The organism is Microbacterium sp. UBA7513, from assembly GCF_002478345.1.
Taxonomy (GTDB): domain Bacteria; phylum Actinomycetota; class Actinomycetes; order Actinomycetales; family Microbacteriaceae; genus Microbacterium.
The window spans coordinates 6,014-62,955 of record NZ_DLNJ01000033.1 but is presented as its reverse complement, the minus strand read 5'-3'; the positions used below and the strand labels follow the sequence as shown (position 1 = coordinate 62,955).

Annotated in this window: 52 protein-coding genes and 2 tRNA genes (1 of these 54 cut by a window edge); 37 read left to right on the top strand and 17 right to left on the bottom strand. The window is 70.5% G+C overall.

What is annotated here, in order from left to right; genetic code table 11:
• From B2W79_RS16165 to B2W79_RS16150, 4 genes are all read left to right on the top strand, one after another.
• Nucleotides 1-1,125, top strand: the 3' portion of a protein-coding gene (locus B2W79_RS16165) for a phosphoglycerate kinase (RefSeq protein ID WP_292791290.1). 90 nt of this gene lie to the left of the window's left edge; only the last 1,125 of its 1,215 coding nucleotides appear in the window; the start codon falls outside the window, past its left edge; it ends in the stop codon at nt 1,123-1,125.
• Nucleotides 1,116-1,907: a triose-phosphate isomerase gene (gene tpiA / locus B2W79_RS16160; protein WP_071329583.1), complete on the top strand. Its 792-nt coding sequence runs from the start codon at nt 1,116-1,118 to the stop codon at nt 1,905-1,907. The genes B2W79_RS16165 and tpiA overlap by 10 nt, the downstream gene beginning before the upstream one ends.
• Nucleotides 1,908-1,987: 80 nt before the next feature.
• On the top strand, nt 1,988-2,236 hold the full coding sequence (gene secG / locus B2W79_RS16155; RefSeq protein ID WP_025105023.1) for a preprotein translocase subunit SecG: 249 nt from the start codon (nt 1,988-1,990) through the stop codon (nt 2,234-2,236).
• Nucleotides 2,236-2,589, top strand: a complete 354-nt coding sequence (locus tag B2W79_RS16150) for an RNA polymerase-binding protein RbpA (RefSeq protein ID WP_025105022.1) — start codon at nt 2,236-2,238, stop codon at nt 2,587-2,589. Before secG ends, B2W79_RS16150 begins: the two co-directional genes overlap by 1 nt.
• 56 nt (nt 2,590-2,645) lie before the next feature.
• Here the strand turns inward: B2W79_RS16150 and B2W79_RS16145 are convergent, their stop codons facing one another.
• Nucleotides 2,646-3,875 carry a hypothetical protein gene (locus tag B2W79_RS16145; protein ID WP_292791287.1) on the bottom strand — a complete coding sequence of 410 codons (1,230 nt, stop codon included), beginning with the start codon at nt 3,873-3,875 and terminating at the stop codon, nt 2,646-2,648.
• Between the two features lie 71 nt (nt 3,876-3,946).
• Nucleotides 3,947-4,020: transfer RNA gene (locus B2W79_RS16140), tRNA-Gly, on the bottom strand.
• Between the two features lie 94 nt (nt 4,021-4,114).
• On the opposite strand from B2W79_RS16140, the gene B2W79_RS16135 reads away from it, so the two are divergent.
• From B2W79_RS16135 to B2W79_RS16085, 11 genes are all read left to right on the top strand, one after another.
• Nucleotides 4,115-4,188: transfer RNA gene (locus B2W79_RS16135), tRNA-Pro, on the top strand.
• Between the two features lie 60 nt (nt 4,189-4,248).
• The gene (tig, locus tag B2W79_RS16130; RefSeq protein ID WP_292791284.1) at nt 4,249-5,727 is read left to right on the top strand and encodes a trigger factor; all 1,479 of its coding nucleotides are present in this window, start codon (nt 4,249-4,251) and stop codon (nt 5,725-5,727) included.
• 72 nt (nt 5,728-5,799) lie between these two features.
• A complete protein-coding gene (locus B2W79_RS16125) occupies nt 5,800-6,294 on the top strand; it encodes a tetratricopeptide repeat protein (protein WP_292791281.1) in 495 nt (164 codons plus the stop codon).
• Nucleotides 6,295-6,375: 81 nt separating this feature from the next.
• Entirely contained in the window at nt 6,376-6,963 is a 588-nt protein-coding gene (locus B2W79_RS16120; protein WP_025105018.1) for an ATP-dependent Clp protease proteolytic subunit, read from the top strand.
• A 17-nt stretch (nt 6,964-6,980) separates the two neighbouring features.
• Nucleotides 6,981-7,622, top strand: coding sequence for an ATP-dependent Clp protease proteolytic subunit (locus B2W79_RS16115; RefSeq protein ID WP_025105017.1), 642 nt, complete (start codon nt 6,981-6,983; stop codon nt 7,620-7,622).
• A 153-nt stretch (nt 7,623-7,775) separates the two neighbouring features.
• On the top strand, nt 7,776-8,711 hold the full coding sequence (locus B2W79_RS16110) for a sugar-binding transcriptional regulator (protein WP_060921184.1): 936 nt from the start codon (nt 7,776-7,778) through the stop codon (nt 8,709-8,711).
• Nucleotides 8,708-9,709 (top strand): deoxyribose-phosphate aldolase, encoded by a 1,002-nt coding sequence (gene deoC / locus B2W79_RS16105; protein ID WP_143049305.1) that lies wholly within the window; start codon nt 8,708-8,710, stop codon nt 9,707-9,709. The genes B2W79_RS16110 and deoC overlap by 4 nt, the downstream gene beginning before the upstream one ends.
• Before the next feature lie 10 nt (nt 9,710-9,719).
• The gene (locus B2W79_RS16100) at nt 9,720-11,162 is read left to right on the top strand and encodes an aldehyde dehydrogenase family protein (RefSeq protein WP_071329579.1); all 1,443 of its coding nucleotides are present in this window, start codon (nt 9,720-9,722) and stop codon (nt 11,160-11,162) included.
• Complete coding sequence (locus B2W79_RS16095; protein WP_071329578.1) at nt 11,159-12,010, top strand: aldehyde dehydrogenase family protein; 852 nt, start codon at nt 11,159-11,161, stop codon at nt 12,008-12,010. The genes B2W79_RS16100 and B2W79_RS16095 overlap by 4 nt, the downstream gene beginning before the upstream one ends.
• Before the next feature lie 147 nt (nt 12,011-12,157).
• A complete protein-coding gene (gene clpX, locus B2W79_RS16090) occupies nt 12,158-13,426 on the top strand; it encodes an ATP-dependent Clp protease ATP-binding subunit ClpX (protein ID WP_292791275.1) in 1,269 nt (422 codons plus the stop codon).
• 3 nt (nt 13,427-13,429) lie between these two features.
• A complete protein-coding gene (locus tag B2W79_RS16085) occupies nt 13,430-13,966 on the top strand; it encodes an NUDIX hydrolase (RefSeq protein WP_292791272.1) in 537 nt (178 codons plus the stop codon).
• Between the two features lie 15 nt (nt 13,967-13,981).
• Here the strand turns inward: B2W79_RS16085 and B2W79_RS16080 are convergent, their stop codons facing one another.
• From B2W79_RS16080 to B2W79_RS16070, 3 genes are read right to left on the bottom strand one after another with little or no spacing between them, the layout of a single operon-like run.
• Nucleotides 13,982-14,479, bottom strand: coding sequence for a GyrI-like domain-containing protein (locus B2W79_RS16080; protein WP_292791269.1), 498 nt, complete (start codon nt 14,477-14,479; stop codon nt 13,982-13,984).
• Between the two features lie 19 nt (nt 14,480-14,498).
• Nucleotides 14,499-16,550, bottom strand: coding sequence for a M3 family metallopeptidase (locus B2W79_RS16075; protein ID WP_292791266.1), 2,052 nt, complete (start codon nt 16,548-16,550; stop codon nt 14,499-14,501).
• Nucleotides 16,551-16,559: 9 nt separating this feature from the next.
• Nucleotides 16,560-17,492 (bottom strand): LysR family transcriptional regulator, encoded by a 933-nt coding sequence (locus B2W79_RS16070; protein ID WP_292791264.1) that lies wholly within the window; start codon nt 17,490-17,492, stop codon nt 16,560-16,562.
• An 81-nt stretch (nt 17,493-17,573) separates the two neighbouring features.
• On the opposite strand from B2W79_RS16070, the gene tdh reads away from it, so the two are divergent.
• From tdh to B2W79_RS16050, 4 genes are read left to right on the top strand one after another with little or no spacing between them, the layout of a single operon-like run.
• Nucleotides 17,574-18,617, top strand: coding sequence for an L-threonine 3-dehydrogenase (gene tdh / locus B2W79_RS16065; RefSeq protein WP_071329573.1), 1,044 nt, complete (start codon nt 17,574-17,576; stop codon nt 18,615-18,617).
• Nucleotides 18,617-19,795, top strand: coding sequence for a glycine C-acetyltransferase (locus B2W79_RS16060; protein ID WP_071329572.1), 1,179 nt, complete (start codon nt 18,617-18,619; stop codon nt 19,793-19,795). The genes tdh and B2W79_RS16060 overlap by 1 nt, the downstream gene beginning before the upstream one ends.
• A 54-nt stretch (nt 19,796-19,849) precedes the next feature.
• Nucleotides 19,850-20,473: an ArsR/SmtB family transcription factor gene (locus B2W79_RS16055; RefSeq protein ID WP_292791259.1), complete on the top strand. Its 624-nt coding sequence runs from the start codon at nt 19,850-19,852 to the stop codon at nt 20,471-20,473.
• On the top strand, nt 20,470-20,688 hold the full coding sequence (locus tag B2W79_RS16050; protein ID WP_292791257.1) for a hypothetical protein: 219 nt from the start codon (nt 20,470-20,472) through the stop codon (nt 20,686-20,688). The genes B2W79_RS16055 and B2W79_RS16050 overlap by 4 nt, the downstream gene beginning before the upstream one ends.
• 83 nt (nt 20,689-20,771) lie before the next feature.
• Here the strand turns inward: B2W79_RS16050 and B2W79_RS16045 are convergent, their stop codons facing one another.
• Nucleotides 20,772-20,981 (bottom strand): hypothetical protein, encoded by a 210-nt coding sequence (locus tag B2W79_RS16045; protein WP_071329569.1) that lies wholly within the window; start codon nt 20,979-20,981, stop codon nt 20,772-20,774.
• Nucleotides 20,981-23,575, bottom strand: a complete 2,595-nt coding sequence (gene valS / locus B2W79_RS16040) for a valine--tRNA ligase (protein ID WP_292791252.1) — start codon at nt 23,573-23,575, stop codon at nt 20,981-20,983. The genes B2W79_RS16045 and valS overlap by 1 nt, the downstream gene beginning before the upstream one ends.
• Nucleotides 23,576-23,732: 157 nt before the next feature.
• Here valS and B2W79_RS16035 point away from each other — a divergent pair, with 157 nt between their 5' ends.
• Nucleotides 23,733-24,782, top strand: coding sequence for a P1 family peptidase (locus B2W79_RS16035; RefSeq protein ID WP_292791249.1), 1,050 nt, complete (start codon nt 23,733-23,735; stop codon nt 24,780-24,782).
• A gap of 96 nt (nt 24,783-24,878) precedes the next feature.
• Here B2W79_RS16035 and B2W79_RS16030 read toward each other — a convergent pair whose 3' ends face one another.
• From B2W79_RS16030 to B2W79_RS15995, 8 genes are all read right to left on the bottom strand, one after another.
• Complete coding sequence (locus B2W79_RS16030) at nt 24,879-25,691, bottom strand: serine hydrolase (RefSeq protein WP_292791246.1); 813 nt, start codon at nt 25,689-25,691, stop codon at nt 24,879-24,881.
• Nucleotides 25,688-26,521: a serine hydrolase gene (locus B2W79_RS16025; RefSeq protein ID WP_292791243.1), complete on the bottom strand. Its 834-nt coding sequence runs from the start codon at nt 26,519-26,521 to the stop codon at nt 25,688-25,690. The genes B2W79_RS16030 and B2W79_RS16025 overlap by 4 nt, the downstream gene beginning before the upstream one ends.
• The gene (locus B2W79_RS16020; RefSeq protein WP_292791240.1) at nt 26,518-27,480 is read right to left on the bottom strand and encodes a S66 peptidase family protein; all 963 of its coding nucleotides are present in this window, start codon (nt 27,478-27,480) and stop codon (nt 26,518-26,520) included. Before B2W79_RS16020 ends, B2W79_RS16025 begins: the two co-directional genes overlap by 4 nt.
• Complete coding sequence (locus B2W79_RS16015) at nt 27,477-29,126, bottom strand: ATP-binding cassette domain-containing protein (protein WP_292791237.1); 1,650 nt, start codon at nt 29,124-29,126, stop codon at nt 27,477-27,479. Before B2W79_RS16015 ends, B2W79_RS16020 begins: the two co-directional genes overlap by 4 nt.
• A gap of 1 nt (nt 29,127) precedes the next feature.
• The gene (locus tag B2W79_RS16010) at nt 29,128-30,042 is read right to left on the bottom strand and encodes an ABC transporter permease (RefSeq protein WP_292791235.1); all 915 of its coding nucleotides are present in this window, start codon (nt 30,040-30,042) and stop codon (nt 29,128-29,130) included.
• On the bottom strand, nt 30,039-31,082 hold the full coding sequence (locus B2W79_RS16005) for an ABC transporter permease (protein ID WP_292791232.1): 1,044 nt from the start codon (nt 31,080-31,082) through the stop codon (nt 30,039-30,041). Before B2W79_RS16005 ends, B2W79_RS16010 begins: the two co-directional genes overlap by 4 nt.
• Nucleotides 31,083-31,154: 72 nt before the next feature.
• Nucleotides 31,155-32,960, bottom strand: a complete 1,806-nt coding sequence (locus B2W79_RS16000; RefSeq protein WP_292791229.1) for an ABC transporter substrate-binding protein — start codon at nt 32,958-32,960, stop codon at nt 31,155-31,157.
• 313 nt (nt 32,961-33,273) lie between these two features.
• Nucleotides 33,274-34,422: a M20 family metallopeptidase gene (locus B2W79_RS15995; protein ID WP_292791227.1), complete on the bottom strand. Its 1,149-nt coding sequence runs from the start codon at nt 34,420-34,422 to the stop codon at nt 33,274-33,276.
• 93 nt (nt 34,423-34,515) lie between these two features.
• On the opposite strand from B2W79_RS15995, the gene B2W79_RS15990 reads away from it, so the two are divergent.
• From B2W79_RS15990 to B2W79_RS15940, 11 genes are all read left to right on the top strand, one after another.
• Nucleotides 34,516-35,292: a GNAT family N-acetyltransferase gene (locus B2W79_RS15990; RefSeq protein WP_292791225.1), complete on the top strand. Its 777-nt coding sequence runs from the start codon at nt 34,516-34,518 to the stop codon at nt 35,290-35,292.
• Nucleotides 35,289-35,978 (top strand): MurR/RpiR family transcriptional regulator, encoded by a 690-nt coding sequence (locus B2W79_RS15985; RefSeq protein WP_025104992.1) that lies wholly within the window; start codon nt 35,289-35,291, stop codon nt 35,976-35,978. The genes B2W79_RS15990 and B2W79_RS15985 overlap by 4 nt, the downstream gene beginning before the upstream one ends.
• Complete coding sequence (gene menC, locus B2W79_RS15980; RefSeq protein ID WP_292791223.1) at nt 35,975-37,123, top strand: o-succinylbenzoate synthase; 1,149 nt, start codon at nt 35,975-35,977, stop codon at nt 37,121-37,123. The genes B2W79_RS15985 and menC overlap by 4 nt, the downstream gene beginning before the upstream one ends.
• Before the next feature lie 32 nt (nt 37,124-37,155).
• A complete protein-coding gene (locus tag B2W79_RS15975) occupies nt 37,156-38,043 on the top strand; it encodes an aminotransferase class IV (protein ID WP_292791220.1) in 888 nt (295 codons plus the stop codon).
• A 1-nt stretch (nt 38,044) separates the two neighbouring features.
• A complete protein-coding gene (locus B2W79_RS15970; RefSeq protein WP_292791218.1) occupies nt 38,045-39,157 on the top strand; it encodes a dipeptidase in 1,113 nt (370 codons plus the stop codon).
• Entirely contained in the window at nt 39,154-39,867 is a 714-nt protein-coding gene (locus tag B2W79_RS15965; RefSeq protein WP_292791215.1) for a type 1 glutamine amidotransferase, read from the top strand. Before B2W79_RS15970 ends, B2W79_RS15965 begins: the two co-directional genes overlap by 4 nt.
• A complete protein-coding gene (locus B2W79_RS15960; protein WP_292791212.1) occupies nt 39,864-41,390 on the top strand; it encodes a serine hydrolase domain-containing protein in 1,527 nt (508 codons plus the stop codon). Before B2W79_RS15965 ends, B2W79_RS15960 begins: the two co-directional genes overlap by 4 nt.
• 84 nt (nt 41,391-41,474) lie before the next feature.
• Nucleotides 41,475-43,088 (top strand): ABC transporter substrate-binding protein, encoded by a 1,614-nt coding sequence (locus B2W79_RS15955; RefSeq protein WP_292791210.1) that lies wholly within the window; start codon nt 41,475-41,477, stop codon nt 43,086-43,088.
• Between the two features lie 46 nt (nt 43,089-43,134).
• Nucleotides 43,135-44,082, top strand: coding sequence for an ABC transporter permease (locus tag B2W79_RS15950; RefSeq protein WP_292791207.1), 948 nt, complete (start codon nt 43,135-43,137; stop codon nt 44,080-44,082).
• A 20-nt stretch (nt 44,083-44,102) separates the two neighbouring features.
• Nucleotides 44,103-44,891 (top strand): ABC transporter permease, encoded by a 789-nt coding sequence (locus B2W79_RS15945; RefSeq protein WP_292791204.1) that lies wholly within the window; start codon nt 44,103-44,105, stop codon nt 44,889-44,891.
• Nucleotides 44,888-46,396 carry an ATP-binding cassette domain-containing protein gene (locus tag B2W79_RS15940; protein WP_292791202.1) on the top strand — a complete coding sequence of 503 codons (1,509 nt, stop codon included), beginning with the start codon at nt 44,888-44,890 and terminating at the stop codon, nt 46,394-46,396. Before B2W79_RS15945 ends, B2W79_RS15940 begins: the two co-directional genes overlap by 4 nt.
• Here the strand turns inward: B2W79_RS15940 and B2W79_RS15935 are convergent.
• Entirely contained in the window at nt 46,386-47,027 is a 642-nt protein-coding gene (locus B2W79_RS15935) for a pentapeptide repeat-containing protein (RefSeq protein WP_292791199.1), read from the bottom strand. The two genes, B2W79_RS15940 and B2W79_RS15935, sit on opposite strands and share 11 nt — an antisense overlap.
• Before the next feature lie 367 nt (nt 47,028-47,394).
• Between B2W79_RS15935 and B2W79_RS15930 the strand changes: the two genes are divergently transcribed.
• From B2W79_RS15930 to ndk, 5 genes are all read left to right on the top strand, one after another.
• Nucleotides 47,395-48,246 (top strand): endonuclease domain-containing protein, encoded by an 852-nt coding sequence (locus B2W79_RS15930; protein ID WP_292791196.1) that lies wholly within the window; start codon nt 47,395-47,397, stop codon nt 48,244-48,246.
• 312 nt (nt 48,247-48,558) lie between these two features.
• Entirely contained in the window at nt 48,559-51,963 is a 3,405-nt protein-coding gene (ileS, locus tag B2W79_RS15925) for an isoleucine--tRNA ligase (RefSeq protein ID WP_292791193.1), read from the top strand.
• On the top strand, nt 51,960-53,312 hold the full coding sequence (locus B2W79_RS15920; protein WP_292791190.1) for a bifunctional folylpolyglutamate synthase/dihydrofolate synthase: 1,353 nt from the start codon (nt 51,960-51,962) through the stop codon (nt 53,310-53,312). Before ileS ends, B2W79_RS15920 begins: the two co-directional genes overlap by 4 nt.
• Nucleotides 53,309-53,725 carry a DUF4233 domain-containing protein gene (locus tag B2W79_RS15915; protein WP_256209470.1) on the top strand — a complete coding sequence of 139 codons (417 nt, stop codon included), beginning with the start codon at nt 53,309-53,311 and terminating at the stop codon, nt 53,723-53,725. Before B2W79_RS15920 ends, B2W79_RS15915 begins: the two co-directional genes overlap by 4 nt.
• 1 nt (nt 53,726) lies before the next feature.
• Nucleotides 53,727-54,143 carry a nucleoside-diphosphate kinase gene (gene ndk, locus B2W79_RS15910; protein ID WP_071329548.1) on the top strand — a complete coding sequence of 139 codons (417 nt, stop codon included), beginning with the start codon at nt 53,727-53,729 and terminating at the stop codon, nt 54,141-54,143.
• A 67-nt stretch (nt 54,144-54,210) separates the two neighbouring features.
• Here the strand turns inward: ndk and B2W79_RS15905 are convergent, their stop codons facing one another.
• Complete coding sequence (locus B2W79_RS15905) at nt 54,211-54,822, bottom strand: vitamin K epoxide reductase family protein (protein WP_292791185.1); 612 nt, start codon at nt 54,820-54,822, stop codon at nt 54,211-54,213.
• Nucleotides 54,823-55,104: 282 nt separating this feature from the next.
• Between B2W79_RS15905 and B2W79_RS15900 the strand changes: the two genes are divergently transcribed.
• On the top strand, nt 55,105-56,942 hold a 1,838-nt coding region (locus B2W79_RS15900), incomplete at its 3' end, for an Rne/Rng family ribonuclease (protein WP_292791182.1).

Genomic DNA, 56,942 nt, shown 5'->3' with positions numbered 1-56,942 from the left:
GTCATCACGGACGATGGCCGTGTCCGCGCCTCGCTGCCGACCCTGAAGACCCTCATCGACGCGGGCGCCCGCGTCGTCGTCTGCTCGCACCTCGGCCGTCCCGACGGCGACCCCGACCCGCAGTACAGCCTCGAGCCGGTCGCCCAGCGGCTGTCCGAGCTGCTCGGCGCGCCGGTCGCCTTCGCCGGCGACACGGTCGGTGAGGCCGCGAGGGATGCCGTGGCGTCCCTCGAGAACGGTCGGGTCGTCGTGATCGAGAACCTCCGATTCAACCCGGGGGAGACCTCGAAGGACGACGCCGAGCGCGGTGCCTTCGCGGCACAGCTCGCGGAGCTGGGCGACGTGCTCGTCTCCGACGGCTTCGGCGTCGTGCACCGCAAGCAGGCGAGCGTCTACGACCTCGCGAAGCTGCTGCCCTCGGCGGCCGGCCTCCTGATCGCGACCGAGCTCGACGTGCTCGACCGCTTGACGGAGAACCCGGAGCGGCCGTACGCGGTCGTGCTCGGCGGGTCCAAGGTGAGCGACAAGCTCGGAGTCATTTCCCACCTGCTGCCGCGGGTGGACCGCATCCTCGTCGGCGGCGGCATGCTCTTCACCTTCCTGAAGGCGCAGGGCCATGCCGTCGCGTCGAGCCTCCTTGAGGAGGACCAGCTCGACACCGTCCGCGGGTACATCGCCGAAGCGGCGGAGCGCGGCGTGGAGCTCGTGCTCCCCACCGATGTGGTGGTCGCCGCATCCTTCGGCGCCGACGCGGACCACGAGGTGGCTGCCGCGGACGCGATCGAGGAGACGGCGTTCGGCTCGTCGGGCATCGGCCTCGACATCGGACCGGAGACCGCGGCGCGCTTCGCCGAGGTCATCCGCGGATCGAAGACGGTGTTCTGGAACGGCCCGATGGGCGTGTTCGAGTTCCCGGCCTTCGCCGCGGGCACCAAGGCGGTCGCGCAGGCGCTGACCGAGGTCGACGGCCTCAGTGTGGTCGGTGGCGGCGACTCCGCCGCAGCCGTCCGCCAGCTCGGATTCACCGACGACCAGTTCGGGCACATCTCGACCGGCGGCGGTGCGAGCCTCGAATTCCTCGAGGGCAAGAAACTACCTGGGCTGGAGGTCCTCGGATGGGCGTGAGCTCCCGTACCCCGCTGATCGCGGGCAACTGGAAGATGAACCTGGATCACCTGCAGGCGGTGGCGTTCGTGCAGAAGCTGCACTGGACGCTGAAGGACGCCAAGCACGAGGACGGCTCCGTGGAGGTGGCGGTCTTCCCGCCCTTCACCGATATCCGCAGCGTGCAGACGCTGATCGACGCGGACAAGATCCCGTTCGCGTTCGGTGCGCAGGACGTCTCGGCGCACGACTCCGGTGCGTACACCGGCGAGATCTCCGGGGCGTTCCTGGCGAAGCTCGACGCGAAGTACGTCATCATCGGACACTCCGAGCGTCGCGAGTATCACGCCGAGTCCGACGAGATCGTGGCCGGCAAGGTGAAGGCTGCGCTCAAGCACGGCCTCTCCCCGGTGATCTGCGTCGGCGAGACGGCGGAGGACCTGGAGAAGTTCGGCGCCAGCGCGGTTCCGGCCGGACAGCTCGAGGTCGCCCTTCAGGGCGTCTCCCCGTCCGCTGACATCGTCGTGGCGTATGAGCCCGTCTGGGCCATCGGATCGGGCCAGGCGGCCACCCCGCAGCAGGCGCAGGACGTCTGCGCGGCGCTCCGCGGTGTGATCGCGAAGGTCCTCGGCGACGAGGCGGCGGCCCGCACCCGCATCCTCTACGGCGGATCGGTCAAGGCGGCGAACATCGCCAGCTTCATGCGCGAGCCCGACGTGGACGGCGCTCTGGTCGGCGGCGCGAGCCTCGTCGTCGACGAGTTCGCGGCGATCATCCGCTTCGAGAAGCACGTCGGCGTGTGAGTGCGGCGGGGCTTCGGCCCCGCTGCACCGTATACTTGACCGTTACGGGGGCGCTCCGGCCCCAGCGAAAGGCTCTTTCCGTGGCAATTCTCGAGTTCGTCCTGCAGGTCGTGCTGGGCATCACCAGCGTCCTGCTGACTCTCCTCATCCTCTTGCACAAGGGTCGCGGCGGCGGCCTGTCCGACATGTTCGGTGGCGGCATGACCACTGCGGTCGGCTCCTCCGGTCTCGCGGAGCGGAACCTGAACCGCTTCACCGTCGTCCTGGCGCTCACGTGGTTCATCGCCATCGTGGCGCTCGGCCTCATCACGAAGTTCGAGGTGATCTGATGGCTACCGGTGGAAACGCGATCCGCGGTACCCGTGTCGGTTCCGGTCCCATGGGGGAGCAGGACCACGGCTACCACGCCGACCGCATCGCGGTGTCGTACTGGGACGGTCTCGGCAACGAGACGGTCCGCTACTTCGCCGCCGGTCTCCCCGAGGAGGAGATCCCGGAGATCATCGATCACCCGCAGTCGGGTCTTCCGGCCGGGCGGGATAAGGAGAACCCTCCCGCGGTCGCCAAGGCCGAGCCGTACAAGACGCACCTGGCCTACGTGAAGGAGCGTCGCACGGACGAGGAGGCCGTCCAGCTCCTGGAGGACGCCCTCACCCAGCTCCGCGAGCGTCGGGGTCAGTGACCGCCGACTGAGCGAGAGGAGAAGCCGCCGTGGCGACCACGGCGGCTTCTTCCGTCTCAGCGGCAGCCGGCCGCCGCGTCGATGTAGTTCTGCGGGGGATACCCGTAGGCCCAGACTCCGTTCGCATCGTCCGTGAAGCCCATGCTGATCGCCCAGGCCGTCGCCCACTTCTCGATGCTGTCCTGGGTGGATGAGTCGTACAGGTCCTGACATTTGACGCTGATGGCGTGGCCCACCTCGTGGGCGACGAGCGCCTTGCTGCGTTCCGCTGGCCACTGCTCCGCGACCGAGTCCGACAGCTCGATGACTGCGCGTCCCGGCGTGTCCCACCACCAGGTCGTGTATCCGCCCATGCTGCCGTTGTACCCGGCGCCGTTGACGACGGGGGCCCAGTCGAACTCCAGCAGGACCCCGGGGGCGAGGGACCGGGCGAAGGCCTCGATCGCCAGTCGGGCGGCGCGGAGCGGTCCCGCCTTCTCCGCCAGTTCCGCATTCTCCGCCGAGACGACCTCGGTCGCCGCCTTCTGCAGGGCGACGTAGGCCGCCGCGGCCGCGTCGTCGACCTCGGTGACGGCGAGAGCATCCGCGGCGGCTCCGCGCAGAGCGATCACGGCGGCGTTGCGGGTCGACGGATGCGCGCTCTCGAAGGCACCGGCGGCCTCGGCTGCGGCGGTGAGCAAGGCCACGCCGTTCGTCCGGACCGCGTCCACGCTCGCGGCGGCGGACGTGGAGGCACTGTCCATCGACTCGGCGACGTCGCGCAGGATGCTCTGGTCCTCGGCGAGACGGCTCGTCGCGGCGAAGAGGTCCCAGAACCAGCCGGGTTTCGTCTCGTCCGCCGGGAGCCGCGTCGCGAGGACGTCCTCGGCCTCGGCGCCGGTGGCCTCGCCCTCCGCCACGGCGGAGTCCAGGGCCGCCCAGAGGTCCTCGGGAACGGCGAGGGCGGGCGCGCCGGTGTCGATGATGACGTGGCCGGCATCCGTCGCCGCGATCAGATCGGCGGTCCGCTGCCGGAGTTCCGTCTGCTGGGCGGTCACCGATCGAGTGGCGTCCTCGACCCCGCTGGCGGCCTCGTCGTATCCCTGGTTCGCGACGAGCTGCGTGATGCCGAGACCCGTCAACACCGCGACCGTGCCGACGGTGCCGGCGAGGACGCCCCTGAGCCGTCGCCGGTCACGCGGCGATCGTGGCGGGACGGGAGCGGAGGAGACGACGGGAGGGAGACGGTGCCCGCCCGGAGCCGGCCCCGAGGCGGTCGCGGCCACCGACGGGGGAGGGACGGTCACGAGGCGCTCATCTCGGCAGGCCTTCCGGTCGGGAGCTGATCCTGTCAGCGTATTCGACCGAGGTGACGACGTGGAGGGGGTGACGGGAATCGAACCCGCGCAATCAGTTTGGAAGACTGAGACTCTACCATTGAGCTACACCCCCGGAACCGGAGTCCGGACTCCATCGATCATAGCGGACGGTCGGGCGTGCTCCTGTCCGTTAGACTCGATGGGGCTGAATCTGCGTGCGGATTCCCCGGGGCGTAGCTCAGCTTGGTAGAGCGCCCGCTTTGGGAGCGGGAGGTCGCAGGTTCAACTCCTGTCGCCCCGACTCGACCCCACGACCTTCCAGCCGCGTTCCGCGCGGAAACCACAAGGAGAACACACCAGCATGGCGAACAGCACCGTCGAGAAGCTGACCCCGACCCGGGTCAAGCTCACCATCACGGTCACCCCGGACGACCTCAAGCCCAGCATCGCGCACGCCTACGAGCACATCGCGCAGGACGTCCAGATCCCCGGCTTCCGCAAGGGCAAGGTGCCCGCTCCGATCATCGACCAGCGCATCGGCCGCGGCGCCGTCATCGAACACGCCGTGAACGAGGGCCTGGACAAGTTCTTCCGTGAGGCGACCGCCGAGCACAAGCTCCGCATCGTCGGCCGCCCGTCGGCCGAGATCACGCAGTGGCCGAACGAGAAGGACTTCTCGGGCGACCTCCTCGTCGACGTCGAGGTCGACGTCCGCCCGGAGATCGAACTGCCCGACTACGCGGGCATCACCCTCGAGGTCGACGCCGTGGAGGCCGACGAGGCCGCCCTCGACGCGGAGCTGGAGAACATGCGCGCCCGCTTCGGCACGCTCATCCCCGTCGACCGCCCCGCGGCCACGGGCGACTTCGTCGAGCTGGACCTCGTCGCCACCATCGACGGCGCCGAGATCGACCGCGCTGAGGGCGTCTCGTACGAGATCGGCTCCGGCGAGCTCCTCGAGGGCATCGACGACGCGATCGAGTCGCTCACCGCCGGTGAGGACACCACCTTCCGCTCCGCCCTCGTCGGCGGCGACCACGCCGGCAAGGAGGCGGAGGTCTCCGTCACCGTCAAGGCGGTCAAGGAGCGCGAGCTCCCCGAGGCCGACGACGAGTTCGCGCAGATCGCGAGCGAGTTCGACACGATCGCCGAGCTGCGCGACAGCCTGCGCGAGCGCGTGGAGCAGCAGGGCGTCTTCACGCAGGGCTCCGCCGCCCGCGACAAGCTCGTCGAGACGCTGCTTGCGCAGATCGAGATCCCCGTCCCGCCGCAGCTCATCGAGGACGAGGTGCACAACCACCTCGAGGGCGAGGGTCGTCTCGAGGACGACGTGCACCGCGCCGAGGTGACCGAGGCCAGCGAGAAGCAGTTCCGCACGCAGGTGCTGCTCGACACGATCGCCGAGCAGGCCGACGTGCAGGTCTCGCAGGAGGAGCTCTCGCAGTACCTCATCCAGTCCGCCGCGCAGTACGGCATGGCGCCGCAGGAGTTCGTCGAGGCGCTGCAGTCCTCGAACCAGCTCCCCGCGCTGGTCGGCGAGGTCGCCCGGAACAAGGCGCTCGCGATCGCCCTGGGCAAGGTCAAGGTCGTGGACACCAACGGCAAGGCCGTCGACCTCTCCGACTTCGTCGTGACCGACGACGAGGCCGAGGCCGAGGGCGAGAAGGCCTCCGAGGCCGAGGAGAAGCCGGCCGCGAAGAAGAAGGCCCCCGCCAAGAAGCCGGCCGCCAAGAAGGACGCCGACGCGGACGAGAAGCCCGCCGCGGAGAAGAAGCCCGCCGCCAAGAAGCCGGCGGCGAAGAAGGCTCCGGCCAAGAAGGACGCCGACGGCGCCGAGTGATCGGCATAGTCGAGTGAAGAGGGCGGGTGCTGCGGCATCCGCCCTCTTTCTCATCGAGGGAAGGATCACGGGATGACGAGCTGGGACGATCGCATCGAGCAGGTGTGGGCGGAGGTCTCCGGAGAGGAGGTCGGCGACGAGACGATCGCCCGCATCGACGCTCTCGCCGCCGAACGGGGTGCAGACGACGCCCGGGCCGAGTTCGAGCGCGCCGGTGCTCGCGATTCCGCGGGACGCCCGGCGGAGGCCGTAGAGCTGTACCGCCGCGCTCTGGCCCTTGGCCTCGACGAGGAGCATCGCCCCCAGTGTGTGATCCAGCTCGCGAGCTCGCTGCGCAACCTCGGAGACTACGACGAGGCGCTACGGGTGATCCGCGCCGAGGAGGAACTGGCGGCGGACGGGCCGTATCGCGACGCGGTCGCGGTGGTGCACGCCCTCATCCTCGCGAGCGCCGGCCGGCCCGCTCAGGGCCTGTCGGTGGCCATCCTCGCGCTCGTCCCGCACCTGCCGCGCTATCACCGGTCGATGACGGCGTACGCGCACGAGATCGCCGCCAGCGACACCTGATATGCCGACGGCGAACACGACCTAGGGGCTGTGCGCGCGCCGGTAGATTCGAATCACTGAAACACGGAAGCAGGAGCTGACATGGCTGAACCCCTCGTCGCGACAAGCGTCTTCGACAGGTTGCTGAAGGACCGCATCATCTGGCTCGGCTCGGAGGTGCGAGACGACAACGCCAACGAGATCTGCGCGAAGATCCTCCTTCTCGCCGCCGAAGACTCCGAGAAGGACATCTACCTCTACATCAACTCGCCCGGCGGGTCGATCACCGCGGGCATGGCGATCTACGACACGATGCAGTTCGTGCCGAACGACATCGTCACCGTCGGCATCGGCATGGCCGCGTCCATGGGACAGCTGCTGCTGACCAGCGGCACCAAGGGCAAGCGCTACATCACGCCGAACGCCCGCGTGCTGCTGCACCAGCCGCACGGCGGCTTCGGCGGCACCGCGAGCGACATCCAGACCCAGGCGCAGCTCATCCTGTCGATGAAGAAGCGCCTCGCCGAGATCACCGCCTCGCAGACCGGCAAGCCCGTCGAGCAGATCAACGCCGACGGCGACCGCGACCGCTGGTTCACGGCGGAGGAGGCCCTCGAGTACGGCTTCGTCGACCACATCCGCGAGCACGCCAGCGACGTCACCGGCGGCGGCGGCACGGGCGTCGAGTAAGGATTCGAGAGGACACCATGTACACACCCACGTTCCAGTCCGCCGGAAACCTGCCTTCCAGCCGTTATGTGCTGCCGCAGTTCGAGGAGCGAACCGCCTACGGCTTCAAGCGCCAGGACCCGTACAACAAGTTGTTCGAAGACCGCGTGATCTTCCTCGGCGTGCAGGTCGACGACGCGTCGGCGGACGACGTCATGGCGCAGCTCCTCGTCCTGGAGAGCCAGGACTCCGAGCGCGACATCACCATGTACATCAACTCGCCCGGTGGCTCCTTCACCGCGATGACGGCGATCTACGACACGATGCAGTACGTCGCGCCGCAGATCCAGACCGTCGTGCTCGGCCAGGCGGCCTCGGCCGCCTCCGTGCTGCTCGCGGCGGGTGCCCCCGGCAAGCGTCTCGCGCTGCCGAACGCCCGCGTGCTGATGCACCAGCCGGCGATGGGGGAGGCCGGACACGGTCAGGCCTCCGACATCGAGATCCAGGCGGCGGAGATCCTCCGCATGCGCACCTGGCTGGAGGAGACCATGGCCCGTCACACCGGCAAGCCGGTCGAGCAGGTCAATCGCGACATCGATCGCGACAAGATCCTCTCGGCCAACGAGGCGCTGGAGTACGGCATCGTCGACCAGGTGCTCACCTCGCGCAAGCGCGCGTAGTCCGCATCCGCAGAAGAGGACGCCCGTCGGTCGACGGGCGTCCTCTTCGCGTCTCCGGCGGATGCGCGCGGGAGGATAGCGCGAGTGCGCATATGAGCAGGTGGGTGCGCGAACGCTGAATCCGGCTTACCCTGGAGGAGGAAGGAGGGCATCGTGGAAGAAGATCTGCTCATGGTCCGGGTCGCCGAGCTGTACTACGACGAGGACAAGACGCAGGACGAGATCGGTGGTCTCCTGAAGATCTCCCGCTGGAAGGTCGGGCGCCTCCTCACGCAGGCGCGGCAGCGCGGCATCGTCCGCATCGAGATCGTCCACCCGCGCGCCCGTCGGCTCGGCCTCGAGCGCGAACTCGTGGAGCGCTTCGGGCTCACCGACGCCGTGGTCGTCCCCTCGCCGGAGGGCGACGAGGGCACCCTGGAGCGCGTCGCTCAGGCGGCGGCCGACTTCCTGACCGCCCTCCGCCCTGTTCCGCGCACGCTCGGCGTGAGCTGGGGCAAGACGCTCCGCGCCGTGGCCGAGGCCCTGCCCGACGGCTGGGCGAACGGCGTCACCGTCGTGCAGCTCAACGGCGGCGTCAGCCTCAACCGGCGCTCGGGCGGGGCGGCGGGACTCGCGGTGACCATCGCCCAGCGCGCCTCCGGCCAGGTCTCGCTGCTGCCGAGCCCCGCGATCCTGGAGCACGTCGAGACGAAGCAGGCCATCGAAGGCGACCGCACCGTCGCGGCGGTGCTGGAGGAGGCCGCGGACGCCCAGGCGTTCCTGTTCACCGCCGGACCGTGCGATGCGACCTCCGCCCACGTCGAGAACGGCTATCTCACCGCCGCCGATGTGGAGGAGCTGGCGCGCCGCGGTGCCGTCGGTGACGTCCTCGGGCGCTACGTCGACGCCGAGGGCAACATCGTCGACCCGCAGCTGGATGCCCGCACGGTCGGCGTCTCGCTCGACCGCCTGCGCGGCGCCGCGCGGGCCATCTTCGTGACGGCGGGCCCCGCCAAGCACGACATCGCGCGCACGGTCGTGACCAGCGGCCTGTGCGGGGTCCTGGTGACCGATGAGACCACAGCACGAGCATTGTTGGAGGAACAGTGACGACGACAGAACTCAGCCGCAGGACGGCGGTGGACGTCCTCGGCGGTGAGCCGGACGACGCGACCCTCCGTCGCTTCCTGCACGGCCTCCCCGGCGTGGACGCCGTCGGGCTGGAGCAGCGCGCTGCCGGCCTCGGCACCCGCTCCATCAAGACGACGTCGAAGGCGTGGGCGCTCGACACGATCATCACGCTGATCGACCTGACCACCCTGGAGGGCGCGGACACCCCCGGCAAGGTGCGCTCCCTCGTCGCCAAGGCGAAGAACCCCGACGCCGCCGACCCCTCGACGCCCCGCGTCGCTGCGGTTTGCGTCTACGGCGACATGGTCGCCGGCGCGGTCGAGGCCCTCGGCAGCCTGCACGGCGACCCCGATGACGGCCTCATCTCGGTCGCCGCGGTGGCGACCGCCTTCCCGAGCGGCCGGTCCTCCCTCGCGATCAAGCTCGCCGACACCGCGGAGGCGGTCGCGGCCGGTGCGGACGAGATCGACATGGTCATCGACCGCGGCGCGTTCCTGTCCGGGCGCTACGGACTGGTGTTCGACCAGATCGCCCAGGTCAAGGAAGCCTGCCGTCGTGAGGACGGCTCGTACGCCTCGCTCAAGGTGATCCTCGAGACCGGCGAGCTGAACACGTACGACAACATCAAGCGCGCCTCCTGGCTCGGCATCCTCGCTGGCGGCGACTTCATCAAGACCTCGACGGGCAAGGTGCAGCCGGCGGCGACGCTGCCGACCACGCTGCTCATGCTGGAGACGGTGCGCGACTGGTATCGCGGGACGGGCGAGCGCATCGGCGTGAAGCCCGCCGGCGGCATCCGCTCGTCCAAGGACGCGGTCAAGTACCTGGTGACCGTCGCCGAGACCGTGGGGGAGGAGTGGCTCCAACCGCACCTGTTCCGCTTCGGCGCCTCAAGCCTGCTCAACGACGTGCTCCTGCAGCGCCAGAAGCTCACCACCGGCCACTACTCCGGCCCCGACTACGTCACGATCGACTAGGAAACCCGACATGTCATTCCTGGAATACGCTCCGGCTCCGGAGTCCACGGCGGTGCTGAACCTCAAGGACAGCTACGGGCTGTTCATCGACGGCGAGTTCGTCGACGGCTCCGGCGCCCCCTTCCGCACCATCTCCCCGGCGACGGAGAAGGACATCGCCGAGATCGCCTCCGCCGACGACGCGGACATCGACCGCGCCGTCGCCGCGGCCCGTCGCGCCTACGACAAGGTCTGGTCGCGGATGAGCGGCCGCGATCGGGGCAAGTACCTGTTCCGCATCGCCCGGCTCGTGCAGGAGCGCGCCCGCGAGCTGGCCGTCGCGGAGAGCCTCGACAACGGCAAGCCGATCAAGGAGAGCCGTGATGTGGACGTGCCGCTCGTCGCGTCCTGGTTCTTCTACTACGCGGGCTGGGCCGACAAGCTCGACTACGCCGGTCTGGGCGCGAACCCTCGCGCCCTGGGCGTTGCCGGGCAGGTCATCCCGTGGAACTTCCCGCTGCTGATGCTCGCGTGGAAGCTGGCGCCCGCGCTGGCGGCCGGGAACACGGTCGTGCTCAAGCCGGCCGAGACCACGCCGCTGACGGCGCTGATCTTCGCCGAGATCCTGCAGCAGGCCGATCTTCCCGCCGGTGTGGTGAACATCGTCACCGGAGCCGGGGCGACCGGTGCCGCCCTGGTGCGTCACCCGGACGTCGACAAGGTCGCCTTCACCGGCTCGACGGGTGTCGGTCGCGACATCGCCCGTGCCGTGGCGGGGACGAACAAGAAGCTGACGCTGGAGCTGGGCGGCAAGGCTGCGAACATCGTGTTCGACGACGCGCCGATCGATCAGGCGGTCGAGGGCATCGTCAACGGCATCTTCTTCAACCAGGGTCACGTGTGCTGCGCCGGGAGTCGTCTGCTCGTGCAGGAGTCGATCCACGACGAGGTCGTCGACCGACTGAAGAACCGGCTGTCGACGCTGCGTCTCGGTGACCCGCTCGACAAGAACACGGACATCGGCGCGATCAACTCTGCGGCGCAACTCGCCCGCATCCGCGAGCTGAGCGACATCGGTGAGGCCGAGGGCGCGGAGCGCTGGACCGCCGACTGCGCGATCCCGGAGCAGGGCTTCTGGTTCGCCCCGACGATCTTCACCGGCGTCGAGGCTTCGCACCGCATCGCCCGTGACGAGGTCTTCGGCCCGGTGCTGTCGGTCCTCACCTTCCGGACGCCCGCCGAGGCGATCGCGAAGGCCAACAACACTCCGTACGGTCTCTCCGCCGGCATCTGGTCCGACAAGGGCTCGCGCATCCTCGCGGTCGCTGATCGGCTGCGTGCGGGCGTCGTATGGGCGAACACGTTCAACCGTTTCGACCCGTCGAGCCCGTTCGGCGGCTACAAGGAGTCCGGGTTCGGCCGCGAGGGCGGTCGCCAGGGACTCACCGCCTACCTCAAGGGAGCCGCAGCATGAGCAAGCGACTGACCGTTCCGAAGACCTACAAGCTCGCCATCGGCGGGGCCTTCCCGCGCAGCGAGTCCGGACGCACCTACGAGGTCGTCTCCCGCAAGGGTGCCTTCCTCGCCAACGCCGCCCAGGCTTCTCGCAAGGATGCCCGCGACGCCGTCGTCGCCGCGCGCGCCGCCGTCAAGGGCTGGTCGGGGGCGACGGCCTACAACCGCGGCCAGGTGCTCTACCGGGTCGCCGAGGTGCTCGAAGGGCGTCGCGCGCAGTTCATCGACGAGATCGTGGCGCAGGAGGGCATCTCGACCTCGGCGGCCACGACGCAGGTCGACGAGGCGATCGACCTCTGGGTCTGGTACGCCGGCTGGTGCGACAAGTACGCCCAGGTGGCGGGCAACGCCAACCCCGTCTCCGGTCCGTACTTCAACATCTCGGTGCCAGAGCCCACCGGTGTGGTCGCCATCGTGGCCCCGCAAGACTCGGCGCTGCTCGGCTTGGTCTCGGTGGTCGCCCCCGCCCTCGTCGCCGGGAACACCGTCGTCGTGGTCGCGAGCGAGCAGTACCCGCTGTCCGCGATCAGTCTCGCGGAGGTGCTCGCGACCAGCGACGTGCCAGGGGGCGTGGTGAACGTGCTCACCGGCTCGCCGGCGGAGATCGCGCCGTGGCTCGCCTCGCACCAGGACGTGAACGCCCTCGACCTCGCCGGCGCGGGCGCACTGGAGTGGGTCGACATGCAGATCGCCGCCGCGGAGACGCTGAAGCGCGTGCTCGCCCCCGGCGACGTGGTCGCCTCGCCGGAGCGGATCGCCGCCTTCACCGAGGTCAAGACGGTCTGGCACACGAAGAGCATGGTCTGACGACCGCCACCGGGGAGCCCCGTCGCGATGCCCGCGTCGGGGCTCTTCGCGCAGGAACCGCCGAGCGACCCGTCGCCAATGCGGCCCGGTGTCGTATGCAGCGGTTAGGCTCGAAGAACGATCCTGATCCCCCCGAGGAGGACGCGCATGGCCCGCATCGGTGAAAGCGCTGACCTGTTCAAGTGCTCTTTCTGCGGAAAGAGCCAGAAGCAGGTGCAGCAGCTCATCGCCGGACCCGGCGTGTACATCTGCGACGAGTGCGTCGAGCTCTGCAATGAGATCATCGAAGAGCGCATGGCGGAGTCGTCCGCCGAGGGTGTCGCCGAGTTCGAGCTGCCGAAGCCCCGCGAGATCTTCACGTTCCTCGAGGAGTACGTCGTCGGACAGGAACCCGCGAAGCGCGCGCTGTCCGTCGCCGTCTACAACCACTACAAGCGCGTGCGCGCGCACGGCACCCTGCAGCCGGCCGAGCAGAAGGCCGAAGAGGTCGAGATCGCCAAGAGCAACATCCTGCTCATCGGCCCGACAGGCTGCGGCAAGACCTACCTGGCGCAGACGCTCGCCAAGCGCCTCAACGTGCCGTTCGCCGTCGCCGACGCGACGGCACTGACCGAGGCGGGCTACGTCGGCGAAGACGTCGAGAACATCCTGCTCAAGCTCATCCAGGCCGCCGACTACGACGTGAAGCGCGCCGAGCAGGGCATCATCTACATCGACGAGGTCGACAAGATCGCCCGCAAGGCCGAGAACCCGTCGATCACCCGCGATGTGTCGGGTGAGGGCGTGCAGCAGGCGCTGCTGAAGATCATCGAGGGCACGGTCGCCTCGGTGCCGCCGCAGGGGGGCCGCAAGCACCCGCACCAGGAGTTCCTGCAGATCGACACCTCGAACGTGCTCTTCATCGTGGCCGGGGCCTTCGCCGGGCTGGAGGACATCGTCTCGGCGCGCGTCGGCAAGCACGGTGTCGGCTTCGGCGCTCCGCTGCACGACAAGGGCAAAGACCTCGACCTGTTCAGCGAGGTGCTCCCGGAAGACCTCCACAAGTTCGGTCTCATCCCGGAGTTCATCGGTCGTCTGCCCGTCGTGACGAACGTGTCACCGCTCGACCAGGCCGCCCTCATCGACATCCTCACCGGTCCGCGCAACGCCCTCGTGAAGCAGTACCAGCGCATGTTCGAGCTCGACGGCGTCCAGCTGGAGTTCGAGGAGGACGCGCTGCGGTCGATCGCCGACCTCGCCGTCGAGCGCAAGACCGGGGCCCGCGGACTCCGCGCCATCCTGGAGGACGTGCTCGGTCCGGTGATGTTCGAGATCCCCTCTGCCGAAGACGTCGCGAAGGTGATCATCACCCGCGCGGCCGTCAACGAGGGCGCCCCGCCCACCATCGTGATGGAGCGCAAGCGCAAGAGCGCCTGATCCATGGGTGCCGACCCCGTTCCATGGACGACCGTCGCGCGGACGACGCTCGTCGCCGATCGGTGGATCACGGTGCATGCGGATGAGTGCCTGGACGAGAAGGCCCGGCGGATCGCGCCGTACTACGTCCTCGAGTACGGCGAGTGGGTCTCCGTCCTCGCCGTCGATCGCGACGGCGACGCGATCGTGGTCGAAGAGTACCGCCACGGAGCGGGAGTCCTCGCGTTGGGCACCGTCGGAGGGGGAGCGGAGCCGGAGGAGAGTCCGGAAGACGCGGCGACGCGCGAACTCCGGGAGGAGACCGGATGCGTCGCGGATGAGCTGGTGGCTCTCGGCGCGACGTGGGCGAACTTCGGAACGCACACGAACAAAGTGCATCACTTCCTCGCTCTCGGCTGCACGCGCGTCACTGAGCAGGCCCTGGACGAGCACGAGGCGATCGTCGTGCGGTCCCTGCCTCTCGACCGGGTGGGGGAGCACCTCACCCAGAGCTACCACCAGCTCACCTGGTACAAGGCGATGGACCGACTCCGGCGATAGGAGCTGAACGCCTGCTCAGGCCACGGGCATGAGCAGGTCGGTGCGGAGTTCGTCGGGAGCGACACCCGGGTCCGAGACGTAGACCTCGATCCAGACGCCGCGCGGGTGCAGCCCCGCCTCTGCGGCGCGCGCGACCAGCCCAGCCCAGCCGGCGCCGAGGCCGTCGTAGGAACCGAAGACGGTGGTCGCGACGGCCTGCCCGGTCGGCAGGGCCGACGCCACGATGGCAGTTCCGTCGCCCGTGGCGATCGGGTCGGAGGGTGGAGCCTGCACGGGGAAGCCGAGCTCCAGATCGAACACGCCCATCGGATCGCCGTGGTAGATCGCGACTGCCGGGCCGGCGGGAATCAGGGTGCCCGCAGCGAAGGCAGCACCGATCGCCGCGTATCCGGAGTCGAAGGCATCGCGGAGGTCGGAGATCCGGATGCCCCCATGACGGATGACGGCCAGCGGAACGGGCTCCAGCTCCAGACTGTCCGTCGGGCCGAAGGGAGCGTCAGGGAATGCGTCCATGCGCTCAGGGTCTCACGACTCAGGAATCCAGTCCACGGCGTTTCAGGAGCGGCTCGATCTCGGCGTCCCGCCCGCGGAAGTCGCGGTACGCGGCCAGCGGGTCCTTCGAGCCTCCGACCCCGAGCAGCCGGTCGCGGAAGCGGTCCCCAGTGGCGCGGGTGAGGCCGCCGTTCTCCCGGAACCACTCCACGGCGTCGGCGTCGAGCACCTCGCTCCAGATGTACGAGTAGTACCCGGCGCTGTACCCCCCGGAGAAGACGTGGGCGAAGTAGGTGGAGGAGTACCGGGTCGGAACGGCGGGGTCGTCGAGCCCGATGTCCGCCAGCGCGGCCGCCTCGAAGCCTGCGACATCGTCCACCGTGTCCTCGGCGGAGAGCCGGTGCCACGCCTGATCCAGCCACGCCGCGGCGAGGTACTCGCTGGTCGCATGACCCTGGTCGAAGGTCGCGGTCTCCCGCAGCCGCTCCACGATGGCGGGATCCAGCGGTTCCCCGGTCTCGTGGTGCCGGGCGTAGTGGTCGAGGACCTCGGGCCAGAGGATCCACATCTCGTTCACCTGGCTGGGGAACTCGACGAAGTCGCGGAACACGTTGGTCCCGGCGAAGTGCGGGTAGGTCACCGTGGCGAACAGGCCGTGCAGCGCGTGCCCGAACTCATGGAAGAGCGTCGTCACCTCGTCGAGCGTCAGCAGCGTGGGCTCGCCGTCCCCGGGCTGCGGGACGTTGAGGTTGTTGACCACGACCGGGGCGCTGCCGCGCAGGCGGGACTGGCTGACGATCGCGTTCATCCAGGCGCCGCCGCGCTTGGAGTCGCGGGTGTAGAGGTCGAGCACGTAGAGTCCGAGCGGCGAATCGTCGGCGTTGCGCACCTCGAAGACGCGGGCCTGCGGGTGGTAGGCCGCGAGGTCGTGCCGTTCGTGGAAGGTCACCCCGTACAGGCGGGTCGCCGCGAAGAACACGCCGTCCTGCAGCACGCGCTCCGCCTCGAACCAGGGGCGCAGGGCGGCGGTGTCGATGTCGTAGCGCGCAGTGCGCACGCGCTCCGTGTAGAACGCCCAGTCGTGGGCCGCCACGGGGAAGGGCTCCGGTTCGGTCTCGTCGACGATCGCCTGGAGGGCGGCACGTTCGGCGCGGGCGTTCCGCGCGGACGGCGTGGCCAGCCGGCGCAGCATCTGCTCCACGGCCTCCGGGGAACCCGCCGTCTCGTCGGCGGTGATGTACGCGGCATGCGACGGGTACCCGAGGAGGCGCGCGCGCTCGGCGCGGAGGCGCACGATCTCGCGCAGCACCGGGCGGTTGTCGTTGCCGTTGTCCCGCGATCCGCGCGCGCGGGACGCCGCCATGATCCGGTGGCGGGATTCCCGCACCGCGAGCCGGGCGAGCGCCGGATGGCCGGTGAACAGCGGCAGGGTGAGGAGGTAACGGCCGTCGAGCCCGCGGTCGGCCGCGGCGCGCGCGGCGGCGGACAGCTCACCCGGGCTCAGGCCCTCCAGCTCGGCGGCGGAGTCGAAGACCACGGCGAGGTCGTTCGTATCGCTCAGCAGGTTCCGCTCGAACGTATTCGTGAGCACCGACAGCTTCTGGTTCAGAACCGTGAGCTGCGCCTTCGCCTCGTCGCCGAGCGCGGCGCCGGCATGCGTCATCTCGCGGTGGTAGCGCTCCACGAGATAGCGCTGCTCAGGATCGAGGTCGAGGGTGTCGCGTTGCTCGTACACAGAGGCCACGCGCGCGTAGAGCGCCGCATCGAGTGTGATCGCATCCTGATGGGCAGCCATGAGCGGCGCGAGCTCCTCGTCGATCGCCTGGATCTCCGGTGTGGCATCGGCGGAGCTCACCGTGTAGAACGTGTGCGCCACCCGGTCGAGGAGCTCGCCGGACCTCTCCAGTGCCTCGAGGGTGTTCTCGAACGTCGGCATCGACCGTACGCGGGTGATGTTCGCGACCTCGGCGAGCTGCTCCGCGAACCCGGCGCGGAAGGCGGGGAGGTAGTGCTCCGGGCGGATGGCCCGATAGTCCGGGAGCCCGAAGGGGAGGGTCGACGGCTGCAGCAGCGGGTTCGTGGCGTCGCTCATCCTCCGAGCCTAGCCATCGCCGTCCCCGGAACGCTCCGCGCTCAGACGGGTCATCACCTCTCGCAGGGCGTCCACGACGACCCGAACGGAGCGGCGGCGCAGGTTCTCCGGGCGCGCGAGGACGTCGATCATGCGGTGCGTGCTCACGCCTCGGAGCGGGATGCGTACGATGTCGCGATCGTCGACGCTGCGCGAGGTGAACCGGGGGAGCATCCCCACGACGCCCCCGGCGGCGACCACCGCCGACACCGCACCGTAGTCGTTGATGCGGTGCCGGACCTCCACCGGGCGGCGGGCGACGGCGGCGACCGCGCGGAGCACGTCGTCCGGGGAGTAGCCGACGCGGCTCGTCACCCACTGCTCGTCGGCGATATCGTCCGGTGAGAGAGTGCGGCGATCGGCGAGAGGGTGGTCGGTGGCGACGGCGACGTCCAGGGGTTCCCGGATGAGACCGACGGTGCGGATGCCGTCTTTCGGCCACGGGGCGGAGTGCTCCATCCGGTGAGCGAGGACGAGGTCGTACCGCGCGGTGAGGCCGGGGAACTCGCTCTGCGCGACGTCCTCGTCCGTGAGGCGGACGGTCGGCGCGTGCTCCTTCCCGGACAGCTCGCGGACGAGCGGGCCGAAGAGCGCTTGACCGACGCTGTGGAAGCCGCTGACGCTGACCTCTCCCGTCGCCGCGCCCTCGAAGTCGTCCAGGGCGTGGCGCGCCGCCGCCATCGCATCGATGGCCTCGGCTCCGGCTGCTGCCAGTACCTCGCCGGCGGCGGTCAGCACGAGGGTGCACCCCTGGCGACGGGTGAGCGGGGCCGGGAAGGAGCGCTGCAGCGCGGCGAGCTGCTGCGAGACCGCGGAGGGGGTGACCCGGAGCGCTTCGGCGACGGCGGTCGCGCTGCCCAAGGCTCCAAGCTCGCGGAGGATCTGGAGCTGATGGAGTTCCACTCCTATAGTTTAGACGGCGCTATAGAGACAATGCAGAAGATGACGATTGTTCTACAGCAACGGATGCGATGAGATCAGAGTATGAGAGCTCTGTTCAAGGAGGAACCCGGCGCGGGCCTCGCGCTCGTGGAGCGTCCCGACCCCGTCGCGGGTCCCGGAGAGGTCGTCATCCGTGTCCTCCGCACCGGCATCTGCGGTACCGATCTGCACATCCGTCGCTGGGACGACTGGGCGGCCTCCGCGATCGCCGCGCCCCTCATCCCGGGACACGAGTTCTACGGGGAAGTCGTCGAGGTCGGGCCGCTCGTCCACGACATCGCCGTCGGCGACCGGGTGTCCGGCGAGGGGCACATCGTCTGCGGCACATGCCGGAACTGCCGTGCCGGACGCCGGCAGATGTGCATCCGCACGATCGGACTCGGGCTGCAGCGCGACGGCGCCTTCGCCGAGTACCTCTCGCTTCCGGCGACGAACGTGTGGGTCCACCATTCCGAGGTCGCCCCGGAGCTCGGCGCGATCTTCGACCCGCTCGGCAACGCCGTGCACACCGCCCTCCGCTTCCCCCTCGTCGGCGAGGACGTGCTCGTCACCGGGTGCGGGCCGATCGGCCTGATGGCGATCGCCGTCGCCCGGCATGCGGGCGCCCGCTTCATCGTCGGGACCGACGTGAGCGCGCCGCGCCTGGAGATGGCGCGCGGGATGGGAGCCGACGAGGTCGTCGACGTCTCCCGCCAGGAGATCCGCGACGCGCAGCGGGCGCTCGGCATGCGTGAAGGGTTCGACATCGGCTTCGAGATGAGCGGCGCGGCGTCGGCGCTCCCGGCGATGATCGACAACATGAACCACGGCGGACGCATCGCCATGCTCGGGCTGCCGTCGACCGGGTTCGACATCGACTGGGGCAAGCTCGTCACGCACATGCTCACGATCACCGGGATCTACGGCCGGGAGATGTTCGAGACCTGGAACGCCATGGGGGCGATGCTGCAGACGAGTGCGACGTTGCGCGAAGCGATCGCCCGGGTGATCGCCGAGGTCGTACCGGCGCGCGACTGGGAGCGCGGATTCGCGGCGGCGGAGTCCGCCGGCACGGGCAAGATCATCCTCGACTGGACGGAGCTGTGATGTACGCGACCTTCAAAGACCATGTGGCGCAGGAGCTGGCGGGGATCGAGGAGGCGGGGCTCACCAAGCACGAGCGCGGCATCCGCGGCCCGCAGCGGGCGGAGATCACGGCCGATGGCGTCGAGGTGCTCAACTTCTGCGCCAACAACTACCTGGGGCTGGCCGACGACCCCCGGATCCTCGCTGCGGCGCGCACGGCGCTCGACGAGTGGGGGTACGGGCTCGCGAGCGTCCGCTTCATCTGCGGTACGCAGGAGCAGCACCTCGAACTCGAGCGTCGGCTCGCGGACTTCCTCGGCACCGATGACGCGATCCTCTACTCCTCCTGCTTCGACGCGAACGGCGGTGTCTTCGAGACGCTGTTCTCCGCCGAGGACGCGATCATCTCGGACGAGTTGAACCACGCGTCCATCATCGACGGGATCCGGCTGTCGAAGGCGCGCCGGCTCCGGTACCGCAATCGCGACATGGCGGATCTGGAGGAGCAGCTGCGGGCGGCTGCCGATGCCCGGTTCCGCGTGATCGTGACAGACGGCGTCTTCTCGATGGACGGCTACATCGCCCCGTTGGCCGAGATCTGCGACCTCGCGGAGCGCTACGACGCGCTCGTCTTCGTGGACGACTCACACGCGGTCGGCTTCGTCGGCGACAACGGACGCGGAACGCCGGAGCTGTGCGGCGTCGCGGATCGCGTGGACATCTACACCGGCACGTTCGGCAAGGCGCTGGGCGGCGCCTCCGGCGGGTACGTCGCCTCGCACGCCGAGATCGTCGCGCTGCTGCGTCAGCGCTCCCGTCCGTACCTGTTCTCGAACACCCTCGCTCCGGCCATCGTGGCCGGAACGCTGACCGCGCTCGACCTGGTCGAGGGATCGGCCGACCTCCGGGCGCGGCTGCGGGACAACGCGGCCCTGTTCCGTGCCCGGATGGCGGAGGAAGGGTTCGACCTGCTTCCGGGCGAGCACCCGATCGTGCCGGTCATGTTCGGCGATGCCGCCCTCACCGCCCGGATCGCCGCGGCGATGCAGGATCAGGGTGTCTACGTGACGGCGTTCAGCTTCCCGGTCGTGCCGCGGGGCAAGGCGCGTATCCGGGTGCAGCTCTCCGCCGCGCACACCCCCGACCAGGTGGAGCGCTGTGTGGCGGCCTTTGTCGCGGCGCGGGATACGGTGAGCTGACCAGATGCAAAGAAATGCTTGCAAAGAGTTGTTTGCAAGTGTATCTTTGCATTCATGACGAACGAGACGCAGGTACGGACGCTGGATGCGAGGGCGCTCAAAGCGCTCGCGCATCCGCTGCGGGTCAAGATCTTCGATCTGCTCGCCTCTCGTGGTCCTCAGACGGCCAGCTCTCTCGCGGCCCTCGTGGGGGAGACCTCGGGATCCACCAGCTATCACCTCCGCGCTCTCGCGGCCCACGACCTCATCCGCGAGGTGGAAGGCCGGGGCACGGCACGGGAGCGATGGTGGGAGCGTCCGAAGGGACGCATCGACCTGCCGGGCCCGGACGAGCAGATGTCGCCGGCCAACCGTGCCGCGGCGCAGATCGTGACGTCGGAGTTCTTCCGGCTCCGGCACGAGACGCTGATGCAGTACCTCAACCGCCCGGAGTCCGAGGTCCCCGAGGGGTGGCGGGACGTGGGCATCACCGTCACGACACACCTCGACGTCACGCCGGCGCAGGCCATGGCGCTGCGGCAGGAGATGGAGGACCTCATCGAACAGGCCATCGAACGCTATCGAGGTCAGACCGGGCCGGATGTCCGGCGGGTCTCCGTGCGGGCCGAGCTGTTCGATCTGCCGACATCGCCGCGGGCGAGCACCGCCGATGCGGGCGAGACGACGGAGGCATCATGACCGCCGCGACCCTGCACCTTGTCAGTCCCACACGGACGGAGCGTGGACTGCTGCGCCTCGCAGACCGGGTCACCGCCGCGGTCGAACACCGGATCGAGCGTCGCGCACAGCGGCGGACCCTCGCCCTCGATCTCCTCCGCGAACAGCAGGCCCGCCGTCACGACCCGCACGCCGTAGATCATCTCCTCGCGCAGCTCGGTGCCCCGCGTCGCTGACCCGAGACCCCGGGTACGCATCGAGACCCCCTCTTTTCTTCGCGGGAAGGAGGGGGTCTCGACGATGAAGCGGGGTCTCGCGATCAGAAGGGGCGGGCGATGACCTCGCCGGAGGGGGTCTGGAGGACCTCCCAGCCGGCATCGAGCTCGGCGATCGCGCGGCCCTCCAGCCAGGTGAGGGTCCAGTGGCCGGTAAGGCCCCGGGACTCGACCTCGGCGATCGCGGGACGCAGCGCCTCGGGGACCGACGCGGGCGGCTGAGCACCCGTCGCCCAGCGCGTGCCGAGCTGCATCAGGAGGCCTCGACCGGGGCGAGCTCGATCGCGGTGACCGCGAACTCCTCCGCCTCGGTGATCTCGAGCTCGGCGATGCGGCCGACCGCGCGGAGGTCGTCCGCGGCGGCGCGCAGGGCCTCGACCTTCGCTGCGGGAGCGGCGATGGCGGCACGGGAGACCGGGGTCTTCTGCGATGCCTTCGCCTCGGTCTTCGCGCGCCGGATGCCGATGAGCGCCTCGCTCGCGGCGGCCAGCACGGCCGGGTCGCCCTCGATGCCGAGCTTCTCGGGCCAGGCAGCGGTGTGCACGGAGCCCTCCTCGAACCACGACCAGGCCTCCTCCGTGGCGAAGGAGAGCACCGGTGCGAGCAGGCGGAGCAGCGTGGACAGGGCCAGACGCAGCGCGAGGGCGGCCGAAGCCTGACCCACGTCGTTCTGGTTGTAGGCGCGCTCCTTCACGAGCTCCAGGTAGTCATCGCAGAACGTCCAGAAGAACGCCTCGGTCAGCTCCAGCGCCCGGGCCGCGTCATACCGGTCGAAGGCCGCGGTGGCCTCGGCCACCACGCCGTCGAGCGCCGTGAGCATCGACGCGTCGAGCGCGTGCGTCACCTGAGCGCCCGCGGGCACCGGGAACGACAGCACGAACTTGGCGGCGTTGAGCACCTTGATCGCCAGACGCCGGCCGATCTTCACCTGCGTCGGATTCTGCGGGTCGAAGGCCGCGTCCATGCCGAGGCGGCTCGACGCCGCCCAGTACCGCACCGCGTCCGAGCCGTGGGCGTCGAGCACGTCGGCCGGGGTGACCACGTTGCCCTTCGACTTCGACATCTTCTTGCGGTCGGGGTCGACGATGAAGCCGGAGATGGCGGCGTTCTTCCACGGGGCGCGGCCGTCTTCGAGCGTGGAACGCAGCATGGTCGAGAAGAGCCAGGTGCGGATGATGTCCTGTCCCTGCGGGCGCAGGTCGAACGGAGCGGTGAGCTGCCACAGCTCCTCGTCGCGCTGCCAGCCGCCCGCGAGCTGCGGGGTCAGCGACGACGTCGCCCATGTGTCGAGGATGTCGGCCTCGGCGTCGAACCCGCCCGGCACCCCGCGCTGGTCCTCGGTGTAGCCGGCCGGGACATCCGTGGTCGGGTCGATGGGCAGCGCGGCCGCATCCGGGGTGAGCACCCGGTCGTAGTCGCGCTCCCCGTTCTCGTCCAGCGCGTACCAGAGCGGGATAGGCACGCCGAAGAATCGCTGCCGGGACACGAGCCAGTCGCCGGTGAGGCCGCCGACCCAGTTCTCATAGCGGACCCGCATGAAGTCGGGGTGCCACGCCAGCTCGGTACCGTGCGCGAGGAGCTGATCGCGCAGCTCGCCGTCGCGGGCGCCGTTGCGGATGTACCACTGCCGGGTCGAGACGATCTCGAGCGGGCGGTCGCCCTTCTCGAAGAACTTCACGGCGTGCTGGAAGGGCTTGCCGACGGCGGTCATGTCGCCGGTCTCCTGCAGCTTCTCCACGATCGCCTTGCGGGCGCTGAAGACGGTCTTGCCTGCCACGTTCTCCGCGTACCAGGCGCGCGCGTCGGCGTCGGCCACGATCGACGGGGCCTCGGCGAGGAAGCGGCCGTCGAGACCGATCGTCGTCATGTTCGGCAGGGACTCGCCGGCGCTGGTGCGCAGCTCGCGCCACCAGATGATGTCGGTCACGTCGCCGAAGGTGCAGACCATCGCGGCGCCGGTGCCCTTGTCGGGCTGGGCGAGGTGGTGGCCGTGGATCTCGATCTCCGCACCGAAGTAGGGCGTGCGCACCGTGGTGCCGATGAGGTGCTTGTGCGGCCCCTCGGGGTGGGTCACGATCGCGATGCACGCGGGGAGGAGCTCCGGGCGCGTGGTGTCGATCGCGATGGAGCCGGAGCCGTCCGCGAAGGGGAACTCGATCGTGTGGTACGCGGCCTGCTGGTCGCGGTCCTCGAGCTCGGCCTGTGCGATCGCGGAGCGGAAGTCGATGTCCCACAGCGTCGGCGCGAGGGCCTGGTACGCCTCGCCGCGCTCGATGTTGCGGAGGAAGGCGAGCTGGCTCTGCCGGATCGTGTCGTCGGAGATGGTGCGGTAGGTCTGCGTCCAATCCACGCTCAGCCCGAGCTGACGGAACAGCGCCTCGAACTGCTTCTCGTCCTCGATCGTGAGGCGCTCGCACAGCTCGATGAAGTTGCGGCGGCTGATCGGCTGCTGGTCGGCAGCCCGGCTCGACTTGTTGTCGCCGCCCTCGAACGGCGGGGTGAAGTCGGCGTCGTAGGGGAGCGACGGGTCGCAGCGGACGCCGTAGTAGTTCTGCACGCGGCGCTCGGTGGGCAGGCCGTTGTCGTCCCAGCCCATCGGGTAGAACACGGTCTTGCCGCGCATGCGCTCGTATCGGGCCTTGACGTCGGTGTGCGTGTAGGAGAACACGTGGCCGATGTGGAGGCTGCCCGAGGCGGTGGGCGGCGGGGTGTCGATCGAGTAGACGCCCTCACGACCGAGCTCGGCGGCGCGCAGACGGTCGAACAGGTACGTGCCCTGCTCCGCCCAGGCGGCGTCCCACTTCGCTTCGAGACCTTCGAGGGCGGGCTTGTCGGGAATGGCGGACATGGAGGTCTCCTCGAGCGATGTATGCGGCACTGTGTGAGCGTGCCTGAGTGTGGGTGGTGCCGCCCAGTCTACCGAGCGCACGGGCGGGGCGCTCGACCCGGGGGAGCGCCCGGCGCGGCGCTGCGGCCGGCCCCTCCGACGCTGGAAGGATCGGAGCATGAGACCGCCGTCGTCCTCGTCCTCCCGTGCCCGTCTCGCCGACCTCGGCGTGCCGCCCGGAGCCTTCCCGCGCGGCGCGGAGAACGCGATCACCGACGTCCCCGGTGTGCGGGTGGGGCACGCCACGCTGCACGGCGACGGTCTGCACACGGGCGTGACGGCGATCGTCCCCGACGCCCTCACCGCCGAGCGCCGCAGCCTTCCCGCGAACCTCTCCGTGGGCAACGGCTACGGCAAGCTCGTCGGCGCCACGCAGCTCCGCGAGCTCGGGGCGCTTGAGACGCCGATCCTGCTGACCTCGACGCTGTCCGTGTTCCGCGTCGCCGACGCGCTCCTCGGGCATCTGTTGGCGACGCCGATGCACGCGCGGACGACGACGCTGAATCCGGTGGTGGGAGAGACGAACGACGGCTTCCTCTCCGACATCCGTCGACGCGCCGTGGGGGAGGAGCAGGTGACGGCGGCCCTGGCTGCGGCGGCTCAGGGAGCGGTCGCGGAGGGAGGCGTGGGCGCCGGTGCCGGGACCGTCGCCCTCGGGTACAAGGGCGGCATCGGAACGGCCTCGCGCCTGGTCGAGGTCGCGGGGCAGCCGGCCACGGTCGGCGTCCTCGTGCAGACGAACTTCAGCGGCACGCTGCGGATCGCCGGCGTCCCGCTGCCCGCGGAGGAGCTGCTCGCCGAGGCTCCGGCACAGCCCGTGGGCAATTCCTGCATGATCGTCGTCGCGACGGACGCCCCCGTCGACGGACGGCAGCTCGGCCGTGTGGCCAACCGCGCCGTGTTCGCGATGCGCGGTGTCGGCGCCGACTATGCGCAGGGCAGCGGCGACTACGCCATCGCGTTCTCGGTGCACGACCAGGCGGACGGCGGTCCGGCGGCGGACGAAGAGCTCTCGCCGCTCTTCGCCGCGACGATGGACGCTGTCGAGGAGGCGCTGATCAACTCCGTACTCGCGGCGGAGACGACCGTGGGCCCCGACGGGCGGTCCGCGCATGCGGTGCCGATCGACCAGGTGCGGGAGCGCCTGACGCGAGCCGGGGTCGTCTGACTCGCGTTCACAACTCAGGAGAAGGTGGGCGGTGGGCGCCGCAGGCGCGGCGCGCCGCGCCGCCATCGGCCGGAACTCCTGAGTTGTGAACGGTGGTCAGTCGGCGAGTGCGGCGTGAATGCCCTCGCCGATGCGGCGCATGGCGGCCAGCACCGGGCCGCGCCCGTCGGCGCCCCAGTCCCAGTTCGCCAGCACCGCGTAGGCGATCCGGCGGGTGGAGGACATGACGATCCCGGTGTCGGCGCGGACGCGGGAGATCGTGCCGGTCTTGTTCAGCAGCCAGACGCCGCGATCGAAGCCCCAGTGCGCGAGCGGGTCGAGGTCGAACGCCGACGCGACCATCGACAGGTCCATGCCCGCGCCCAGCCAGCGGCGCAGCGTGTCGGCCGAGGCGGGGGAGAGATCGGTGCCGTCGGCCAGCCGCGACATGAAGAGCACGAGCTCCGCGGCGTTCGCGTGCGACAGCGTCTTCGGGGCCCCGGGCGGGATCGGCCACCGCACGATGTCGTCGAGGGCCGAGGCAGTGTAGCCGAGCGCGCGGGTGTGCTCCTGCACGGTCGGGATGCCGATGACGCGGCCCAGCGTGTTGGTCGCGGCGTTGTCGCTCACCGCACCGATGAGCGCGGCCACGTCGTACAGCGACAGTTCGGACGCCTGCAGCAGGTACCAGAGCCCGGAGTCCTCGATGGCCTCGACCGGCCGTCGGGTCACGCGCTCTTCGAGAGTACGTGTGCCGGCGTCCACCTCGGCGAGGAGGCGGTGCAGGAGGAAGATCTTGCCGACGCTCGCCGTGTCCTGCACCGTCTCCGGGTCATGGCGCAGCAGCACCTCGCCGGAGTCGATGTCCTGGACGAGGACCGACCACACCGTGCCGTTCTCGTCGGGGAGCTCCACGTCGATCGCGCTCATGCGTCCTCCTCGTCGCGTGCGCGTCCGGTGACGTGCGCGCGGATGAGCTCACCGACCGCGCGCATGCCGTCGAGCACGGGCGCGCGGAGGTCGGCCGCGGAGTCCTTCCAGTTCGCCGCCACCGCATACGCGACGGCGGCCTTCGGGCCCCGCAGCAGTCCGACGTCGACGCGGGCGAAGCTGACGCTGCCGGTCTTGTGGCGCAGCACCATGCCCTGATACTCGGCCTCGACGTGGGCGAGGGGGTCGAGGAGGAAGGCGTCGGCGGTCATCGACGTGTCGGTGTCGGCGGCCAGCCAGTCCAGCACCCGGGCGCTCACCGCAGGGGAGAACGCCTCGCCGGCACCGAGCCGGCGCATCACGTCGGACAGCTCGGCCGCCGTGCCGAACGACGGGGTCCAGGGCAGGTTGGGGGTGCGCTCGTTGCGGATGTAATCGTGCAGCGCGGTGTCGCGGTATCCGAGTGCCGGGGCGACAGCCCGCACCTCCTCCAGACCGCAGAGGTGGATCAGGGCGTTCGTGGCGAGGTTGTCGCTCACCGCCCCGACGAGCAGCGCCGCATCGTGGACCGTGATGCGCTGATCGTGCATGCGGTACAGGAGCCCGGAGTCCTCGACGCGGTGCTCATCCGGGATCTCGATCCGGTCGTCCTCGGCGAGCGTGCCGTCCTCCAGCCGGCGCGCGACCTCGAGGAGCAGGAAGATCTTGCCGATGCTCGCGGTCTCGCACTGCGTGTGCGGTTCGTGCTCCGCCAGGGTCTCGCCGCTGTCGGCATCGACGAGCCGGATCGACCAGGTGACACGGGGATCGAGGGGCGGAAGGGCGATCATGGCCGTCCCACCGTGAGGCGGGGCTCGTCGCCGGTCGCGTCCAGCACTCCGTCGACACCGAGCGGGATGGTCAGGGCGTGCGGGTCGTGGCCGAAGCCCTGCTCCCACAGCACGGGGACCCCGGCGTCCTGGAACTCGTCCCGCATGAGCGCGTGGACGAGGTCGAGGTCGCCGCACTCGTGCCAGGAGCCGAGCACGATGCCCGTCGCCTGGGCGAGTCGGCCCGCGCGCCGGAGCTGCGTGACGAAGCTGTCGAGGCGGTAGGGCTCCTCGGTGATGTCCTCCAGGAACAGGATGCCGGGGGAGGGGACGTGCGCCTCCGGGGCGCCGAGTCCGGCCGCCAGCAGGCTGAGGTTTCCGCCCGTGAAGCGCCCCTCGGCGCGGCCCGGCGTCATGATCTCGGTCTTGGGGCCGATGAGTTCCCGCCCGCGCCAGGGTTCGAAGAGCCAGCGCTGCACGTCGTCGCGCACCTGCTCGGAATCGCGGAAGACGTTGTTCCCCGCCATCGGGCAGAAGAGCGTCGCGACGTCGAGGTGCGCGCGCCACGTCTCGTGCAGGGCGGTCACGTCGGACGAGCCCGTGAGGAGCTTCGGCCGCCCGTCCCGGCGCAGCGCCCCGCGGCGCATGTCGGCCCAGTCGATGCCGTCGAGGAGGCGCAGCGCGCCGTAGCCGCCGCGTGCCGTGACGACGGCGTCCACCTCCGGATCGAGCCAGGCGTCGACGAGGTCGGCGCGGCGGAGGTCGTCCGGCCCCGCGAGGTACGACGCGCGGGGGTGCGGCGTGAGGACGTGCGCGCCCACGCGGACCTTCAGACCCCAGGACTCGTAGTAGCCGACGGCGCGCTGGGTGTTCTCCTCGTTGCCGGGACCGGACGGCGAGACGATCGCCACCGTGTCACCGGGTTGCAGGGGAGCCGTGTCGAGATACGGCGACACCGCCGCCTCCGTCAGGGTGCTCATGCCGTCTTCTCCTCGATGCGCGGCGCCGCGGACAGCAGGTGCCGGGTGTACTCGTGCTGCGGGTTCAGCAGCACCTCTTCGGTGGGTCCGTGCTCGACGATCTGTCCGTGGTACATCACCGCGACCGTGTGGGCGATGTTCCAGGCGAGACCGAGGTCGTGCGTGATGACGAGGGCGGAGAGCCCGAGGCGGCGGCGCAGCTCCAGCAGGAGTCCGAGGATCTCTCCGCGCACGGACGCGTCGAGCGAGGCGACGGGTTCGTCCGCGATGAGCAGCTGCGGCTGCACGGCGAGCGCACCTGCGATGACGACGCGCTGCCGCTGCCCGCCGCTGAGCTCCTGCGGGATGGCGCCGAAGTAGCGCTCCGGCGGGGTGAGCTCCGCGTCGGCGAGGCTCTGCGCCACGCGTTCGCGTTCATCACCGGCGAAGCGCTGCACACGCAGCCCCTCGGCGACGGACTCGTACACGCTGTGCTTCGGGTTCAAAGCGGCCCACGGGTCCTGGAGCACGAGCTGCACCTGCGAGCGGAACCGCGCGAGGTCGCGACCTTTCGACGGGATCGGTGCGCCGTCGAAGAGGATCTGCGACCCGGGGTCGGCGGGCTGGAGTCCCATGAGTGCGCGGGCGAGGGTCGACTTGCCGGAGCCGGACTGGCCGACGAGCGCGACGATTTCGCCCTTGCGCACCGAGAGGTCGACGTCGCGGACCGCATGCACGGGGCGCCCGCCGGAGCGGTAGGTGACGTTGACTCCGCGCGCCTCCAGCAGCACCTCGTCGCTGTGCGTGATCTCCGGCACGTCGTCCGCATCGCGGCCATGTCGCGTCACCGGGGCCATCCGCGAGGCGGGGTCGCCGATCGTGGGGAAGGCGTCGGCGAGCTGTCGCGTGTACGCCTCCTGCGGGGTCGTGCAGACCGCGTAGCTCTCGCCGACCTCGACGAGCTCGCCGTCGCGCATGATGGCGATCCGGTCGCACGCCGTGGCGAGCACCGAGAGGTCGTGGCTGATCATGAGCATCGAGATGCCGCGCTCCGCCACGAGACGGGAGATCATGTCGAGGATCTGCTTCTGCACGATCACGTCGAGCGCGGTGGTCGGCTCGTCCGCGATGATGACCTCGGGATCGCACGCGAGGGCCATCGCGATCATGACGCGCTGCTTCTGGCCGCCGGAGAGCTCGTGGGGATACGACTCGCTCTTCTGCTGCGGCAGGTCGACGATGTCGAGCAGCTCCCGCACCCGTTCCTTGCGCGCCTTCTCGCCCTTCCACCGGTCGGAGGCGTGCAGCTCCAGCGCCTCCAGGAGCTGCCAGCCCACCGTGCGGACCGGGTTGAGCGAGTGCATCGCGCCCTGGAACACGATGGACGTCTGCGCCCAGCGCACGGCGCGGAGCTGCCCGAAGGACAACGTGGCGACGTCCTGGTCGCCCAGCAGCACGCGGCCGCTGAGCCGGGCGTTGCGCGGCAGGAGCCGGAGCACGCTCATGGCGAGGGTGGACTTGCCGGAGCCGGACTCGCCGGCGATGCCGAGGGTCTGCCCGGCGGGGAGGGTGAGCGAGACGTTGCGCACGGCCGCCACCTCGTCCCGCCCCGACCGCCCCGAGGTGCGGTACGTGATGGAGACGTCGTCGAAGATCAGGTCGGGCATCTCAACGGCTCCTCAGCGTCGGGTTGGTGATGTTCTCGACGGCGCGGCCCATCAGGGTGAACGACAGCACGACGAGGACGATGGCGATGCCGGGCACGAGCACGTACCACCAGTAGCCGCTGGTCGCCGCGGAGACGTCCATCGCGTTCTTCAGGATCGAGCCCCAGGACTGCAGGGTGGTGTCGCCGAGGCCGAGGAACGCCAGGGTGGATTCGGAGATGATCGCCGAGCCGACCGTGAGCGTCGTGTTGGCGAGCACGAGCGGCAGCACCCCGGGGAGGAGGTGCTTCATGATGATGTGCCAGTGCCCGGCGCCGAGGGCCCGCGAGCGTTCGATGTAGTCGCGCGACTCCACCGAGAGGGTCTGCGCGCGGACGACGCGGGCGGTGCCGGCCCACGAGGTCAGGCCGATCGCGATGATGATCGTCCAGACGCCGCGGCTCAGCACCGACGACAGCACGATCGCGAGGATCAGCGACGGCAGCACGAGGAAGAAGTCGATGATGCGCATCATCAGCCCGCCGAAGAAGCCGGTGAAGTGGCCCGCCGAGAGGCCGACGAGGGTGCCGATGATCATCGACATCGCGGTGGCGGCGAGGCCGACGAGCAGGGACACCCGGGCGCCCCACACCATGCGGACCCAGATCTCGCGGCCCTGATGGTCGGTGCCGAGGGGATGCTCCCAGGACGGCGGGGCGAAGCGCTGCACGTCGACGAGCTTCGTGACGTCGAGCATGCTGGCGGGGGCGATCACGGGGGCGAAGATCGCGATGAGGGCCACGATCACGAGGAAGATGAGCCCCACCATGCCCGCCCGGCGCTGGGCGAACTGCCGGCAGAAGTCGACGAAGGCGGTGCCGCGGCGGTGCCACGCCAGGGCACGGGGCGATCGGATGGTCGGGGATGCCGTGGTCATGCGCGCCTCACCCTCGGGTCGAGCTGACGGTAGATGAGGTCCGCGATGAGGTTCATCGCGATGATGATCGTGGAGAACACCACGAACGTGCCCTGCAGGAGCGGGAGGTCGGGGCCGGAGATGGCCTCGAAGGTGAGCTTCCCGAGCCCGGGCCAGGAGAACACCGTCTCCACCGTGACGGCCCCGGCGATGAGACCGCCGATGTGCATTAAGACGAGGGTGACGGTCGGCAGCAGGGCGTTGGGGACGGCGTGTCGGCGCCGGACGAGGTCCTCCCGGAGGCCCTTGGCCCGCGCGGTGGTGAGGTAGTCGGCGCCCATCTCCTCGAGGAGCGAGCTGCGCATCACCATGAGGTACTGCGCGTACACGACCGCGACCATCGTGATCACCGGGAGCACCATGTGCGAGATCACGTCCAGGACCGCGCCGACCGGATCGGTGGGCGGGTTGGGGGAGACCATGCCTCCGGTCGGGAACCAGTGCAGCGTGCCTCCGAAGACCATCAGGAGCAGCAGGGCCAGCCAGAAGGTCGGCACCGACCAGAACACGAGCGACGTGCCGGAGACGATGCGGTCGAAGGTGGAGCCGTGCTTCCAGGCCGCCTTCTGTCCGAGCCAGAGCCCGAGGGCGATCGCGATGATCGCCGCCGTGCCGGTGAGGAGGATCGTGTTCCAGAAGTACTGGCCGATGAGGTCGGACACCGACGTGCGGTAGACGTAGCTCGTGCCGAAGTTCAGGGTGAAGACGTTGCCGAGGTAGTCGATGAACTGCTGCCACAGGGGCTTGTTCAGACCGAGCTGCTCGCGCAGCTGGTCGGCCTGCTCGGCGCTCATCCCGCGCTCGCGGGCGATCGAGGCGACCGGATCGCCCGGCAGGATCTTGAAGGCGAAGAATCCGAGGAGGATCACCATCGCCAGGCTGATGGCCGCGCCGCCGAGCTTGACCAGGAAGTAGCGGAGGGCGCCGACGCCCTTCGGCTGCTCCTCGGCCGCGGCGCTCGTCGCGATGGCGGAGGTGGACGGGGGTACCGCGTTGGACATGGGGGTCTCCTTACAGCGGACCGGGAGACGCCGCGGGGGCGGAGGCCCGCCACCCGCGGCGTCTCGCCGGACTCATTCGACGTCGGCGATGTTGCGTCGACGGATCAGGAAGAAGATGAGCCCTCCGATGATGACCACCCCCACGACGATGCCTCCGATGAGGAGTCCGGTGTTCGTGCCGGTGCCGCCGGCGGTCGCGCCCTCGACGGGCTCGACGGTGAGGTAGCCCCAGTAGCCGGCCTGGTTGGCGATGATGCCGCCGTCCTTCGGCTGCAGCGTGAAGCCCGTGAAGCGGTCGGAGCGGTAGGCCTCCAGCGAGTTGGCGTACCAGGTGGCGACCTGCGCGGTGTCGGTGTAGTTCAGCGCGAGCATGTCGTGCACGATCTCCTGGCGCTTGTCGGCGTCGATCTCGGAGCGCTGCGCGGCGTACATCTCGTCGAACTCCGGGTTGCAGTACCCGTCCTGCGTGGTGCCGCCGGTGCCGTCGGTCGCGGTCGGCAGGTTCATGCAGGTGTTGATGCCCAGCTGGTAGTCGGGGTCGGGGTTGACCGACCAGCCGCTGAAGTACAGGTCGTAGTCGCCGGAGGTGGCCTTCGCACTGATCGTGTCGGAGTCGGTGGACTCGACCGTGATCTCGATGCCGATCTCCTTCATCCAGGGGACGAAGAAGTCGGAGATGGACTGCTCGTTCGCGTCGTCCGCGTCCGTCAGCAGGCGCAGGCTCAGGCGCTGGCCGTCCTTCTCGCGGATGCCGTCGGCACCGGGGATCCAGCCCGCGTCGTCCAGCTTCGCCTGCGCGGCCTCGGGGTCGAAGCCCACGATCACGTCGTCGTCATCCGACAGGTGCCACTTCGGGAAGGACGCCGGGATGAAGCTCGTCGCGAGCGTGCCCTCGCCGTCCAGGACCTTGTCGAGGAGGGTCGCCGTGTCGGTGCCGAGACGGATGGCCTGGCGCACCTCGAGCTCCTTCAGCGCGGCGTTGCCGGTGCCGTAGGGCACGTTGTCGCGCGTCTGCTGGCCGACGTTGATGCTGATCGAGTGGTAGCGGCGGCCCTCACCGGAGTGCGTGGTGATGCCGTCGACGCCCTCGAGCGCCGAGAACTGCGTCGGGGTGAGGCCGGTGACGAGGTCGACGTCGCCCGCCTTGAGAGCCTGCACCTGGGCGTCCGAGTTCGTGTAGTAGACGTACTGGATCGCGTCGATCTTGGGGGCGCCCCGCCAGAAGTTCTCGTTCGCCTTCAGCACGATGGACTGGTTGGCCGAGTAGCTGTCGAGGACGAACGGGCCGGAGCCGACCACGTCGGCGTCGTTGGTAAAGGTCGTCGGGTCGTCGACCTCCTCCCAGATGTGCTTCGGGACGATCGGGATCTCCGAGCCGGGGTTCGGGGCCTGCGGGGTCTTCAGGGTGATCACGACGGTCTTGTCGTCCGGGGCCTCGACGGTGTCGAAGTTGGAGACGAGGTTGCCGTTGGCGGTGCCGAGCGCGGGCACCGTCATCATCTGGTCGTACGTGTACTTCACATCGGCGGAGGTGATGGGCTCGCCGTCCGACCAGACGAGGTCGTCCTGGAGGGTGAAGGTCCACCTCTGGCCGCCGTCGGTCGCCTCCCAGCTGTCGGCGAGGCCCTTCGTGGGGGAGCCGTCCTCGGCGTCGTTCTGCACGAGCGACTCGTAGACGTACCGGATGATGTTCGTCGGCGTCAGGTAGATCGAGATGAACGGGTTGAACGTGTCCACGAACCCGGAGGTGGCGATCCGGAGCGTCGTGTCGGATGCCGGGGATTCGGTGGCGGCGCTGACGGACTGCGCCTGAGCGGCACCGACCGGAGCGGCGAGGAGGAGCGCGGAGGCGATCGCGGCGGCGGTCAGACTTCGCACGGTTCTGGAGCGGGGGGCAAGACGCATGGAAGGTCCCTTCGGGCGCCGCCCGGATCCACAGTGAAGCCGGGTCGGTGCTGACCATGCAAGCGGAAGACGGCCCCGTGGTCAAGACATTCGATGCGTATCGCGGAAGAAATCTGCCGCCCTCGGGAAAGATCGCCGGCTGTCGAGGTGGTGTAACACGGCGGAAACACGCGGATGCCAGGATGCGCACGCCGAAACCGATCGCGGAGGCGTCGATCACACGTCGCAGACATCCGGAACGTATCTCGGGCCGTTCAGGTCGGGCACGGGAACCGGAATCGTATCGTCACTCCGCCGTGACGGTGAGCACGGCACGCAGGAGCGCGATGCGCTCGTGCAGAGAGGAGCGCAGGAAATGCTCGTCCACCGCATGCGCGCCGCCGCCTCGGGGACCGAAGCCGTCGACGGTCGGCACCCCGCGTCCGCCGAGGAGGTTCGTGTCACCGGCTCCGGCCGCGGGGCGGCCGTCGACCTGCTGGCCGAGCGCGGCACCGGCCACGGCGATCCGGGCGAGGAGGTCGGTGTCCGCCGCGGAGGCCTGCCAGGCGGGCCGGGCACTCAGCACGGCGACCTCGAGGCGGGCGCCGGGGCGCACCGGTGCCAGCTCCTGGAGGGCGCTGAGGACGCGCTGCTCGCTGTCCGGGTCTTGGAAGCGGAGGCCGATCTCGGCGGCCGCGTGCGCCGGCACCACGTTGGTCCTCGCGCCGCCGTCGATGACGCCGACGTTGCAGAGCACCGGGCTCGGCAGGGCGGGGTCGGCCACGATCGCGCGGACCCGGAGGAGCTGGTCCACGAGTTCGTCGATCGCGGAGACGCCGTGCTCGGGGTTGAGCGCGGCGTGGGCTGCGCGTCCGGTGACGGCGATGCGCACCCGGGCGCTGCCGCGGCGGCCGACCTTGAGGGCGCCGTCGGGATGCGGGGACTCGAAGCCGATGGCGCAGGCCGCGCCCCTGGCCCGTTCCGCGATCAGGGTGCCCGAGACGGGGGAGCCGATCTCCTCGTCCGCGACGAGCACGATCCGCACGGCGCGCCGCTGCGCGAGCGGCAGGGGCTGCAGGCGTCGCAGGGTCTCCAGCATCACGACGATGCCGGCCTTCATGTCGTACGCGCCGGGGCCGCGTACGACATCGCCGTCCTTGGCCCACGGCAGGTCGTCCGCCAGGGTGCCGACCGGCCACACGGTATCGGTGTGGCCGATGAGGAGGACCGGGTCTCCGGTGCCGGGGACGTCGATGACGAGATCCGTCCCGAGCTCGTGCGGGATCCGCTGGACGCTGCCGCCGACGCCGGCGAACCAGGCGGACAGCAGGTCGGCGATGCGGGCGCTCGCCTCCGTGTCGCGGCTCGGCGTCTCGATCAGCACGAGTTCGCGCACGAGTGCGATGATGTCGTCGGAAGGATGGTCCCCGTCGCGCACTGCCGAGAGAGTCGTCACGGTTACGAACCGTATCTTGCCCCTTGATCGCCCCGCAACCCGCCGATAGCATCGCTCTCAGCAGCAGGACTCCTCGATCTTAGGAAACGTATCGTGCCTCATTCTTCGGTGGCCGCCGGTGTCGCCCACGGCTGCCGCGAACTCACCCGGTACACCGAGTTCCGTGAGGCCGCCGCGCTGTACGCCCGCGTCTTCGCGTACACGGAGAACGAGTACGCCCTCAACGCCAACCTGCTCACCGCCCTCGCCCGCAACGGCGGTTCCGCGGTCGGTGCCTTCGCCGACGATGGGGAACTGATCGGGTTCGCGTACGGCTTCGCCGGCTGCGACACCGCGGGTGCCTCCTTCCACTATTCGCAGGCGGCCGCCGTGGACGCCGCATATCAGGGGCGGGGCGTCGGCCAGGCCCTCAAGCGGGCGCAGCGCGACGTGGCCGTGCGCTGGGGGCAGCGGACGATGCGGTGGACGTTCGATCCGCTGCTCTCGCGCAACGCCCATTTCAACCTGAGCTCCCTCGGGGCCGTCGGCATCGCCTACGAGCGGGACTACTACGCCCGCCCCGACACCGACCGCCTGGTGGTCTCGTGGGACCTGGACGCCGCCGACCGGCCTTCCCACCGGTCCCTCCCGGTCCCTCCCGTGCTCGGGTCGGACGACTGGGGGCGAGCCGTGGCGGCGGACGGCGGCACCTGGATCGCGATCCCGACCCGTCCCGGCGAGCTCGACGTCGAGGCTCGCGCAGTGCTCCGGCGGGAGCTGGAGCGGACGATGACCGCGGTGTTCCGCCGCGGAGACGTCCTCGTCGAGGCCACGCGCCTCGACGACGACACGGCGGTCTACCGCGCGACACCTCGGAAGGGCACGGCATGAACGACCATGATCACGACCAGGAGGATCGCGACCTCGTCTCTCCGCGAGACCGCTACGGCGAGCGCATCCGCACCAACCTCTCCGCCGAGAGCATCCAGGCGCGGATCATCGAGACGGAGCAGCGCACGCTCGCCCAGACCTTCGAGGAGCTCAGCCGCTCGGCCCAGGTGCCGCAGGCCGCGGCGCTGCTGCTCGGCGCCCGGCGACGGTACGTCGCCGGCGAGGGCAAGGCGGCGGCGTACGCGCAGCTCCTCAACGCGGATCTCTCGGCGACGCTGTCGAACGTGTTCCTCGTCGACGGGCACGCGCTGCAGCCGCTCACCGTGCTCACGGACGTGCGGGCCAGCGACGTACTCATCGCGTTCTCGCTGCGGCGCTACCGCGAGGAGACCGTCCGGCTCGGGCGGCTCTTCCATGAGGCGGGCGGTCAGCTCGTCGTCATCACCGACAGCGAGGACGCCCCGCTCGCATCCATCGCGACCTCGCTCATCCGGGTGCGCACCGGATCGGCGTCGTACGCCGACTCGCCGACTCCGGTCGCGGCCGTGTGCCATCTGCTGAGCGCGCTCACCACGGCGAGCGCGAAGGGAGCGCGTCGGCGGCTGGCCGAGCGCGACCGGCTGGTGGCGCGCCTGGGTCTCTACGGCCCCGAGACCGCGCGGGCCCGCCCGGAGGAGGACGCGTGAGGGTCGTCCGCGTCCGGCTCTTCGCCCTGCGTCAGCCGCTGCGTCACAGCTTCGAGACGAGCTCGCACCGCAAGTCCGGCATCGAGCACGTGCTCGCCGAGGTCACCGATGCCGACGGCCAGACAGGGTGGGGGGAGATCGCGTCGCCGTCCGATCCGTTCTACGGTGCGGAGACCACGGTCACCGCGTGGGAGATCGCGACCCGCTACCTGGTGCCCGCGCTGCTCCGTGCCGAGGGGGAGGAGCCGGCGGAGCTGGAGTCGTCGTGGGCGCGGGTCCGCGGGCATGAGTTCGCGAAGGCCGGGTTCTCCGGCGCGGTGTGGGACCTGGTCTCCCGGAGGCGGGGGATCGCGCTCGCCGCGGCCCTCGGCGGGACGCGCGACGAGGTCGTCGCGGGGGTGTCGCTGGGCATCGAGCCGTCGATCGACGAGCTGCTCGCGCAGGTGGAGCTGCAGCGCGCCGCCGGCTACCCCCGCGTCAAGCTCAAGATCGCTCCGGGCTGGGATGTCGAGCCGGTGCGTGCGGTGCGCGGCGCCTACCCCGACCTCGACCTCCACGTGGACGCGAACGGCGCCTATGCCGACGACGAGCGGGCGGCCGCGGTGTTCGCGCGCCTGGATCGCGAGGCGCTGACCATGATCGAGCAGCCCTTCGCGCCACGGGATCTCGTGGCCCACGCCGATCTGCAGGCGCGGCTCGACACGGACGTGTGCCTGGACGAGTCGGTCGTCGACCTCGGCGACCTGCGGACCATGATCCGGCTGGGAGCGGGGCGGGTCCTCAACATCAAGGTGTCGCGGATGGGCGGGCTCACCGTCGCCCGCGCGGCGCACGACGTGGCACGGGACGCGGGCATCCCCGTGTGGTGCGGCGGGATGCACGAGTTCGGCGTCGGGCGGGCTGCGAACGTCGCGCTGTCCTCGCTCCCCGGTTTCCTGCTGCCGTCGGATGTGTCGGGATCGGACAAGTACTACGAGTCGGACATCATCGCGCCTCCGGTGACCGCCGTCGCCGGTCGCGTCACGGTCCCCACCGGACCGGGGATCGGACACGAGGTGCTCGCCGAGCGCATCGCCCGTGACGCGTCCCGCGTCTTCGACTCCTCCGCGGCCGAGGCCCCTGAGGCCGTCCTGACCGCGGGCTGACCGGCCCCCGAACCCTGCGAGAGCGGAATCCCATGCGCGCACTGCTGCTGTACCGACTCGATCTCGCCGCCGAGCCCGCGGAGGACGGGATCCATGCCGTCGATCCACGGGAGCCGATCATCCGGGCGACCGACCTCGGCGTGACCCGCGGCGACGGCGTGTTCGAGACCGCCGTGGTGCGCGGAGGCAGGCCGCAGGCCCTGGAGGCGCATCTCGCGCGGCTGGAGCGCTCCGCGCAGCTCCTGGGGCTGCCCGCGCCGCGCCACGAGCTGTGGGCGCGGGCGGTGCGCCGCGCGGCCGCCGAGGTCTCCCGCCCCGGAGTGCTCCGTGACGGGGAGATCGCCTCGATCAAGTTCGCGATGACCCGCGGGGACGAGATCGACGCGGCCGGCCCGACGGGGTGGGTGCTCGGCTTCGCGGGAGAGGACCCGGAGGCCGTCCGCGCGCGGGGCGTCTCCGCGGTGGTGCTCGACCGCGGATACCGGCACGACGTCATGGAGAGGGCACCCTGGCTGCTGCAGGGAGCGAAGTCCCTCGCCTACGCCGTGAACCAGGCGGCCCTGCGGGAGGCACGGAGCCGGGGTGCGGACGACGTCATCTTCGTCAGCGCCGACGGCTTCGTGCTGGAGGGGCCGCGGTCGACGCTGATCGCGCTGCTCGACGGGGCGCTGGTCACGCCACCGCCCGAGTACGGGGTGCTCCCCGGGACGACCCAGGCCGACGTCTTCGCGGGACTCGCCGAGGTGCCCTCCCGCGTCGGTCCGATGGTGCGGGACGATCTGGAGCGGGCGGACGCCCTCTGGCTCTGCTCCAGCACCCGGGGTGCGGTGCCCGTGCGGGAGCTGGACGGTGTCGCGCGCGCCGTGGACCCGGTACTCACCGCGCGGATGAACGCGGTGCTGGATGGACGAGAGGACTGAGATGGTCGACGCGGACCTGCCGATCGATCGGGTGATCGACGGCCACAACGATCTGGCCTGGGCGAGCAGGACGCTGCTCGGCTACCGGGTCGCGGAGCTCTCCGGGGCGGTGGCGGCCACGCAGACCGACCTGCCGCGACTGGTCGCGGGCGGGGTCGCCGGCCAGTTCTGGTCGGTCTGGGTCGATCCCGTGCTGGAGGGGGCGGAGCAGGTGGTGGCCACGCTCGAGCAGATCGACTTCGTGCACCGCCTCGTCGACGCCCACCCGCAGCGCTTCGCGATCGCTCGGACGGCGGCGGACGCGCGTGCGGCGATGGCGGAGGGGCGGATCGCCTCGCTCATCGGCATCGAGGGCGGCGACCAGCTCGGCGGATCGCTGGCCGTGCTGCGGCAGTTCGCGCGGCTCGGCGCGCGGTATCTCACCCTCACCTGGTCGCGGACGATCGCCTGGGCGGATTCGGCGACCGACGAGGCGCGCCACGGCGGTCTGACGGACTTCGGACGCGAGGTGGTGCGCGAGATGAACCGCATCGGTGTGCTCGTCGACCTCTCGCACGTCGCTCCGACGACCATGCGGCAGGCCCTGGAGGTCACGACCCGCCCGGTGATGGTGAGCCATTCCGGCGCCTTCGCCCTGTGCGACCACCCCCGCAACGTGCCGGACGACGTGCTCGCCGCGATCGGCGCGCAGGGCGGCGTCGTGATGGTGCCGTTCGTCCCCACGTTCGTCTCGCAGGCCCGCCGCGACTGGTGGGAAGCCGGGGGAGAGGGAGAGGCGCCGCGCGTCGGCGTCGCGGACGTCGCCGATCACCTGGACTACGTGCGTCGCGTGGCCGGCGCACAGGCGGTCGGGATCGGCGCCGACTACGACGGCTCCGATGCGATGCCGGACGGTCTCGGCGACGTCTCGGGGTACCCGACGCTGTTCGCCGAGCTTCGGCATCGCGGCTGGTCGGAGGACGACCTCCGGGCGGCGGCGCACGAGAACGTCCTCCGCGTGCTGGAGGCGTCGGACCCCGACCACGAGGCCTTCCTCGCGGGCGGCGCAGGAGAGCCGGCCGCGGCCGCGCTCGTGCCGGCGGTCGACACGACGATCCGGGAGGGCGCGCTGTGACCCCGCGCGTCCTCGTGATCGTGAACTCCGCGAGCTCCGGCCCGCGCCGCCTCGGCACCTGGCTGCGAGAGAAGGCGATCGACGTCGACGAGGTCGTGGGAGCCGAGCAGCCGCTGCCCACCTCCCTGGACGGCTACGCCGGACTCGTCATGCTGGGCGGCGGGCTCATGCCGGACGACGATGATCGCGCGCCGTGGCTCGCGGCAGAGCGGGCGCTCGCCGCGGAGGCCATCGCCCGTGACCTCCCCACCCTCGGCATCTGCCTGGGCGGTCAGCTGCTCGCCCACGTGGCCGGCGGCGAGGTCGCCGAGAAGACCGGACCCATCGAACGCGGCGCGACCCCCATCCGCCCCACCGCGGCAGGACGTGCCGACGCCCTGTTCGCGGCCCTCGGCGATGAGGCTCCGATGATCGAGAACCATCAGGACATGATCACGCGGCTCCCACCCGCGGCGGTGCTGCTGGCGACGAGCGCCGCTGTCGAGAACCAGGCCTTCCGGCTGGGGGCGCGAGTGCGCGGGGTGCAGTTCCATCCCGAGGCCTCCGCGGCCGACCTCGCCCGTTGGGACGACGCGGCACTGCGGGGAGAGGGACGCTCGCTTCCCGCCCTCATCGCCGCCGCCGAGCGCGTGCACGACCACAACACCGCGGCCAGCCGCGCGCTCATCGAGGCCTTCGCCGACGAGGTGCGCGCCGGGGTCCCCGTATGACCGGGCAGGATGCGGATCTCCTCGTCACCGCCGAGTCCGCCGCGGAGGCCCTCCGCCACGGCCTGGACGAGCGCGCGCGTCATGCCGCTCCGGCCGCCATCTCCGCGGTGGCCGAACGGGGAAGCATCCGCGCAGTGCTCACCCACGGCCATCCACGCGCCGATGAGGCCCCGACGACGCGGGACACGGTCTTCCGCATCGCCTCGATGTCCAAGAGCTTCCTGGCCGCCACCGTGCTCTCCCTTCGAGACCGCGGCCTGCTCGACCTCCACGCGCCGATCCGCACCTATCTGCCGGAGGTCCGACTGCGGCACCGCGATGCGGACGTCGAGGTCACCGGCGACCTGCTCCTCTCCAACCGTTCGGGCCTGGGAGAGGACAACGCCTGGGTGGACCGCCATCTCGGCGCTTCCCGCACGGAGATCGCCGCACTCTTCGCGGGTGGGGTGCAGCTCGCGGCTGCGCCGGGAACCGTCTACCAGTACTCCAACCTCGGCCAGTCGCTGCTCGGCCGCGTCGTGGAAGCGGTGACGGGGCGGGCCGTGGAGGACGTGATCCGGGAGACCCTGCTCGAGCCCCTCGGGCTGGACCGGACGGCGCACGTGGCGGACGGGTATCCGGCCGAGGCGCTGGCCTGCGGGTTCCGGACCTTCGACGACGGCGCCACGTTCCGCCCCGAGCCGTTCGTGGGGTCCGGCGCGCTCGGCTGCATCGGCAGCATGTTCAGCACCGTCGACGACATCGCGAGATGGATGTGGTTCCTCGGCTCGGCCTTCACCGACGACCCGCTGGCGCCCGCCGTGCTGGCTCCGGCGTCGCGACGGGAGCTGCAGCAGGCCCGCACCCCCATCCCGGTGCCGTCGGCGATGTTCGACGGGCGCGACCTCGCGGGGGCCGGCTACGGCTACGGCCTCTTCGTCGAGGACGACCGGCGGTTCGGGCGGATCGTGCAGCACTCCGGCGGTCTTCCCGGATTCTCGGCGCACATGCGCTGGCACGCGGCCAGCGGCATCGGCGTCGTCGCCTTCGGGAACTCCGACGAGTTCGGCGCCCGGCGGATCGCAGGCGCTGCGCTCCAGCAGCTGCTCGAACGGACGGACGCCCCCTCCGCGATCCTGCACCCGTGGGCGGAGACGGTCGCCGCCGCGCAGGCTCTCGACGCCGCGATCCGCTCGGGACGGCCCGCCGCCACGTACCCGTTCCTCGCCGACCATGTGCTCGAGGACATCCCGGCCGACGTCCGCGATGCCCGGCTGGAGGCACAGGTCCAGGAGATCGGCGGATTCCGCGCGGACCAGGACCCGTTCCCCGACCGTGTGGTGGCCGCGGCGACGGAGGCCGAGTTGCGCTGGCGGATCGCGGGGAACCGCGGCGACCTCCTCGTCGACGTGCGGCTGGTCGGGCTGCCGGAGCCGCGCGTGCAGGGGGTGAGCGCGGCGGTCGTCGCGCCGGGGCAGACGCGTGTCGAGGGGGAAAGGGCCGGGGCCGCAGAGCGACACCGGATCATCCTGCCGTCGCCCTGATGACGGGTCGGACACTGATCGACCGGGTCCAAAAAACCGCCCTAGGATGGAGACATCCCGACCCGTCCGTTCTGAGGAATCCTCATGCCCGCCACCCCTGTGCGTCGCCTCCTTCCCCTCGCTGCGCTCGCCGCCGCCACCGCCCTGGTGCTGACCGCGTGCGCGGGCCCGTCCACGGAGAGCGACGGCGGTGAGCTCGTGTGGTCGATCGAGGGCGCGAACCTGTCCGCGGGGCACATGGACCCGCAGGTGAGCCAGCTCGACGTCTCCGGCATGGTGCAGCGGGCGGTGCTCGACTCCCTGGTCTTCCAGGAGGACGACGGCACGTTCAGCCCGTGGCTCGCGAAGAGCTGGGACGTCTCACCGGACAGCACGGAGTACACCTTCACGCTGCGCGACGACGTGACCTTCACCGACGGCGAGCCGTTCGACGCGGAGGCCGTCAAGGCGAACTTCGACCGGATCGTCGACCCGGAGACCGCCTCGGCTCAGGCGGCGAGCATGCTCGGTGCGGACTTCTACGCCGGCACCGAGGTCGTCGACGAGCACACGGTGAAGGTCTCGTTCACGCAGCCGTATGCGCCGTTCCTGCAGGCGGCCAGCACCCCGCAGCTCGGCTTCTACTCACCGGCCGTGCTGGCCGAGTCGGCCGACAAGCTGAAGGCGGGCGGCCCCGACGTCACTGTCGGCACCGGACCCTTCGTGCTCACCGAGTACACCGCCGACCAGGAGATCGTCTACACGCGCAACGACGATTACGCCTGGGGCCCGCACGAGGCGAAGGCGCCGGCGTTCGAGACGCTGCGCGTGCAGATCCAGCCGGAGGCCTCGGTGCGCACCGGAGTGATCGAGAGCGGAGAGGCCGACCTCGCCAGCAACATCCCGCCGAACCAGGTCGCCGGTCTGGACGACGCCGGCGTCACGGTCGACTCGGTGGAGTACCCGGGACTGCCCTACTCGCTCTACCTGAACGAGAAGTACGGCGTCTTCGCCGACGAGAAGGTGCGGCAGGCGTTCGCCCGCGGCATCGACGTCGACGCGGCGGTCGAGGAGATCTACTTCGGGCAGTTCCCGCGGGCATGGAGCGTCCTCGGCAGCACGACCCCGGGCTACGACGCGTCGCTGGAGGACTCCTGGCCGTTCGATCAGGACGCCGCGAACGCCCTGCTCGACGAGGCCGGGTGGACGGAGCGCGACGCCGACGGCATCCGCATGAAGGACGGCGAGCGCCTGTCCGTGCGGTGGATCGCCTGGACCCCGGTCCCGGACGACCGCGCGGCGCTGGCCAACGCGATCCAGTCGGACCTCAAAGCCATCGGCTTCGAGGTGCAGCGCGAGGAGCTGGAGCCCGGCGCCTATAACGCCCAGTACGAGCCCAAGACGTTCGACCTCACCGACTGGGGCTTCTCCGGCGTGGACGCCGACTTCCTCCGTGCGCACCTGCACACCGACGGCTTCCAGAACGCCTCGCAGGTGAGCGATCCGGAGATCGACGCACTTCTGGAAGAGGCCGTCGCGTCGAGTGATCAGGACGCCCGCAACGAGCTCTACACGCAGCTGCAGGAGTGGAACGCGGAGTACACCGCGATCGTCCCGCTCTACAGCCCCTCGGCGATCACGGCGGTCGGCGAGCGCGTGCAGGGTCTGGACTACGACCTCTACGGGCGGCCGCTCTTCTACGATGTGAGCCTCGGCTGACATCCGGCGGCCGTCGTATCGAGGGAGCGGGCGGAGTGATCGAACCGTGACGGCGGTGCTCGGCCGCGCCCTCGGGCTCCTCGCCTCGGTAGTCATCGTGCTGTGGGGCGCCGCGACGGTCGCGTTCCTGGCCTTCCGGGTGATCCCCGGCGACCCGGTCTCGGTGATGCTGGGCCCGCAGGCGCAGGTGAGCGAGGCGGTCAAGGACGGCATCCGCGCCGATCTCGGGCTCGACCGCCCGCCGCTGGAGCAGTACGTCGGCTTCATCGGGCAGCTCGCCCGCGGCGACCTCGGCGAGTCGTACCAGCTGCGGCTGCCGGTGACCGAGGTCATCGGACGGCAGCTGGGTGCGACCGTGCAGCTCTCGGCGCTGGCGCTGGGGATCGCCGTCGTCCTCGCCCTCGCGGTCGCGGTCTTCGTGCGGGGCCGCGTCGGGCGCACCGTCGCCGCCGGCGTCGAGCTCGTGGTGCTCTCCTCGCCGGTGTTCTGGATCGGGCTGCTGCTGCTCAGCGTCTTCGCGTTCGGTCTCGGCTGGTTCCCCGTCTCTGGCACCCGCAATCCGGCGACCATCGTCCTTCCGGCGGTCACGCTCGCCCTCCCGGTGGCGGCACTGCTCAGCCAGGTGCTGCGTGATGGGCTGATGCAGGCGGAGCGGATGCCGTTCGCGGAGACGGTCCGTGCGCGGGGTGCCGGACCCACCTGGTTCACGCTGCGGCACGGGGTGCGGCACGGCGCCGCCTCGGCGGTCACCCTCGCCGCCTACCTCACCGGCTCTGTCCTCGGGGGTGCGGTTCTCGTCGAGACCGTGTTCGCCCGGCCCGGCCTGGGGCGGGTCACCCTCGCCGCCATCAACGACCGCGATCTCCCTGTCCTCACCGGCATCATCCTGCTGAGCGCTCTCGTGTTCGTCGTCATCAACGTGGTGGTGGAGCTCGTGCATCCGCTGATCGACCCCCGCGTCGCCGCCTCCTCCCGACCGGGAGCCGTCCGATGAGTCGGGGGGAGCGACTCCTGTTGAGCTCCGCCGCGGTCGTGCTGGTCGTGGTCGCCGTCGCCGCCCTCTGGCCGGGACTGCTCGCCACGCACGATCCGCTGCAGACCGAGGTGCGGGCCGCTCTGCTGCCGCCGAGTGCCGAGCACCTCTTCGGCACCGATCAGAGCGGCCGCGATGTCTACTCCCGCGTGGTGTTCGGCGCGGGGCGCTCGGTCGGGATCGGACTTCTCGCCACCGCCATCGCCCTCGCCGCCGGCCTGCTCGTGGGCGCGCTCGCCGGCATGTCGCCGCGGGGCGTGGACGTCACCCTCATGCGCATCAACGACGTGCTCATGGCGTTCCCGGAGTTCCTGGTGGCGCTCGTCGTGGTGGCCGTGCTGGGACCGGGACCGGTGAACATCGCCATCGCGGTGACGCTGGCCGCCGCACCCGTGTACGTGCGCCTCGCCCGCGTGCAGACCAGGACGCTGCGCGTGGCCGAGCATGTCGAGGCTGCCCGGATCCTCGGCGTTCCGCCGCTGCGGGCGTTCCGACGCCATGTCGTGCCCGGGGTGCTGGGTGCGCTGAGCGTGCTGGCGACCATCGGTATCGGATCGAGCATCCTCGCCGCGGCCGGGCTGAGCTTCCTGGGCCTCGGGCCGTCCGAGCCGACCCCGGAGTGGGGCCTCATGCTCGCCGGCGGTCGCAACGTGCTCGGGCAGGCGTGGTGGGTGTCGGTCTTCCCCGGTCTGGCGATCACGCTGACGGTGGTGTGCGCGACGGTGATCGGACGGATCCTCCGGGCTCGGGCAGACGGGAGGGACGCATGAGTGCGGCGCTGGAGGTCGAGGGGCTGCGGATCGGCTTCGCGGGGACTCCCGTCGTGGCGGGCGTGTCGTTCGCGGTGGAGGCCGGCGAGTGCGTGGCGATCGTGGGGGAGTCGGGGGCGGGGAAGTCGCTCTCGGCCCGCGCTCTGCTCGGCCTCACGCCGTCGACGGCCGACGTCGCCGTCGACCGGCTCCGCATCGATGGGGTGGATGCCGCCGCCCTGACCGAGCGCGGTTGGCGGCGGCTCCGGGGCACCGGGATCGGCCTCGTGTCGCAGGACGCCCTCGTCTCCCTGGACCCGCTGCGGCGGATCGCGGATGAGATCGCCGAGCCGCTGCGGCTGCACCGCCTCGTGCGCGGTCGGGCAGCCCTCGCCGCGCGGGTGCGGGAGCTTCTCGGACGGGTGTGGATGCCCGACCCCGACCGCCGCGCACGGCAGCGTCCGCAGGAGCTCTCCGGAGGGTTGCGGCAGCGCGCGCTCATCGCCTCGGCGCTGGCCGGGAACCCCGCGGTACTCGTCGCGGATGAGCCCACCACGGCCCTGGATGCGACCGTGCAGGCCCGGATCCTCGTGCTGCTGCGGGAGATCGCCGACGACGGCACCGCCGTGGTGTTCATCAGTCATGACTTCGCGGCGGTGCGGCGGGTGGCGGATCGCGTGCTCGTGATGAAGGACGGCCGGATCGTGGAGTCCGGCCCGGTCGCGGAGGTGCTCGCCGCCCCCCGGCACCCGTACACGCAGCAGCTCCTCGCGGCGACGATGCACGAGCCGCGGGAGGAGCGTGCGGCGTCCTCGGAGGCCGTGGTCGTCGCGGAGAAGGTGTCCAAGGCGTTCGGCGGGGTGCCCGCGGTCGTCGACGCGTCGTTCACGGTGACCGCCGGTCGGACGCTCGGCATCGTCGGCGAATCCGGATCGGGCAAGACGACCCTCGCCCGGATGCTGGTGGGCGTGGAGACGCCGGACACCGGGGCGCTGCGGTGGACGCGGGCACCGCGGGTGCAGCTCGTGCACCAGAACCCGCTCGGCGCCTTCGACCCGCGGTGGACGGTCGGGCGGTCCCTGGAGGAGGCGCTGGAGGCGGGGGGAGTGCCGCGCGGTGCCCGTCGGATGCGGGTAGCGGCGCTGCTCGCGGAGGTCGGCCTCGACGAGAGCGTCGTGGTGCGACGACCGGCGGCGCTGTCGGGCGGACAGCGGCAGCGGGCGGCCCTGGCCCGCGCCCTCGCGGCGGACCCGGACGTGCTGGTGCTGGACGAGCCCGTCTCCGCTCTCGACCCGTCGGTGCGGGAGCGGGTGCTCCGGCTCCTGGCGCGGGTGCAGGAGGAACGGCGGCTGACGATGGTCTTCGTCTCCCACGATCTCGACGTCGTGGGCGCCGTCGCGGACGACGTCCTGGTCATGCAGGACGGCCGGATCGTGGAGCAGGGGCCCACGGCGGCGGTGTTCGCGGCACCGCGGCATCCGTTCACCCGGGAGCTGCTCGCGGCGAGCGGCCCCGTCAGTCCGTGACGGTGATCCCGAGCCCGGCCGCCATCACCGGGGCGAGCTGCTGCACCTGAACCGACGAGAGCGTGGTGCCGCGCAGGCTCTGGACGTCGAGGTAGGACAGCGCGTCGAGGCCGCGGAGGTCCACATCCTTCGCGCGCAGGCCCCGGGGGTCGACCTCGTCGCTGCGCGTGGCCTGGAACCGGACGCGCGTGAGCTCGGCCTGCGGGATGTCGATCGTGCGGATCGCGCAGGCCGCGATGTCGAGGTCATCGGCGCGGGCGGCGCCCAGGTTCAGATAGTCGATGCGCACGTCGCGCAGCTCGAGCTCCGCCACGCGGGCGTCGCTGAGGTCGAGGGTCCCGATGCGCCCTCCCGTGATCCGGAGCCGACGGATGCTCGCGTTCCGCAGCCGGAGCGCCGCGATCCGCGGTTCCGGAAGATCGACGTCGAGGAGCGTGGCCCCGGTGAGGTCGACGCTCTCGGCGTCCGCCTGCACCGCGCACTGCTCGAGCGTGGCGTATGCGAGGTCGACGGTGCCGGTGAGCTCCAGGGCGGCGGCGAGGAGATCGGCGCGGCGCGCGGGTTCACGCGGCTCCAGCACGGGCGGCAGATCAGGCGCGGACACACGGGGTGCGGTCGGGGGCTTCGGCATCCTCCGAGGCTATGTCCTCCCTCCGACACCCCAGTTTTCCTCCTTGCTCCTGCTCCGGCCCCAGGTCGCAGATCCTCGCTGCCTCGCACTCTCCCTCGCAGCCCCTGCGACAGGAGCCCCCATCTGCGACCTGACCCCGGCCCACCCCGGCTCCGGGACTCGTCGTGCGGGAGCGCGCTGATCTGCGCCGCGTCGCAGGCTCTCGGCGGGAACGTCCGACGGGGCGGGAATCTGCGACATCGAGCGGGGGTCCGGAGGAGGGACTCGGGCTGCACGGGAGGGGGAGTGGGGGGAGTTGTGCACAGGGAATGGGAGGAGGTGGCCGAGGCTGGGAACGAGGGAGGGGCAGGGGAGCAGTATCAGGGCCATGAACGGGATGAGGCGGACGCGGCTGCTGCAGGCGATGCGCGAGGTCGACGGAGTGGCGCGGGTCGAGCGGCTCCGGGACCGCGGGGTCAGTCGGTACGACCTCGAGACGGCGCTCTCGGAGCGGATGATCCACCGGGTGCGGGTCGGGTGGGTGGCGCTGCCCGATGCTGATCCGGCTCGGGTGACCGCGGCGCAGCACGGTGTTCTGCTGGCGTGCGTGACGCAGGCGCGACGGCTGGGACTCTGGGTGCATGACGAGAGACCCCGCCTTCACCTCGCCGCCAACCCGGGCAGCCGGGGAGGGAAGCCGTCGGAGGCCCGCGTGCACTGGGCACGGCCTCTGGTCCCGCGACACCCCGATGTCCTGGAGGACCCGATCGAGAACGTGCTGAGCCTGGTGTCCACCTGCGAGCCGTATGAGCAGGCGCTCGCGACCTGGGAGTCGGCATTGAACAAGGGGCTCGTCGATCGAGAACGGCTGCTCCGCCTCCCGTGGGGACCGCGCGGTCGGCGGCTCCTGGCCGAGGCGCTGCCGTTCGCGGATGCGGGGCTTGAGACCTACCTGCGCGTGCGACTGCGCTGGCTCCGGCTGCCGCTGCGCTTCCAGACATGGATCGCCGGGCATCGGGTGGACGCTCTGATCGGCGAGCGACTCGTGCTGCAGATCGACGGCGGCACCCACGTCGGAGCCCAGCGCGACCAGGACAACCGTCACGATGCGGAGCTGAAGCTGCGCGGCTTCCACGTCATCCGTCTGGGCTATCACCAGGTGATGGAGGAGTGGCCTGCAGTGCAGGACCTCGTCATGCGCGCCATCGCCCAGGGACTGCATCGTGCGCGCACGGCGTGATGTCGCAGATCCCGCCGCGGGTCGCAGGGCTGTCTCCAGATCCTGCGACGCCGAAGGGAATCCGCGGGGGGAGGAGCACGCGTACAATGGGCACACGAGCATCGATCCGGCCATCACCGGGGAGCTCTCGGAAGAACGGTCCGGCGACGGACTCAGTAGAACCGAGCGGGGCAGGCCCGTCACAGCCGCAGTGAGAGTGGTCCGTGGGTCTCTGAGCTTGTCGAGGGGATGCAGGGGCACGCGAGGTGGTACCGCGGTCCGCGAGGATCGTCCTCGCAGCAGCATCCGCCACGACGACCACTGCGAGAGACCATGACCTACCCGCGCTCCTCTTTCGGCCCCGCAGCCGACCAGGCCGCCACTGTGGCGCCGAGCCCCCGCTTCCCGCAGATCGAGGAGGAGGTGCTCGACTTCTGGAAGACCGACGACACCTTCCGCGCCTCCATCGAGCAGCGCGAGGGCGCCCCCGAGTGGGTGTTCTACGACGGCCCTCCCTTCGCGAACGGTCTGCCGCACTACGGTCACCTGCTCACGGGTTACGCGAAGGACGTGTTCCCGCGCTTCCAGACGATGATCGGGCACAAGGTCGACCGCGTCTTCGGATGGGACACCCACGGGCTCCCGGCCGAGCTCGAGGCGATGAAGCAGCTCGGGATCACCGAGAAGAGCGAGATCGAGGAGATGGGGATCGACGTCTTCAACGAGAAGGCGCGCTCCTCGGTCCTGAAGTACACACGGGAGTGGGAGGACTACGTCACCCGCCAGGCCCGGTGGGTGGACTTCGAGCGCGGATACAAGACGCTCGACCTCGGATACATGGAGAGCGTGCTCTGGGCCTTCAAGACCCTGTACGACAAGGGGCTCGCCTACGAGGGCTACCGCGTCCTCCCGTACTGCTGGCGCGATGAGACGCCGCTGTCCGCGCACGAGCTCCGCATGGATGACGACGTCTACCAGATGCGACAGGACCCGTCGGTCACGGTCACCTTCCCGCTCACCGGAGCGAAGGCCGAGGCGCTGGGGCTCACCGGGGTGCGCGCTCTCGCCTGGACGACGACGCCGTGGACCCTGCCGACCAACCTCGCGCTCGCCGTGGGGCCGGACATCGAGTACGTCGTGCTGCCTGCCGGTCCCGCCGGCGCCTCCGACGTACACCAGGGGCGTGCCGCTCCCTCGGCCGACCAGCTCGCGGTCGAGGCCTCCGCGCACCGCTACCTGCTCGCGAAGGACCTGCTCGGCGGGTATGCCAAGGATCTCGGCTACGAGAGCCCGGAGGACGCGCACGCCGCGGTCGACGCCACGCTGCGCGGTGCGGAGTTGGCGGACGTCACCTACGACCGCCTGTTCGACTACTACGCGGACGAGGAGACCTACGGCACGGAGAACGCCTGGCGCATCCTCGTCGACGCCTACGTCACCACGACCGACGGCACCGGCATCGTCCACCAGGCACCCGCCTACGGTGAGGACGACCAGCGCGTCGCCGGCGCTGCGGGCATCCCCACGATCCTGTCCCTCGACGACGGCGGCCGCTTCCTCCCGAACGTCACGGATGTCGCGGGCGAGCTGTGGATGGACGCGAACACCCCGCTCGTGCGGATCATCCGCGACAACGGCCGCCTGGTGCGGCTGCAGAGCTACGAGCACTCCTACCCGCACTGCTGGCGCTGCCGGAATCCCCTGATCTACAAGGCCGTGTCGAGCTGGTTCATCCGGGTCACCGACATCAAGGACGACCTCCTCGCGAACAACGAGCAGATCACCTGGGTGCCGGAGAACGTGAAGGAGGGGCAGTTCGGCAAGTGGCTCGAGGGCGCCCGCGACTGGTCGATCAGCCGCAACCGCTACTGGGGCTCGCCCATTCCGATCTGGAAGAGCGACGACCCGGAGTACCCGCGCGTCGACGCCTACGGCTCGCTGGAGGAGCTGGAGCGCGACTTCGGCACGCTGCCGCGCAACCCCGAGGGCGAGGTGGACCTGCACCGCCCCTACATCGACGATCTGACGAGGCCGAACCCCGACGACCCCACGGGCAAGAGCACGATGCGGCGCATCGGCGACGTCTTCGACGTGTGGTTCGACTCCGGCTCGATGCCGTACGCGCAGGTGCACTATCCGTTCGAGAACCAGGAGTGGTTCGACTCGCACTCCCCGGCGGACTTCATCGTGGAGTACATCGGCCAGACCCGCGGCTGGTTCTACGTCATGCACGTGCTCTCGACGGCGCTGTTCAACCGCCCGGCGTTCACGGGCGTCAGCTGCCACGGCATCGTGCTCGGCAGCGACGGCTACAAGATGTCGAAGTCTTTGCGCAACTACCCGGACGTGTCCGAGGTGCTGGACCGCGACGGGTCCGACGCGATGCGCTGGTTCCTGATGTCGAGCGCAGTGCTCCGCGGCGGCAACCTCATCGTCACCGAGGAGGGCATCCGGTCCGGCGTGCGGGAGTTCCTGCTGCCGCTGTGGAACTCGTGGTACTTCTTCGCGACGTATGCGAATGCGTCGACAGGCTCGGCACCCCAGGGAGGCGGGTACGAGGCGTCGTGGCGCACCGACTCGACGGACGTCCTCGACCGGTACATCCTCGCGCGCCTGGGCGACCTCGTCCGCGAGGTCCGGGCCGATCTGGAGGGTCTGGACTCGACCAGCGCGTCCGCGCGACTGCGCGACTTCGCTGAGGTGCTGACGAACTGGTACATCCGCCGCTCGCGCGACCGGTTCTGGGTGGGCGTGACGGACGACCCGAAGAGCCGCGAGGCCTTCGACACGCTCTACACGGTGCTGGAGACGCTGTGCCGCGTGGCCGCGCCGCTCGTCCCGCTCATCAGCGAGCGCGTGTGGCAGGGCCTCACCGGCGGGCGCAGCGTGCACCTGCAGGACTGGCCCGATGCGGATCAGTTCCCCGCAGCCGACGAGATCCGCGACGCCATGGATGCGGTTCGTGAGCTGTCGAGCGTCGGCAACGCGCTGCGCAAGAAGGAGAAGCTGCGCGTGCGGCTGCCGCTCGCACGGCTCACGGTGGTCTCTCCGCTGGCGGCCGACCTCGGCCAGTTCGAGGACATCCTCCGCGAGGAGCTCAACGTGAAGACCGTCGAGCTCGTCCCGCTGACCGACGAGGCGGCCGGGGAGTACGGCATCAGCCACCGGCTGAGCGTGAACGCCCGCGCTGCGGGTCCGCGCCTCGGCAAGGACGTGCAGAAGGCCATCCAGGCCGCGCGCTCGGGTGACTGGTCCGAGACCGACGGCGTCGTGACCGCCGGCGGCATCGCGCTGGAGCCCGCCGAGTACGACCTCGTCCTCGAGACCACGGGTCGCCCCGAGGGGGAGGCTCTGGCCATCGTCCCGTCCGGCGGCTTCGTCCTGCTCGACACCGACACGACGCCGGAGCTGGAAGCCGAGGGCATCGCCCGCGACGCCATCCGCGTCGTGCAGGAGGCGCGCAAGAACGCCGGGCTCGACGTCAGCGACCGGATCGTGCTGGCCCTCAACGCCGCTCCCGCGGAGGCGGCGGCGCTGGAGACCCATGCCGACCTCATCGCCGCCGAGACGCTCGCCGTGGCGTTCGCCGTGCAGCCGACCGACGACCTCGACCGGCTCGTCGACGAGGTCACCAGCCCCGGAGACGGCGTGCATCGGAGCGGGGCGAAGGCCCTCGGGGCCGGGAAGGCGCCGCTCCTCGTCACGATCGACACGAACCTGGAGAAGGTGGGCGCATGAGTGCGAGAGACCGGGCCGATGCCGTCTACGAGACGCTGCTGAGCCGTGCCGGGGAACGCTGGGTGCAGCCGCGCAAGGAGCGGACGGCGCGGATCCTCGAATACCTCGACGATCCGCAGCGCACCTACCGCGTCATCCACATCACCGGCACCAACGGCAAGACGTCGACCGCGCGGATGATCGAGAGCCTGCTGCGTGCTCATGATCTGCGCACCGGCCTGTTCACGAGCCCGCACCTGGAGCGCTTCACCGAGCGCATCATGATCGACGGCGAGCCGATCTCCGATGAGGCCGTCGCCGACGCCTGGGACGAGATCGAGCCGTTCGTGGGGATCGTCGACGCCGAGCTCGAGGCGGCGAGGGAGGCCCCGCTGACGTTCTTCGAGCTGCTCACGGTCCTCGCCTTCGTCGCGGTCGCCGACGCACCCGTCGACGTGCTCGTCCTCGAGGTCGGCATGGGTGGGGAGTGGGACTCGACGAACACCGCCGACGGCGACGTGGCGGTGTTCGCTCCGATCGACATCGACCACGCGGACCGCCTGGGAAGCACGATCGCCGAGATCGCCCAGGTCAAGGCCGGCATCATCAAGGAGGGCGCCGCCGTCGTCTCCGCCCAGCAGCCGGCCGAGGCCGCCGAGGTGCTGCGCCGCGTGGCCGCGGAGCGCCATGCCACCATCGCCTTCGAAGGCGAGGACTTCGGGCTCGCCGAGCAGAAGCTCGCCGTCGGCGGTCAGCTCCTCACCATCCGGGGCCTCGCGGGGCAGTACGAGGAGGAGTACCTGCCGCTGTACGGCGCGCACCAGGGCCACAACGCCGCGCTGGCCGTCGCCGCCGTCGAGTCGCTCATCGGCGGCGCCGGCCAGGCGATCGCCGGCGGCGTGATCTCCGACGGACTCCAGGGCAGCACGTCTCCCGGCCGGCTGCAGCTCCTCGGCATCGCCCCCACCGTCATCGTCGACGCCGCGCACAACCCGCACGGGGCTGCGGCGCTCGCCCAGGCGCTGGACGACAGCTTCGACTTCGACGAGTGGGGCCTCGTGCTCGGCGTCCTCGCGGACAAGGACGCGGCGGGGATCGTCGCGCGGCTCGCGCCGGCCGCCGCACACGTCTTCGCGACCGCGCCGGAGTCGGACCGCGCCAGCGATGCCGACCTCATCGCCGACCTCGTCGAACAGGCCGGACAGCGCGCTACCGTGCACCCGTCGCTCGCCGACGCCGCGGACGCGGCCCGCGAATGGGCGGCCTCGTCGGATCGTCGGGCCGTGGTCATCGCCGGGTCCGTCGTGCTCGCCGGCGAGGCGATCGCGCTCTCCGAAGAGGAGGACTGGAAGTCGGGGTGGCGCGCATGAGCGCCGCCGCCGCCCCGCGTCGACCGCGCGCCCCGCGCACCCTCGTGCAGAAGCTCGCCCCGGTGGTGCTCGGCTTCGAGGCGATCGTCGTCTTCCTCGTCGGTCTCACGATCTTCGGCCTGAAGGCTCTGCCGGCGGGAATCGAGCAGTGGTGGGGCATCGTGGGCGGCGCCGTCGTGGCCGTGGCCTGCGTCGTCATCGCGGGCATGATCACGAAGCCCTGGGCGATCCCCGCCGGGTGGATCGTGCAGATCGTGGTCGCTCTGTCGGCCATCGCCGTCCCCGCCGTGCTTCTCGTGGTCCTGATTTTCGGCGGCATGTGGGCGTATGCGACCATCATGGGGGCCCGCCTGGACGCACGACGCCCGAGCGAGGCTCCGACCGCGCAGAACGCAGACACAGAGAGTGAATGACATGGCCACCGAAGAAACCCTCGTCCTCGTCAAGCCGGACGGTGTCGCCCGCGGCCTCACCGGAACGATCCTCGCCCGCATCGAGGCGAAGGGCTACGCGCTCGTCGACATCCGTCTCGTCGAGCCCGACCGCGACCTGCTCGCCGCCCACTACGCCGAGCACGAGGGCAAGCCGTTCTACGAGCCCCTTCTCGAGTTCATGATGTCCGGTCCCTCCGTGGCGATCCGCCTCGCGGGCAACCGCGTCATCGAGGGCTTCCGCTCCCTCGCCGGCACGACCGACCCCACGACCGCTGCGCCGGGCACCATCCGCGGTGACTTCGGCCGCGACTGGGGCCTCAAGGTGCAGCAGAACCTCGTGCACGGCTCGGACAGCCCCGAGTCGGCCGCTCGCGAGCTGGGCATCTGGTTCGACTGAGCCCGAGTATCACGACGAAGCCCGTCCGCCGGAATGGCGGACGGGCTTCGTCGTTCTCGTGGAGAGATCAGAAGAGGATCTTCGCCATCTCGCCGAGGAAGTCGAGTCCCTGCAGCTGCGCCAGGAAGATGACCAGCGCGTAGGCGAGGACGGTCGCCAGCGGTACCCATGGCATGAGCTTCTCGGCAGCGGCACGGACCTTCGCGTTGCTCGTGAAGGTCCCGTTGCGGGCGAGGTGCACCATGGTGGCGAAGAAGGTGGGGATCGTCACCGCCCAGGTGACCATGCACCAGGGGCAGAGCACGAAGAGGTCGTAGAGGCTCTGGGCGATCAGCCAGCACACGAGACCGAAGGCGAAGGTGATGCCGACCCCGAAGGCTGCCCAGAACCATCGGGGGAAGCGTGCGCCGGCGAGGATCGCGACACCGACCACGAGCGGCGCCATCCAACCCGTGAGGCCGATGATCGGGTTCGGGAAGCCGAAGACCGAGCCCTGCCAGGACTGCAGGTTGGTACTGCACTGGATGAACGGGCTGAGATCGCACCCGAGCGCTTCCTGGGGGTTCTCCAGCAGCGCGAACTTCTCGACCGTGAGCTGGAAGGCGGCGTACCAGCCGATGACGCTCGCGATGATCAACCACACGGCATAGACGACGGGGCGGGTGCGCTGCTCGCTCATGCTCAGGATTATCCCAGCGACGGCTATGGAAAGGGCGAGAACCGCCCGGAGAAAACGCGTGGTGAGCGACGGGATGCCGCGATCGGACCGACTTGGTGCGATAATGACCTGTGATGCGATGAACGGCGTTGCCGCGACACGTGTCGAGCAGACTTCGGGGCCCATGCCCCACGCGACCAGAGCCATGAGCCGGTCGCAGGCCGATTGAGTTCGCGGCACCCGCGGGTGCCGCATGAGATTTCACGGGACACGCAGTGGACCGTGCCAGGGAGCACGCCAGAGATGGCCGATGAGAACAATGACAACAACGCCCCCGCCCTCGACGCCCCGGCTGATGCCGCGGAGCCGCTGACGGCGACCGCCGACGCTCCGGGCGTCGAGACGGAGAGCGACGCTTCCGCGGCGCAGGCTCCGACCGAGGACGTCCCTGCGGAGTCCGACGCTCCGACGGAGTCCGAGGCTCCCGCAGAGTCCGAGGCTTCTGCCGAGCCTGAGGGTCCGGCTGAGGCTCCCGCAGAGTCCGACGCTGCCGCTGAGTCCGAGGCTCCCGCAGAGTCCGAGGCCCCTGCCGAGCCCGAGGCCGCTCCTGAGCCGGAGGCCCCGGCCGACCCGGAGAAGCCCGCCGCCGTCACCGCCGTGTCGCTCGGTCTGCTGCCCGAGGTCTTCGTGTCGCAGGTGTCGACGCAGCTGCACTTCTACGCGCCGGAGATCGTCCCGCTTCCTGCACGCCCCGGTCGCGACGACCGTGCGCCGGAGCGTGACCAGGAGGAGTCCGGGGGAGGGCGCCGGGGGCGTCGTCGCCGTGGCAGCTCCGAGGGCGACGAGCAGCGCGAGGAGCCGCGGCAGCGTCAGCGCGTCGTCGAGTACATCACCGAGCCGAAGGCGATCAAGGGCTCGACGCGCCTCGAGGCCAAGAAGCAGCGCCGTCGTGACGGCCGCGACGCCGGTCGCCGTCGTCCGGTCGTGACCGAGGCCGAGTTCCTCGCGCGTCGCGAGTCCGTCGACCGCAAGATGGTCGTGCGCTCCAAGAACGGCCGCACGCAGATCGGCGTCCTGGAGGACGGCGTGCTCGTGGAGCACTACGTCGCCCGCAACCAGGACGCCTCGCTGATCGGCAACGTCTACCTCGGTCGGGTGCAGAACGTGCTTCCCAGCATGGAGGCCGCGTTCGTCGATATCGGTCGTGGCCGCAACGCCGTGCTCTACTCGGGCGAGGTGGACTGGGACGGCGTCGAGACCGGCAACCAGCCCCGTCGCATCGAACTGGCGCTCAAGCCGGGCGATCGCGTGCTCGTCCAGGTCACCAAGGACCCGGTGGGTCACAAGGGCGCCCGCCTCACGAGCCAGATCTCGCTGCCCGGCCGCTACCTCGTGTACGTGCCCGGCGGCTCGATGAACGGCATCAGCCGCAAGCTCCCCGACAACGAGCGGGCGCGACTCAAGCGCATCCTCAAGGAGGTGCTGCCGGAGTCGTCCGGCGTGATCGTCCGCACGGCGGCCGAGGGCGCCACCGAGGAGCAGCTGACCCGCGACGTGCAGCGCCTCACCTCGCAGTGGGAGCACATCCAGAAGCAGGTCGAGAGCCAGCAGGCTCCGGCGCTCCTGCACGCCGAGCCCGACCTGCTCGTGAAGATCGTCCGGGACGTCTTCAACGAGGACTTCACGAAGATGCTCATCCAGGGCGAGGAGTCGCAGCGCACGATCAGGGCGTACCTGGAGAGCGTCGCGCCCGACCTGCTCGAGCGCGTCGAGGCGTACGAGGACGACGTCGACCCGTTCGACGCGTTCCGCATCACCGAGCAGATCGAGAAGGCGCTGGACCGCAAGGTGTGGCTGCCCTCCGGCGGTTCGCTCGTGATCGACCGCACCGAGGCCATGACGGTCGTCGACGTCAACACCGGCAAGTTCGTCGGCTCGGGCGGAAACCTCGAGGAGACCGTCACCAAGAACAACCTCGAGGCCGCGGAGGAGATCGTCCGCCAGCTGCGCCTGCGCGACATCGGCGGCATCATCGTCGTCGACTTCATCGATATGGTCCTGGAGTCCAACCGCGATCTCGTGCTTCGGCGCCTGATCGAATGCCTGAGCCGCGACCGGACCAAGCACCAGGTCGCCGAGGT

Coding starts and splice junctions, on each gene's coding strand:
- B2W79_RS16085 (WP_292791272.1), top strand. CDS start 13,430: ATGGGTGCCGACCCCGTTCCATGGACGACCGTCGCGCGGACGACGCTC.
- B2W79_RS16115 (WP_025105017.1), top strand. CDS start 6,981: ATGTACACACCCACGTTCCAGTCCGCCGGAAACCTGCCTTCCAGCCGT.
- B2W79_RS16150 (WP_025105022.1), top strand. CDS start 2,236: ATGGCTACCGGTGGAAACGCGATCCGCGGTACCCGTGTCGGTTCCGGT.
- B2W79_RS16030 (WP_292791246.1), bottom strand. CDS start 25,691: ATGAGCGCGATCGACGTGGAGCTCCCCGACGAGAACGGCACGGTGTGG.
- clpX (WP_292791275.1), top strand. CDS start 12,158: ATGGCCCGCATCGGTGAAAGCGCTGACCTGTTCAAGTGCTCTTTCTGC.
- B2W79_RS16045 (WP_071329569.1), bottom strand. CDS start 20,981: ATGCAGCTCGGCACGCGCTGGGCGACGGGTGCTCAGCCGCCCGCGTCG.
- B2W79_RS15970 (WP_292791218.1), top strand. CDS start 38,045: ATGGTCGACGCGGACCTGCCGATCGATCGGGTGATCGACGGCCACAAC.
- B2W79_RS16120 (WP_025105018.1), top strand. CDS start 6,376: ATGGCTGAACCCCTCGTCGCGACAAGCGTCTTCGACAGGTTGCTGAAG.
- B2W79_RS15955 (WP_292791210.1), top strand. CDS start 41,475: ATGCCCGCCACCCCTGTGCGTCGCCTCCTTCCCCTCGCTGCGCTCGCC.
- valS (WP_292791252.1), bottom strand. CDS start 23,575: ATGTCCGCCATTCCCGACAAGCCCGCCCTCGAAGGTCTCGAAGCGAAG.
- B2W79_RS16020 (WP_292791240.1), bottom strand. CDS start 27,480: ATGAGCACCCTGACGGAGGCGGCGGTGTCGCCGTATCTCGACACGGCT.
- B2W79_RS15920 (WP_292791190.1), top strand. CDS start 51,960: ATGAGTGCGAGAGACCGGGCCGATGCCGTCTACGAGACGCTGCTGAGC.
- B2W79_RS16015 (WP_292791237.1), bottom strand. CDS start 29,126: ATGCCCGACCTGATCTTCGACGACGTCTCCATCACGTACCGCACCTCG.
- tpiA (WP_071329583.1), top strand. CDS start 1,116: ATGGGCGTGAGCTCCCGTACCCCGCTGATCGCGGGCAACTGGAAGATG.
- B2W79_RS15985 (WP_025104992.1), top strand. CDS start 35,289: ATGAACGACCATGATCACGACCAGGAGGATCGCGACCTCGTCTCTCCG.
- B2W79_RS15915 (WP_256209470.1), top strand. CDS start 53,309: ATGAGCGCCGCCGCCGCCCCGCGTCGACCGCGCGCCCCGCGCACCCTC.
- ndk (WP_071329548.1), top strand. CDS start 53,727: ATGGCCACCGAAGAAACCCTCGTCCTCGTCAAGCCGGACGGTGTCGCC.
- B2W79_RS15940 (WP_292791202.1), top strand. CDS start 44,888: ATGAGTGCGGCGCTGGAGGTCGAGGGGCTGCGGATCGGCTTCGCGGGG.
- B2W79_RS16080 (WP_292791269.1), bottom strand. CDS start 14,479: ATGGACGCATTCCCTGACGCTCCCTTCGGCCCGACGGACAGTCTGGAG.
- B2W79_RS16035 (WP_292791249.1), top strand. CDS start 23,733: ATGAGACCGCCGTCGTCCTCGTCCTCCCGTGCCCGTCTCGCCGACCTC.
- tdh (WP_071329573.1), top strand. CDS start 17,574: ATGAGAGCTCTGTTCAAGGAGGAACCCGGCGCGGGCCTCGCGCTCGTG.
- B2W79_RS16025 (WP_292791243.1), bottom strand. CDS start 26,521: ATGATCGCCCTTCCGCCCCTCGATCCCCGTGTCACCTGGTCGATCCGG.
- B2W79_RS16095 (WP_071329578.1), top strand. CDS start 11,159: ATGAGCAAGCGACTGACCGTTCCGAAGACCTACAAGCTCGCCATCGGC.
- ileS (WP_292791193.1), top strand. CDS start 48,559: ATGACCTACCCGCGCTCCTCTTTCGGCCCCGCAGCCGACCAGGCCGCC.
- B2W79_RS16125 (WP_292791281.1), top strand. CDS start 5,800: ATGACGAGCTGGGACGATCGCATCGAGCAGGTGTGGGCGGAGGTCTCC.
- tig (WP_292791284.1), top strand. CDS start 4,249: ATGGCGAACAGCACCGTCGAGAAGCTGACCCCGACCCGGGTCAAGCTC.
- B2W79_RS16005 (WP_292791232.1), bottom strand. CDS start 31,082: ATGTCCAACGCGGTACCCCCGTCCACCTCCGCCATCGCGACGAGCGCC.
- B2W79_RS16010 (WP_292791235.1), bottom strand. CDS start 30,042: ATGACCACGGCATCCCCGACCATCCGATCGCCCCGTGCCCTGGCGTGG.
- B2W79_RS15960 (WP_292791212.1), top strand. CDS start 39,864: ATGACCGGGCAGGATGCGGATCTCCTCGTCACCGCCGAGTCCGCCGCG.
- B2W79_RS15935 (WP_292791199.1), bottom strand. CDS start 47,027: ATGCCGAAGCCCCCGACCGCACCCCGTGTGTCCGCGCCTGATCTGCCG.
- B2W79_RS16055 (WP_292791259.1), top strand. CDS start 19,850: ATGACGAACGAGACGCAGGTACGGACGCTGGATGCGAGGGCGCTCAAA.
- B2W79_RS15905 (WP_292791185.1), bottom strand. CDS start 54,822: ATGAGCGAGCAGCGCACCCGCCCCGTCGTCTATGCCGTGTGGTTGATC.
- B2W79_RS16075 (WP_292791266.1), bottom strand. CDS start 16,550: ATGAGCGACGCCACGAACCCGCTGCTGCAGCCGTCGACCCTCCCCTTC.
- B2W79_RS16100 (WP_071329579.1), top strand. CDS start 9,720: ATGTCATTCCTGGAATACGCTCCGGCTCCGGAGTCCACGGCGGTGCTG.
- B2W79_RS16050 (WP_292791257.1), top strand. CDS start 20,470: ATGACCGCCGCGACCCTGCACCTTGTCAGTCCCACACGGACGGAGCGT.
- B2W79_RS16060 (WP_071329572.1), top strand. CDS start 18,617: ATGTACGCGACCTTCAAAGACCATGTGGCGCAGGAGCTGGCGGGGATC.
- B2W79_RS15975 (WP_292791220.1), top strand. CDS start 37,156: ATGCGCGCACTGCTGCTGTACCGACTCGATCTCGCCGCCGAGCCCGCG.
- B2W79_RS15930 (WP_292791196.1), top strand. CDS start 47,395: ATGAACGGGATGAGGCGGACGCGGCTGCTGCAGGCGATGCGCGAGGTC.